The following is a 56,649-nucleotide window of genomic DNA, read 5'->3' as shown; positions in this document are numbered from 1 at the left end:
GCCGCGCTGCCGCTGCTGCTGCTCTTCTCGATCGCGCAGAGCAGCGTCGCCGACGTGGCCAACAGCGAGCTGGTGGCCGAGGAGATCGTGCGCACGCTGGTCGGCTCGATCGGCCTCGTCGCCTCGGTGCCGGTGACCACCGCACTGGCCGCGCTCGTGGTCTCCGCCGACCGCCCGGAGAAGCGGGGGCCCGCGAAGGCCGCTCCCGCTCCTGGACGCGGTGGCGGAGGCCGGCGGCGTAAACGCTGAAAGGCGCGGAACTGCTCGGGTGCACCGCGCTGCTGAAGCGTTACGTCTGCTCCGGTGTCGTGCAAACCATCTGGTGTCGCCGTCTGCTGTCGTGCGAGCCGATGGGGATTCAGCCCGCGCTCTGCTCCTCGGCGAGGATCCGGTCGAGGGCCTCGTCGAGGTCGGACTCGAAGTCCGCGCCCGTTTCCTCCTGGCCGAGCGGGACCAGCTTGTCCGTCCGGTCGAGGAACGCGACGAGCGGTGCGACCCCGGCCCTGAACAGGGCCTGGTCCGCGCCGACCTGGAGCCTGATGTGCACCTCTCCCGGCATCTCGCCGACCGCGCCGCCCACCCGCTCCACCGGTGTGACCTGTACGTCTCCTTCACCGCTGGCCCCGTTGACCCCGTCGACGAGGAGCTCCCGGCCGAACGCCCAGGTCACGGGCGCGTCTCCCGGGAGATGGAAGGTCAGCCGCACGGCATACGGATCGGTGGACTCGTACCGGAGCTCCACCGGAATGCGGAACGAGAGCTCCTCGGACACGAGGAAGCTCATCATGACCTCTGCTTGAACTGCTTGTACCGACTCGCGCATCGCCTACCCCGTCAACTTGCCGTCGATTGGCCAGGAATTACCTCCCTGACACTGCTGGCATCTTGCTCAACGTACACACAGGATCACAAGGAGTGAGTTTTCAAATGCTGATAGAGAAGGCGAGTGTCCCTACCAGCCTGCCGATCTCGTGCTGCAACCGGCGGGCTGTGGGCAGCAGTTTCTCCGCCTGATGGGAAGGGAGAGAAATGGCCAAAGTTGCCGCGGTCGACCCGATCGTCAGGGGGAACGCGGCACAGGCCGTGCCCAGCGCGTACTCCTGGCGCTCGACGACCGGCTCCATGCGGCCCACCCGGTTCAGCTTCCGCAGCAGCGCGCGGTCGTCCCGCACCGAGTACGGAGTGATGGACTGCGCGGGGTAGCGGTCGAGGTGGTCCTTGCGGGCCCCCTCGTCGAGTTGGGAGAGCAGACACTGGCCGATGGCGTGGGCATGGCCGGTCTCCCGGAAGTCGGCCCACTCCTCGACGGCCGGATTGGCCGGGGTGTCGGCGACGGCGACGAGCTCGATCTCGCCGTCGCGGTAGACCGCGAAATAGACCGGGACGCCGATGGTGTCGCGCCAGTGCCGCAGCGCATCGGTGATCATGCTGCGACGATTCTGCTGCGCTCCGCTGCTGCTCAAACGCTCGGCGGCGTCACCGAAAACGAAGACGCCGTTCTCCCGGCGGAGATATCCCTCATGAGCCAGCGTGCGCAGAAGGTGGTACGCGGTGGGAAGGGCGAGGCCGGCTTCCCGCGCGAGCTGCTTGGCCGGCGCCCCGTCGTCATGGGAGGCGACCGCCTCGAGCAGTCGCATGGCTCGCTGAACCGAGCCGATGAGTGTCTGCGGGGCGGCGGGTGCGGTATCGACCGTGGCCAAGGTTCACTCCCGATGCGCGTGGGGAACCCCCGCGTGTTCGAGGCTCGCAGGGGGCTAAAGCCATCGAATTCCGGACTCTAACCCTTGGCCACCGATTGGTGCCCGCCGCGCAGGGAAACTTCCCCCGGTCGTGCGAAAGGTGGCGCGACGCAACGACCGGGACCCGCACACGAGTGCGCCCGACCTCACCAGTCGCGGCTCCGCGACGACGAGCCGACCATGAACTTCCGCACGACGTAGATGAGTCCACCCACCAGTGCGGCGAACACGAGCACCTTGAACAGCAGACCGATCACGAAGCCGACGACGCTCGCGATCAGACCGCCGAACACGACGATGGCGATGACCGGCACCGCGACCCACTTCACCCACCACGGCATGTCCGCGAATATCTCTCGCACTGCCATCGCTCCTTCGTTGTCTTCCGGGTTTCTGCTTCGATGCTGGCACGTCAAAGGGCTGCGCGGGGCCTTCCGATCCCTTGTCATCCCCTGACCCGACCCTGAGGGAACCCCGAGGCGGGTCCTCAGCCCTCCGGGGGCGAGAAGACGACGAGGACGCGCAGGTCCTCGCTGATGTGGTGGAACTTGTGCGCGACACCGGCCGGCACGTACACCACGCTGCCCCGGCCGACCTGGGTCGTCTCCATGCCGACCGTGATGGAACCGCGGCCGCTCACCACGAGGTAGACCTCGTCCTGGCTGTGCGGCTGCTGCGGATCCTGGGTGCCCGCGTCGAGGGCGTACAGCCCGACCGACATGTTCCGCTCTCGCAGGAACTGCAGATACGCCCCGTCATTGGCGGCTCTTTCCGCCTCGAGCTCATCCAACCGGAACGACTTCATCGCCCTCTCCACCCCTGTCACCAGTCATGTCTGCAACGATCAGACACATGAAGAATTTCCTCGTCAAGACGCTCGCCAACGCGGGGGCCCTGGCCGTCGCGGTCTGGGTGCTCGACAAGATCACTCTCACCGGCGACAGCACCGGCAAGAAGGTCGGCACGCTGATCCTCGTCGCCCTCATCTTCGGCCTCGTCAACGTGATCGTGAAGCCGATCGTGAAACTCCTGACCTTCCCCCTGTTCATTCTCACGCTCGGCCTGATCACCCTGATCGTGAACGCCCTGATGCTGCTGCTGACCTCGTGGCTGGCCGATCAGGTGGACCTGAGCTTCCACGTCGACGGCCTCTGGACCGCGATCCTCGGTGGCCTAATCGTGTCGATCGTCTCCTGGGCGCTGAACGTCGTGCTGCCCGACGGCAAGGACTGAGAGCGGCCGAGGATGACCTACCGCGTCTGTTTCGTCTGCACCGGCAACATCTGCCGCTCGCCCATGGCCGAGCACGTCTTCCGCGCCCGCGTCGAGGAGGCGGGGCTCGACGGCCTCGTGGAGATCGACAGCGCGGGCACGGACGGCTGGCACGAGGGCGACGGCGCCGACCCGCGCACCGTCCACGTCCTCACCGAGAACGGCTACGGCTCCGAGCACACGGCCCGCCGGTTCCACCAGGACTGGTTCGCCCGCCTCGACCTGGTCGTCGCCCTCGACCACGGCCATCTGCGCACCCTGCGCCGCCTGGCGTCGACGCCGCAGGACGCCGAGAAGGTGCGTCTGCTGCGTTCCTACGACCCCGGGGCCGACGCCTCGGACCTGGACGTCCCCGATCCGTACTACGGCGATCTGGGCGGCTTCGAGGAGTGTCTGAAGCTGGTCGAGGCGGCGTCCGAGGGCCTCCTCGCCTCCGTACGCGAAGCAGTGGGGGGTCGGGTCGCATGACAGAGCCTTCGGCACAGGAGCCGGGCGACGGTACGAGGGCGGTCCGGGCGGGTCTGCCCGAACCGGTCAAGAACGAACCGACCCTGCCGGGGCCGGTGTTCGCCGCACACTTCCACCTCCCCGGCGATGTGTCGGGGCCCTATGCGTACGGCCGCGACGAGAACCCGACGTGGACGCATCTCGAGCGCGCCATCAGCGAGTTGGAGGCTCCGGGGCGCTCCGGCGTGGAGACGCTGGCCTTCGCCTCCGGCATGGCCGCGATCTCCGCGGTCCTCTTCTCCCAGCTCCGCGCGGGCGACGCGGTGGTCCTGCCGGCCGATGGCTACCAGGTCTTCCCCCTCGTCCGCGAACAGCTCACCGCGTACGGGATCGAGGTGCGCACCGCGCCGACCGGCGGTGACGCGCAGCTCGACGTGCTCGACGGGGCGCGCCTGCTGTGGCTGGAGACGCCGTCCAACCCCGGCCTCGACGTCTGCGACGTCCGGCGCCTCGCCGATGCCGCCCACACGCGCGGGGCGCTCGTCGCCGTGGACAACACGCTCGCGACGCCGCTCGGGCAGCGCCCGCTGGAGCTCGGCGCCGACTTCGCGGTGGCCAGCGCCACCAAGCAGCTCACGGGCCACGGCGACCTCCTGCTCGGCTACGTCACGTGCGCCGACCCCGAGCCGATCGCGTCGGTGAAGCGCTGGCGCAAGATCGTCGGGGCGATTCCGGGGCCGATGGAGGCCTGGCTCGCGCACCGGTCCCTCGCCACGCTCGAGCTGCGCGCCGAGCGGCAGAGCGCCAACGCGCTGGCCGTGGCGCACGCCCTGCTGGGGCGCGCGGACGTCTCCGGAGTGCGCCATCCCGGGCTGCCCGGTGACCCGTCCCATGCCGTCGCGGCGGGGCAGATGCGGCGGTTCGGCTGCGTGGTGTCCTTCGAACTGCCCTCGCGCGCCCGGGCCGAGCGGTTCCTTGAGGCTCTGACCCTGGTCGACGACGCGACGAGTTTCGGCGGTGTCCGGTCCACCGCCGAGCGGCGCGGACGCTGGGGCGGGGGCGCCGTCGCCGAGGGCTTCATCCGCTTCTCCGCGGGCGCCGAGACCACCGAGGACCTGGTGGCGGACGTGCTGCGAGCGCTGGACGAGGCCCACGCCCGGTGACGTCGTCGGACAGCCCCTAGTACCCCGCTACGCACAACGGACGGTCCGAGCCTCCCCCCTCGTGGCTCGGACCGTCCCGGCTCTCAACGCGCGAAGAACCGCGCGAACAAGGCTAGTTGACTCTGTGTCAGTGTCCAATCACGGTAGCGACAGAGACCTATCGACTTATTTATAGTTGGGCGCGGTCGGGGGGTTGGGGAGGGAGGCGTGCCGCGATGGATCTCGCGTTGCTGCGCACCTTTGTGACGGTGCACCGCGCCGGTTCGTTCACACGTGCCGCCGCTCTGCTCGGCCTGTCGCAACCGGCGGTCACCTCCCAGATACGCACGCTGGAGCGGCAGCTGGGACGTCCGCTCTTCCTGCGCCAGGCGCGCGGTGTGACGGCCACGACGATGGGCGACGAGCTGGCCCACAAGGCGGCCCCGCATCTCGACGCCCTCGTGGAGATCGCCGAGGCCGGGCTCGACGAGGAGTCCGCCGTACGCACCCTGCACCTGGCGGGGCCTCCGGAGTTCACCGCGGAGCGCGCCCTGCCCACGCTGACGGCCCTGACCCGGGACGACGGCCAGAGCGTCGCGTTACGGGCCAGCTTCGGCACGGCCGAGGAAACCCTGGAGGGGCTCGCTGCGGGACATCACGATCTGGCCATCGCGACGGCCCGCCCACGCGGCGCCCTGCTCACGGCGACTCCGCTCTGCGACGAAGAGCATGTCCTGGCCGCCGCGCCGCGCCTGGCCGCCCGGATCGGCCGCGGCATGCTGCACCGCGACGCTGCGCCGTCCCTGGAGAAGTTTCCCGTGGTCGAGGTGCACGAGTCGTTGCCCCTGGTCAGCCGCTACTGGGCCGCGGTCTTCGATTCCCGGCCCGCCGTCTCCGGCACGATCGTCGTGCCTGATCTGCGCGCGGTGCTCGCCTGCGTGATCGCGGGTGCCGGCCTCGCCGTTCTGCCGCGCTATCTGTGCGAGGAGAACCTGGAGCGCGGCGAGATCGTCGCCCTTCTCGACCCACCCGTGCCACCGCTGCGCACGTACTTCCTGGTGGTGCGCACCGGCACACTGGCCATGCCGCACATCGCGCGGGCGCACGAGTGGCTACTGCGCGCTGCCGTCGACTGGTCGTGAGCGGGGCGCCGAGCGATGCGGGATGTTTCACGTGGAACCAGCCGGGCCACATTTCTCCCATGACCGTCCGACCCGTGGTCAAGCGCACCGCACGCGCCGTCCTGCTGGATGGCGACAACCTGATCCTGATCAAGCGGACCAAGCCCGGCGTCGATCCGTACTGGGTGACTCCCGGTGGCGGAGTCGAGCCGGAGGACACGACTGTCGTGGACGCCCTCCATCGCGAGGTGCACGAGGAACTCGGCGCCAAGATCGTCGACGTGGTGCCCTGCTTCGTGGACACCGTCGAGCACATCGGCGAGGACGGCGGCGCGACCGGCGTAAAGGTCCAGCACTTCTTCGTCTGCCGCCTGGAGTCGATGGACACCGACCAGCGGCACGGGCCCGAGGTCGAGGACCCGTGCGGCAGCTACGAGATCGTGCGGGTGCCGTTCACCCGCGTCGGCATCGCCTCGGTCCATCTCGTGCCGCTCTCGCTGCGGCACTACCTGGACGGCAACATCGAGGGCGTACGGGCGATGCACGCGCCCGATCTGGGCTGACGCCGTCCGGCACCGGGCCTTGGCCGCGGGGTTCAGTCCGCCGCCGCGACCAGGTCCTCGACCGAGTCGTGCCGGATGCGGCTGCCGGGGATGCCGATGCGCCGCAAGGTGTCGATGCTGCTGCGGATCATGCCGGGAGGCCCGGAGAGATACGCGTCGTACTCGTTCCAGGGGCCGTACTCCCGCACGGCGTCCGGCAGTTGCAGATGGGCCTGCTGGTCGACGATGGGGCGCACCGAGAGCCACGAGTGGCTCTGCGAGAGGCGCAGCATCGTGTCGATGTCGTACAGGTCGTGGTTGGTGCGGGCGCCGTAGAACACCTCGACCGAGCGCTGGTGCCCGTGCTCGGCCACGTCCTCGACGAGTGCCTTGATGGGCGCGATGCCGGTGCCGCCACCGAGACAGAGCAGCCCGCTGTCGGTGGTGTGGTCGACGGTCATGGAGCCGGCGGGCGGGCCGAGGCGCAGTACGTCGCCGGGGCGGGCCCGGTGCACCAGGGCGTTGGAGACCCAGCCCGCCGGGACGGCCTTCACGTGGAACGAGAGCAGCCCGTCCGAGCGGGGCGCGGACGCGAACGAGTAGTGCCGCCAGATCCGCGGCCACCAGGGCGTCTCCAGCGTCGTGTACTGCCCGGCCAGGAACGGGTACGGCTGATCGGGCCGCACGGTCACCACGGCGACGTCGGGCGTGCGCAGGTCGTGCGAGACGACCTCGGCCATCCACCAGGCCGGCGCCTTCAGCTCGTCCTCGGCCGCCGCGTCGATCATGATCTGGGAGATCGTCGTGTAGGTGCGGACCCAGGCGGCCTCGGTCTCCGCGTCCCACGTGGTCGTCGCGTACTGGGTGAGCGCGGCGATCAGGCACTCGCCGACGGCCGGGTAGTGGTCGGCCTGCGTGCCGTATTTGCGGTGCCCGCGGCCCAGGTTCTTCAGGTACGCCACGAGGACGTCCTTGTTGTCGATGTGCTCGGCGGCGGTCAGCAGCGCCTTGAGGATCCGGTCGCGCTGGGTGTCCATCGCCGCGGGGAAGAGCGGGCGCAGTTCGGGGTGGCGCACGAAGAGCAGTGCGTAGAAGTACGAGGTGACCCGGTCCGCGACGGGGCCGATCTCCTCCATGGTGCGGCGGATGAGGATCGCGTCGGGGGAGGCCTGCGCGGGAGCGGGGCGCGCGGCGGCGGCCAGGGGGCCGGGCGTCTCGGCGGCGCGCGGCGGGGCCGGCCGCTGCGTCTGCTGTGCGGACAGCGCCTGGCGCGGCTCCGGTATTCGGTGCTCCTCCTGCGTCGCGTCCTGGCCGGAGTCGGTGGTCGGCGGTTGCGGGGCCGGGGCCTTGCGCGGCGTGAACCAGCCGCCCCCACCGTCCGAACCGTCAGAACCGGAACCGGCCGACGGCGTAGTGGTCGGAGCGTCCATGCTGTGCCTCGCCTCGAACATATTTCGGTCGGTCAACGTACTCCCGAGCTGTTCCACGCCCGGAATCTGTGGGCTTTCCCCCGCGTGCCTCGACGACAATGCAGTGCACATTGAACACTGCATTCCGGACGGCTACTGACAAGTAAGGCAAGAGTGTGACATTGTCCGCAGTCCCCTCATCGCAGCATGCCACCCGGTGTCATTGCCCAGAACGCAAAGCGGAAAGTGCAGGTCTTCGATCTCTCCGTCCCGTTAGGCTGCGTGGGCCTGCGCGCACCATGGGCTTCCCCTCGGCCTTCTTCGGCCACCCGGCGCGATCCGGACCCGACGATACCGGCCGCCGCGAAGCCGACAACCCCCTACCGGCATAACTGCGGATTAAGCGAAGCTCGACCACTTCGTAAATTCCTCAATTACCGGTCTCGGCGCGCCAATTCACGCGTCGGGCGCCGTCGAGCGCGGTCGAGATCCGCCCGGCGCGATGTTTCACGTGAAACTCCCGGCGTGGCCGAAAGCGCCGGGGCACTCTCCACAAAGCGGTGGACGCCACGGGGTGAAGTCCGACAGCCTGACCTGCGTGTCGACACCTTTGCTCTCCGGCCTGCCCATCCGTCGTCTCACCCCACGCGATCTCCTCGCGTGCGCCGACCTGTCCGAGGACCGGGGCTGGCCCCGTGAGGAACACAAGTGGCGGCTCCTGCTCTCCGCCGGTACCGGCTATGGCATCGACGACCCCAACGGGGGTCTCGTCAGCGCCTGCGTGGTGACCGAGTACGGCCCCCGGGAACGGCCCGAACTCGGCGCGATCGGCATGGTCCTGGTCGCCGAACGGCACGCACGCCAGGGCGTCGGCAGGCGCCTGATGCGCCATGTCGTCGAGCAGGCGGGCACGACCCCGCTCACGCTCCACGCGACGCCGTACGGGCGGCCGCTCTACGAAGAGTTGGGCTTCAAGGTGACGGGGCGGGCCGAGATGGTGCGCGGCCGCTTCACCGCGGGCGGGGCCCTGCCCGATGTCACCACCCGCGCGGCCACGGCAGAGGATCTTCAGGCGATCCTCCGCCTGGACGCGGAGGTCTTCGGCCCGGACCGTACCCATGTCATCACCCGACTCCCGGCGTTCGCGGACCAGTTGAGGGTGGCTGTGGACGGTGGCTCCGGCGGCGGGCTCATCGGCTTCGCGGCCGCCTGGCCCAACGGGGAGACCCAGGTCGTCGGCCCACTCGTCGCTCGTGACACCGCGACGGCGCAGGCCCTCGTCGCCTCGCTCGCCGCGGGCACGGACCGGCCGCTGCGCACCGACATCGACGTGCGCCATGAGGAGCTGCTTGCGTGGCTCAAGGGGCGCGGGCTCGAGTCCGTCGGCCTCAACGCAGTGATGAACTACGGGGCTTCGGACCTACCCGGCGACTGGACCCGCCGTTTCGCACCACTGACCGTGGCCGCGGGCTGAACACACCTCCGCCCCAAGTACCGCTGTGCCGCGGTGGCTTGGGGCGGATGTGGGCGATGTCCCGCTGCTAGGCGAGGGCCTCCACGGCCGCGGTGGCGAAACCGTGGTCCTGCTCGGGGGCGCCGCCACCGACACCGATGGCACCGATGAGTCGGCCGTCGCGGTGGACCGGCACGCCGCCGGCGATGAACAGCAGCGGCCGGTCCAGCGCGGTGGGCAGGGTGTGGAAGGGCCCCTCGGGCTTGACCAGGTCGACAAGGTCGGCGGTGGGGGCGTTCAACTGGAGCGCGGTGTACGCCTTGCGCGTGCTGGTCTCGCCGGAGATGAGGACGGCACGGTCGTCGCGGCGGAAGGCCAGGAGGTGCCCGCCCGCGTCGAGGACGGTGACGCTGACGGTGACTCCGGCCGCCTCGGCCGCGAGGCGAGCGGCGGAGACCAGGGTCTCGGCGTCCTGCGTGCTGAGCGGGGTGACTGCGGTGGTGCTCATGAGGTGATGCTCCTTGCGGGGTGGTGCTGTGGGGCGGGGGCGTCGTCGGCCCCGTCGAGCGGGGATTCGGGTCAGTGGTGGGCCGGCTCGGTGCGCGGCTGCTCGGCGGCGCCCGCGACGATCAGGCTCGGAGCGGACGAGCGGCGCTCGAGGGCCGCGGACAGCAGGGCCAGGACGAGAGCGGCTGCGGCGAGCACGGCACCGACCCAGTTCGGGGAGGTGTAGCCGAGGCCCGCGGCGATCACCATGCCGCCGAGCCAGGCGGAGAGTGCGTTGCCGAGGTTGAAGGCGCCGATGTTGACGGCCGAGGCGAGCGTCGGGGCGCCGGACGCCTGGTCGAGGACGCGCTTCTGCAGCGGCGGCACCGTCGCGAAGCCGAACGCACCGATCAGCACGACGGAGATCGCGGACAGCACCTGGTTGTGCGCGGTGACCGTGAACAGGGCGAGCACGAGGGCGAGCGCCCCCAGCGACACATACAGCATGGGCATCAGGGCACGGTCGGCGAACTTTCCGCCGACGAGGTTGCCGGCCACCATGCCGAGGCCGAAGAGGACCATGAGCCAGGTGACGGAGCCGTCCGCGAAGCCGGCGACGTTCGTCATCATCGGCGCGATGTAGGTGATGGCCGCGAAGACACCGCCGAAGCCGAGCACGGTCATCGCCATGGCGAGCACGACCTGCACGTTCTTGAAGGCGGCCAGCTCGTGGCGGAGCCGTACGCCGTCCGGCTTGGGCAGGTCGGGTACGAGCTTGGCGATACCGACGAGGCCGATGACACCGAGCGCGGCGACGACCGTGAACGTGACGCGCCAGCCGACCGACTGGCCGATGTACGTGCCGAGCGGGACGCCGACGACGTTGGCGACGGTCAGGCCCGTGAACATCATGGCGATCGCTCCGGCCTTCTTCTCCGGTGCCACCAGCTCGGCCGCGACGACCGAGCCGATGCCGAAGAACGCGCCGTGGGCGAGCGAGGCGACAACGCGGCCGATCAGCATGACGGCGAAGACGGGCGCGACGGCGGAGAGCAGGTTGCCGACGATGAAGAAACCGAGGAGCAGCATCAGCATCCGCTTGCGCGGGATGCGCTGGCCGAGGGCGGTCATCAGCGGGGCGCCGAACATGACGCCGAGTGCGTAACCGGTGACCAGGTATCCGGCCGTCGGGATGGAGACGCCGAAATCACCCGCGACCTCTGGGAGCAACCCCATGATCACGAATTCCGTGGTCCCGATCCCGAAGGCCCCGATCGCGAGGGCGAGAAGCGCGAGAGGCATTGAAGGGGTCCCTTCCAGACTGTTGCGGGTGCGCTTTACGAGACCTCACAATAATTGCATACGCTGGTTAATTGCAAACGCGGGCAACCTCCACGCATCGACTACCCTGGAGGGGAGCCGCTCCGAGACGGAGGAACCACGTAGCCATGACCGCCACAGATCCCGCACTGACAGCCCTCTCTCAGGGCTGGTGCGCACTCTCCCTGCTGCACGGGAGGATCGAGTCCCACATCGAGCGCGCGCTGCAGGCCGGACACGGGCTGAGCGTGCGCGAGTACTCGCTTCTCGACGTCCTCAGCCGGCAGCACGACGGGGAGGGCGGGCACCTGCAGATGAAGCAGGTGGCCGACGCCGTCGTCCTGAGCCAGAGCGCGACCACACGCCTGGTCACCCGGCTCGAGGAGCGCGGCCTGCTGCTGCGCTATCTGTGCCCGACCGACCGGCGGGGCATCTACACGAACGTCTCCGACGCCGGGTTCGAACTCCTCGAAGCGGCCCGCCCCACGAACTCCGCGGCGCTGCGCGAAGCCCTCGACAGCGCGGCCGAGAACCCGGACCTCGCTCCCCTGGTCAAGGCGGTCGAGGGGCTCCACGCCGTCGCCTGACCGGGCCGAACACCGTCGGCGGGCCCCGCATAGGCTGCGGCCCATGGGAGATCTTGAGATCAGGCCGGCCGCGGCCGAGGACATTCCGGAGCTGGTCGCCATGCTGGCCGACGATCCGCTGGGCGCCCAGCGGGAGTCACCGGAGGACCTCACGCCGTATCTCGCCGCGCACGCACGACTTACGGCCGACCCGAATCAGCATCTCGTCGTCGCCGTGCGCGGGGGCAGCGTCGTCGGCACGCTGCAACTCAGCATCATCCCCGGGCTCTCCCGGAAGGGCTCCACCCGCTCGATCATCGAGGCCGTCCGCATCCACGCGGACGAGCGCGGCAGCGGCCTCGGTACGCAGCTCATCGAGTGGGCCGTCGAAGAATCCCGGCGCCAGGGCTGCCAGTTGGTACAGCTGACGTCCGACGCCACGCGCACCGACGCCCACCGCTTCTACGAGCGACTCGGCTTCGTGGGCTCACATCTGGGCTTCAAGCTTCAGCTGTGACCGCGAGGCCGGTCGGCTGTTTCACGTGAAACAGCCGACCGGCCTCGCGGCGCATCACCGCGGAATGCCCCGCCAGCCCTCCGGGTCCACCCCGCCGGGAACCGGCCCGTCCGCCGGGTACGGCTCCCGCGTGAAGACGAAGGACCCCAGGTCGAGGTGGCTCACCGTCCCGTCGTCCCGCCGGACGGCCCGGAGCAGCTCTCCGGCGTAGTAGCCGTCGAGCCCGGTCCAGGTGCCGTCGCCGTTCGATCGGAACCGGGAGCGTCGTCCGCCCTCGGCCGCCGGCCCCAGCTCCACTCCGCCGTCGGCCGCCAGGCGCAGCACCACGGCCTGCGTACCCCAGTACCAGGGGCCCACCAGCTCCAGATCGGACGCGTTCACCTCGGCGAGCGGACGCCACGGCTCGGGCAGCCGTGGTTCGTCCTCCGCGACGGTCGCCAGCAGCTCGGCGGCCAGCGTCGCCGCGGGTACCCCCGTCGTGCAGTTGGCGAGAGCGACCGCCACGAGGCCCTCCTCCTCGCACAGCCACAGCCCCGCCACGAACCCCGGCAGCGAGCCGCTGTGTCCGGCCAAGGTGAGGCCGCCGCCCCGCACCACCTGTATGCCAAGACCGTACGAGGCCTCCCAGTCGCCCGGCAGCGTCGGCGCTGCGGGGGTCCGCATCTCCCGGACCGAGTCCGCGCTCAGAACCCGGTCGTCCCCGGTCGCGAGGAAGGACGCGAAGACGGCCAAGTCCCTTGTCGTGGACCACAGTTGACCGGCGGGTGCCATCAGGCCCAGATCCTCACTCGGCTCCGGAAGCAGCACGTCCGCGTACGGGTGCACGGCCCAACCCCCGGCGTGCGGTTGCTGTGGTTGCACGCTGGTGCGGCTCAGCCCCAGCGGTTCGAGGATCTCGTCGCGCAGCGCCTTCTCCCAGGACACTCCGCGCACCGCCTCGACCAGAGCGCCCAGGAGCGTATAGCCGGGGTTGGAGTAGTGGTGGCGACGGCCGACGGGGTGTCGGAAGGGCTGTTCGCCCAGGACGTCCGCGAGGGTCGGGCGCAGGCTCGCCGGGCTCCGCTCCCACCATTCCCCCGGCGTCTCGGCCGCCAACCCGCCGGTGTGGGCGAGCAGTTCGGCGATGGTGACGCTGCCGACGCCGGTGTCGGACAGATGCTTCTCCAGCGGATCCGCCAGATCGAGCAGTCCTTCGTCGCGCAGCCGCAGCACCAGCACGGCCGTGAAGGTCTTGGTGATCGAACCGATCCGGTACTGCACGTGCTCGTCCGGACCGTGCCCGTCCACCGAGGTGCGCGAACCGGTCCACACCAGCTCACCGTCCCGCGCGACGGCGGCGACGAGTGAGGGCGCCCGCCCCTCGCTCTGGGCAACAGCGATGCGGTGCAGGAGCGCGCGGCGCGTGGTGGGCAACAGCTCTTCCGGGGATGTCGTCATGCGCCCAGTCCATCCCGGCCGGCGACCGGCGTCGAGCGGTTTTCACCGGAGGCTGATCTTCGCGCGCCCGCCGCCTCCGATCAGGTCTGGGCCATGTCCACGAAGCGCGAGTAGTGGCCCTGGAAGGCGACGGTGATCGTGGCCGTCGGACCGTTACGGTGCTTGCCGACGATGATGTCCGCCTCACCCGCGCGCGGAGACTCCTTCTCGTACGCGTCCTCGCGGTGCAGAAGGATGACCATGTCGGCGTCCTGCTCGATGGAGCCGGACTCACGCAGGTCGGAGACCTGCGGCTTCTTGTCCGTGCGCTGCTCGGGGCCACGGTTCAGCTGGGAGAGCGCGATCACCGGCAGCTCCAGCTCCTTGGCCAGCAGCTTCAGGTTTCGGGACATGTCCGAGACCTCCTGCTGACGGCTCTCGGAGCGCTTCGACCCACCGGCCTGCATCAGCTGCAGATAGTCGATGATCACGAGCTTGATGTCATTGCGCTGCTTGAGCCGACGGCACTTGGCGCGGATCTCCATCATCGACAGGTTCGGGGAGTCGTCGATGTACAGCGGCGCGGCCGAGACCTCGGGCATCCGGCGCGCGAGCCGCGTCCAGTCCTCGTCCGTCATCGTGCCGGAGCGCATGTGGTGCAGGGCCACCCGCGCCTCGGCCGACAGCAGACGCATCGCGATCTCGTTGCGCCCCATTTCCAGGGAGAAGATGACGCTGGGCAGGTTGTTCTTGATCGATGCGGCGCGCGCGAAGTCCAGCGCCAACGTGGACTTACCCATGGCGGGTCGGGCCGCGATGACGATCATCTGGCCCGGGTGCAGACCGTTGGTGAGCGAGTCGAAGTCGGTGAAGCCGGTCGGCACACCGGTCATCTCGCCGCTGCGCGAACCGATCGCCTCGATCTCGTCGAGCGCGCCCTCCATGATGTCGCCGAGCGGGAGGTAGTCCTCACTGGTGCGCTGCTCGGTGACCGCGTAGACCTCTGCCTGCGCCTTGTTGACGATCTCGTCGACGTCGTCGTCGCCCGCGTATCCCATCTGCGTGATCCGCGTGCCCGCCTCGACGAGACGGCGCAGTACGGCGCGCTCGTGGACGATCTCCGCGTAGTACTCGGCGTTCGCCGCCGTCGGGACCGTCTGCACGAGGGTGTGCAGATACGATGCGCCACCGACCTTGTTGATCTCCCCGCGCTTGGTCAGCTCCGCGGCGATGGTGATCGGGTCGGCGGGCTCGCCCTTGGCGTAGACGTCGAGGATCGCCTGAAAGATCGTTTCGTGGGCCGGCTTGTAGAAGTCGGCGCCCTTGATGACCTCCACGACGTCGGCGATCGCGTCCTTCGACAGGAGCATGCCGCCGAGCACGGACTGCTCGGCATCGAGATCCTGCGGCGGAACGCGCTCGAACGTGGCGGGACCCTCGTCCCAACCGCCGTTCTCGCTTCCGCGCTCGTGCTGGTCGCCCTGGCCGCGGCCACCGCCCCGGAACGGCCGGGAAGCGGGGAGGCGATCGCTGGGACCGTCGTCGGCCCAGGGGTCGTCCAAAGGCTCGGAGATACTCACCGGGCCGCCTCCTCCCGTCCGCCGAGCGGACCTCGCCGTACCCCTCATTCCTACGGCACGACACTGACAAATAAGAGGCCCAACTCCGCTTCCGACGCGTCGGATTTGTGAGGTTTCCGAGGTCGCGAGACATGGTGGGCGCCGCACCACGGTAGGCCCGTGGGCACCGTCAGCCAATCTGGTTATCCACAGGCGGTGTGGATGACGGGTCCCTCGCTGTGGAGAACCTGGCAAAACCTGTGCACGACACGGTGGACAGGGCTGTGAACAAGCCCTCAGGCTATTCCATACACAGTCTCTGACCTGCGGTTTTCCCATCCACCGGCTGTGCAGAAGAAAAACTTCCCCAGTCGGCCCAAGATCTCTGCCGACCCCGCCGCGCGACACGCGGAAGACCTCCAAAAGTAAGGGTCAGTCGCGCATTGCATCTCTTACCTGTGGAAGATTAGATTGGTGCCCATGACACAGGCTCCCGCGACACCCAAGGCCGCCCGACGCCGGCACGACCGAGAGATCGTCGCCCTCGCCGTTCCCGCCTTTGGCGCACTCGTCGCCGAGCCGCTTTTCCTCATGGCCGACAGCGCCATCGTCGGCCATCTCGGCACCTCGCAACTCGCCGGACTTGCCGTCGCGTCGGCCCTGCTGCAGACCGCGGTCAGCATCTTCGTCTTCCTCGCCTACGCGACCACCGCGGCGGTGGCCCGCCGCGTCGGCTCCGGCGATCTGAAGTCCGCCATCCAGCAGGGCATGGACGGCATTTGGCTCGCCCTGTTCCTCGGGGCCGTCGTCGTCGCGGTCACCCTGCCCACGGCCCCCGCACTGGTCGAACTCTTCGGCGCCTCCGACACCGCGACGCCCTACGCGATCACGTACCTGCGCATCTCCTCGCTCGGCATTCCCCCGATGCTCATCGTCCTCGCCGCCACCGGCGTGCTGCGCGGACTGCAGAACACCAAGACCCCGCTCTACGTGGCGGTCGCCGGCTTCATCGCCAATGCCGGGCTGAACGCCGCACTCGTCTACGGCGCCGGCCTCGGCATCGCGGGTTCGGCCTGGGGCACGGTCATCGCCCAGGTCGGCATGGCGGTTGTCTATCTCGTCGTCGTGGTCCGCGGCGCCCGCCGCCATGGCGCTTCCCTGCGTCCGGACGCGGCCGGCATCAGGGCCTGTGCCCAAGCGGGCGCGCCGCTTCTCGTCCGTACGATCTCGCTCCGGGCGATCCTGATGATCGCGACGGCCGTCGCGGCGCGGCTCGGCGATGCCGACGTGGCCGCGCACCAGATCATCCTGTCCCTGTGGAGTCTGACCGCCTTCGCCCTCGACGCCATCGCCATCGCCGGCCAGGCGATCATCGGCCGCTACCTCGGCGCGGACGACGCCCCGGGCGCACGTGCCGTCTGCCGTCGGATGGTGGAGTGGGGGATCGCCGCGGGAGTCGTCCTCGGCGTGCTGATCGTCGCCACCAGACCACTGTTCGTCCCGCTGTTCACGAGCGATCAGCTCGTCCAGGACGCCGCACTGCCCGCCCTCATCGTCGTGGCCTTGTCCCAGCCCGTTTGCGGGATCGTCTATGTCCTGGACGGTGTCCTCATGGGCGCGGGCGACGGGCCGTATCTGGCCTGGGCCATGCTCGTCACGCTCGCCGTCTTCACGCCTGTGGCACTGCTGGTCCCCGTCCTCGGCGGCGGCCTCACCGCTGTCTGGGGCGCGATGGCACTGATGATGACGGTGCGCATGGTCACGCTCTGGATCCGCTACCGCTCGGGACGCTGGGCCGTGACGGGCGCGACGCGCTGACGGGAAGCGCCTCGTTTCACGTGAAACGGCCGCCTTCGCGGATGCGCCGTTTCACGTGAAACGAAGCCGGAAAGCGTGTGGGGCCGCACCCCGAAGGGTGCGGCCCCACATGTGCTTCAGCACTGCTCAGAGCAGAGCTCAGGCAGAGACGACCTCGATGTTGACCTTGGCGGCAACCTCGGGGTGCAGACGCACGGAGGCCTCGTGGCCACCGAGCGACTTGATGGGCGAGCCCAGCTCGACACGACGCTTGTCGACCTTCGGGCCACCGGCAGCCTCGATCGCCGAAGCGATGTCGGCCGGGGTGACGGAACCGAAGAGACGGCCGGCGTCGCCGGAGCGGACGGCCAGACGGACCGCGGTGCCCTCGAGCTTGGCCTTGATCTCGTTGGCCTGCTCGATGGTGGCGATCTCGTGGATCTTGCGGGCGCGGCGGATCTGCGCCACGTCCTGCTCGCCACCCTTGGTCCAGCGGATCGCGAACTTCCGCGGGATCAGGTAGTTACGGGCGTACCCGTCCTTGACGTCGACGACCTCGCCGGCGGTGCCGAGGCCAGAGACCTCGTGGGTCAGGATGATCTTCATGTTTCGGTCACCCTTTCCTTATCGCGCGGTGGACGTGTAGGGCAGCAGCGCCATCTCACGGCTGTTCTTCACGGCCGTGGCGACGTCACGCTGGTGCTGCGTGCAGTTGCCGGTCACGCGGCGGGCACGGATCTTGCCGCGGTCGGAAATGAACTTCCGCAGCATGTTCGTGTCCTTGTAGTCCACGTACGTGACCTTGTCCTTGCAGAAAGCGCAGACCTTCTTCTTAGGCTTGCGCACAGGCGGCTTCGCCATGGTGTTTCTCCTGTGTGATCAAGAAGTGTGGGGTGCGAGCCCAGCCCCGAAAGGGAGTGATCCCTAGAAGGGGGGCTCGTCCGAGTAGCCGCCGCCGGAGCCGCCGGAGCTTCCGCCCCAGCCGCCACCGCCGCCGCCCTGCTGGCCGCCACCGGCCGGCGCGCCGGTCGCCCAGGGGTCGTTGGCCGGGGCTCCGCCCTGGCCACCTCCCTGACCGCCCTGCTGGCCGCCGGGGCCGCCGCCCCAGCCGCCACCGCCGCCGCCCTGCTGGCCGCCGCCGAATCCGCCGCCGCCACCCTGGCCGCCACGACCGGGCGTCTTGGTGACCTTGGCGGTGGCGTAGCGCAGCGAGGGGCCGATCTCGTCGACCTCGAGCTCCACGACCGTCCGCTTCTCGCCCTGCTGGGTCTCGTACGAACGCTGCCGCAGACGTCCCTGAGCGACGACGCGCATACCGCGCGTCAGCGACTCGGCGACGTTCTCCGCGGCCTGACGCCAGATCGACGCGCGGAGGAACAGCGCGTCGCCGTCCTTCCACTCATTGGTCTGACGGTCGAACGTCCGGGGCGTCGACGCGATCGTGAAGTTCGCGACGGCCGCGCCGGACGGGGTGAAGCGCAGCTCGGGGTCGTCGGTCAGGTTTCCGACGACGGTGATAACGGTCTCGCCTGCCATGGGGGAACCTCTCGGCGGGTTTGCTGCTGGCTGCTTGCTGCTACTCGAATCCCGAGTACCGCTGAACTAGGAAGTTCAGTGGGTCTCGGGACGGAGGACCTTGGTCCGGAGGACCGACTCGTTCAGGTTCATCTGGCGGTCGAGCTCCTTGACGACCGCAGGCTCGGCCTGCAGGTCGATGACCGAGTAGATGCCCTCGGGCTTCTTCTTGATCTCGTACGAGAGCCGACGACGGCCCCAGGTGTCGACCTTCTCCACCTTGCCGTTGCCCTCACGGACAACGGACATGAAGTTCTCGATCAGGGGGGCGACAGCGCGCTCCTCCAGATCGGGGTCGAGGATGACCATCACCTCGTAGTGACGCATGTGGAACCCACCTCCTTTGGACTCAGCGGCCACGGTCGTTCCGTGGCAGGAGGGTTGTTATGCGTGAGCAACGGTATCGGCCACCACTGACAATCGGGTCCCGCCGAGCGGATCCGCGCTGGTCAGTGAAGTGAGCCCCTGGTCGGGGGCGTGAACAGACACCGGTGCAGACCGTACAGACTACCCGCACCTCTGCTTCCGGTTGAAATCCGGCAGCCCGGGGACGCAATCTGTACACATCGGGTGTGTACGGCGCTACGATGCGCCGCTTCCGCAGGAGGTGCCCCATGGCACAAGTAATGCGTCCCAACAGCACCGCTTCCTCCTCCCTTTTCGCCACGGACGGCAAGCCCCACCCGCTGCCGGACTCCCTGCTCGGGGTGACCGTGGTGCTCGGTGCGATCGCGATCATCACCTCGCTCTGGCCCGGACTCCATCTCCTCAGCTCCTGGGCCGGGCTCGTCGGCATCCTGACCGGGGCCTACGGCCAGTTCGTCTCCGAGACCACCCGGGAGCGGTTCGGGCTGATCCTGGGCCTGGGAGCGTCGGCCATCGGCTTCTTCATCGGCATGGCCCACGGAGGCCTCTTCGGCGGCGTCATCGGCTGAGGCGGGCCGCCGCGAGGGCCCCCGCGGGGCCACCTTCACCACCGACCTCCCATACGGCCGGTCGGGGCGCTCACAGGGCGCAGTAGGCTTCGGCGCGAGAGCCGGAGCCCCTGTACCCATGGGGACACACCAGCCCGAGGAGCGCCCCGAATGAGCCTGACCCTGAGGACCATCAGCCGAGAGCAGCATCTGGCGTACATCCAGAGCCTGCCGTCGGCCAGCCACATGCAGGTCCCCGCCTGGGCAGACGTGAAGGCGGAGTGGAACTCCGAGCACCTGGGCTGGTTCGACGAGCGCAGCGGCGAGATGGTCGGTGCGGGCCTGGTGCTGTACCGCCAGCTCCCCAAGATCAAGCGCTACCTCGCGTACCTCCCCGAGGGCCCGGTCATCAATTGGTACGCCCCGAACCTCGAGGAGTGGCTGCGCCCGATGCTCGCGCATCTGAAGCAGCAGGGCGCCTTCTCCGTGAAGATGGGCCCGCCGGTCATCATCCGCCGCTGGGACGCGCCCTCCATCAAGAAGGGCATCCAGGACGCGGACGTGAAGCGCCTGCGCGACATCGAGGCGGACCACATCGAGCCGCGCGCCTTCGAGGTCGCCGACAAGCTCCGCCGCATGGGCTGGCAGCAGGGCGAGGACGGCGGCGCGGGCTTCGGCGACGTACAGCCGCGCTACGTCTTCCAGGTGCCGCTCGCGAACCGCTCCCTGGAAGAGGTCCACAAGCAGTTCAACCAGCTGTGGCGGCGCAACATCAAGAAGGCCGAGAAGGCCGGCGTCGAGGTCGTCCAGGGCGGCTACCAGGACCTCGCCGAGTGGCAGCGGCTGTACGAGATCACGGCCGTGCGCGACCACTTCCGGCCGCGCCCGCTGTCGTACTTCCAGCGCATGTGGACGGCCCTCAACACCGAGGACCCCAACCGCATGCGGCTCTACTTCGCGCGGCACAACGGCGTGAACCTCGCGGCGGCCACGATGCTCGTCGTCGGCGGGCACGTCTGGTACTCCTACGGTGCCTCCGACAACATCGGCCGCGAGGTGCGCCCGTCCAACGCCATGCAGTGGCGGATGCTGCGCGACGCCTACGCGCTCGGCGCCACCGTCTACGACCTGCGCGGCATCTCCGACTCGCTGGACGAGACCGATCACCTCTTCGGCCTGATCCAGTTCAAGGTCGGCACCGGCGGCCAAGCCGCCGAGTACCTGGGCGAGTGGGACTTCCCGCTCAACAAGCTGCTGCACAAGGCGCTCGACATCTACATGTCGCGGCGCTGAGCGCCCGGCACAATTCACGTAGCTACGTACTCCCCACGGAAAGGTTCCGGGACCGGCCATGGCGCTCACGCTCTACGTCGACACCGCGCGCTGGCGGGCACACCACAAGCAGGTGCTCGAGCAGTTCCCGGGTCTCGTCCCCGTCTGCAAGGGCAACGGTTATGGCTTCGGCCATGAGCGGCTCGCGGAGGAGGCGACCCGCTTCGGCACCGATGTCCTCGCCGTCGGGACCACGTACGAGGCCGCCCGGATCAAGGACTGGTTCAGCGGTGACCTGCTGGTCCTGACGCCGTTCCGGCGCGGCGAGGAGCCCGTTCCGCTGCCCGACCGCGTCATCCGCTCGGTCTCCTCCGTGGACGGGGTGCACGGCCTCGTCGGCGCCCGCGTCGTCATCGAGGTCATGTCCTCGATGAAGCGGCACGGCGTCACCGAGCAGGACCTGCCGCAGCTCGCGCACGCCATACAGGACGTGCGTCTCGAGGGCTTCGCGATCCACCTGCCGCTCGACCGCACCGACGGCACGGACGCCGTCGAGGAGGTCATCGGCTGGATGGACCGGCTGCGCGCGGCCCGCCTGCCGCTGCACACCATGTTCGTCAGCCACCTGAAGGCCGACGAACTGGCGCGCCTGCAGCAGCAGTTCCCGCAGACCCGCTTCCGCGCGCGCATCGGTACGCGGCTGTGGCTGGGCGACCACGAGGCGACCGAGTACCGCGGCGCCGTCCTGGACGTCACGCGCGTGGCGAAGGGCGACCGGTTCGGCTACCGCCAGCAGAAGGCCCCCTCGGACGGCTGGCTGGTCGTCGTGGCGGGCGGTACGTCGCACGGTGTGGGCCTGGAGGCCCCGAAGGCCGTGCACGGCGTCATGCCGCGCGCCAAGGGCGTCGCACGGGCCGGCCTGGCGACGGTGAACAGGAACCTGGCGCCGTTCGTCTGGGCGGGCAAGCAGCGCTGGTTCGCCGAGCCGCCGCACATGCAGGTGTCGATCCTGTTCGTGCCGTCCGACGCTCCCGAGCCGCAGGTCGGCGAGGAGCTGGTGGCCCATCTCCGGCACACGACCACGCAGTTCGACCGGATCGTGGACCGCTGAGCACAGCGCTCCCTAGGACATACGAAGGGCGGGCCGGGCTCCTCATGGAGCCCGGCCCGCCTTTCGTCGCTTCAACGAGCGCGTTCGCTCAGAGTGAACCCTCCGGCGCCCGGCCCCAGTCGACCGCCGTCGGCCCTTCCGTGGCCTGGGCGGCGTGCCGGTGCCGTCGTGGACGAGCCGCCTGCCCGAGCACGAAGACGTCCTTGGCGCCGTCCAGGACACCGCCCGTGGGATCGTCCTCGCCGGAGCGGCGCACGACGTCCCGCTCGGGCAGCCAGATGTCCCGCACGATGACCGCGCAGAGATAGAGCGTGCCCAGCAGGTGCGCCGCGACCACCAGTTGGTATCCGTCCTCGGGCAGCCCCTGGTGCTTGTCCCCGCTCGTCGTGTACGCGAGGTACAGCCAGATCCCCAGGAAGTACGCGACCTCGCAGGCCTGCCAGATCAGGAAGTCCCGCCACTTGGGGCGCGCGAGCGCCGCGAGCGGGATCAGCCACAGGACGTACTGCGGTGAGTAGACCTTGTTGGTGAGGATGAAGGCCGCGACCACCAGGAACGCGAGCTGTGAGAAGCGCGGCCGACGCGGTGCGGTGAGCGTCAGCGCCGCGACGCCCAGGCAGGCGAGGATCATCAGCGTCGTGGCCAGGGTGTTGACGACATTGGTGTCGAGGGGCGTGTCCCGGTGCTGGGAGATGATCAGCCAGAAGGACCCGAAGTCGACTCCGCGCTCCTGGCTGAACGTGTAGAACTTCGACCAGCCCTCGGGCGCCAGCATCATCACCGGCAGATTCACGGCCAGCCAGGAGACGCCGGCGCCAAGGGTCGCCCTGCCGAACTCCCGCCACCTGCCGGCCCGCCAGCACAGCACGAAGAGCGGCCCGAGCAGCAGCACCGGATACAGCTTGGCGGCCGTCGCGAGCCCGAGCAGCACGCCGAACGCGAACGTCCTGCCCCGCGACCACATCAGCATCGCGGCCGCCGTGAGCGCCACCGCGAAGAGGTCCCAGTTGATGGTGGCGGTCAGCGCGAAGGCGGGGGCGAGAGCGACCAGCAGGGCGTCCCAGGGGCGCCTGCGGTGGGTGCGGGTGACGCACACGGCGATCACTGCCGCGCAGATCATCAGTATCCCGGCGTTGACCATCCAGTACACCTGCTCCTGGTGCTGGATGGAGCCGCTGCCGGGCGTCAGCCATGCGGCGACCTCCATGAACACGCCGGTGAGCACCGGGTATTCGAGGTAGTCCATGTCACCGGAGAGCTTGTCGAAGTACGGCACGAGGCCGTCGGCGAAGCCGCGCCCCTGGTAGAGGTGCGGGATGTCCGAGTAGCAGGCGTGTGTGTACTGGGAGCTGGCGCCGTAGAACCAGGCGCCGTCGTAGCAGGGGAACTTCTGGACCATGCCGAGCGCGAACATGCCGAGCATGACGAGTGCGATGACCCGCGCGGGCGTCCACCGGGAGACCCCGAGCAGGGCCCTTCGTCCGATGGGTCCGCCGATCAACTCGGATCCGGCGGCCGCGACCTCGTCCTCTCTGGTCGGCCGTACCTGCTCAGGCTCCGGCTGCTGCGGATTCGTGCTCGTCGTCTCTGCACTGGGCATGCGGCACATCCTGCCGTACGAGGCTGAGAACGGGGCGAGGGCCGCCACACCCGATGGGTGTGACGGCCCTCGACTGCCGTGGAACACACAGCGTTTCACGTGAAACACGGTGCGTTGTGGCCAGGTCGGCTACTTGTCCGGGCCTCCGAAGAGGCCGCCTCCGTTGCCATTGCCTGGGCCTCCGGAGTCGTCGGTACTCCCGTCGGTCGGTGTCGACGACGCACCGCCGTCGGTCGCGCCTCCGGTGTCCGTGCCCCCGGTGTTCCCACCGTTCTCGTTCTTGCAGGCCCAGTCCCAGTTGCTGCACGTCTCCGTGGGCGACGGGGACGGGGACGAGCTCTCGCTGGTCGACGGGGACGGCGAGGCGGTCTCCGACGGGGTCACCGTGGCCGACGGGGTCGGCGTGGGACTCGGGGTCGCGCCCACGAGCTCTCCGATGGGCTCCGGCGTCGGGAACGGCTCGTTCGGCTGCCCCCTCAGTGCCTGCGCCATGTAGTCGTGCCAGATCTCGGACGGGAACGACGCACCGTGGATCTTCTCCTGACCACCGGTGCCGTACATCTCCAGGAACTTGCGGTTCTGGGACTTCTCGTTGTCGTCCATCCGGTACATCGTGATCGCGGTGGACAGCTGCTTGGTGTAGCCCACGAACCAGGCCGACTTGTTGCCGTCGGTGGTACCGGTCTTGCCGGCCACGTCGCGGCCCGGCAGCCGCGCCGCCGTACCCGTGCCCTTGTCGACGACCGTCTTGAGGACGTCGGTCACGTTGTCGGCGACCTTCGCGTCGAAGGCGCGCTCCGGCTTGGCCTCGTGCCGGTAGACGTTCTCGCCCTCACGGTCGACGGACGTCACCGAGTACGGGTCGTTCTGCTGGCCACTGGTCGCGAACGTGCCGTAGGCGCCCGCCATGCGGATCGCGCTCGGGTCGGACGTACCGAGGGAGAACGAGGGGTAGTTGGAGTCGGCGAAGCTGTCGTCCAGGATTCCGGCCGACTTAGCGGACGCCCGCACCTTGTCCAGGCCCACGTCCATGCCGAGCTGCACATAGGCCGAGTTCACGGACTCGCGCATGGCCTCGCGCAGGTCGATCTGGTAGCTGGGCCTGTTGTACGACTGCTTACCGTCGTTGGTCTGGTTCCACTGCTTGCCCTTCTCGTTCGTCCAGATGTCCCCCTTCCAGTCCTTGATCTTGAGCCCGTTCTTGCCGCTGTACAGGCTCTTGGGGGAGGCGATCGTGCGCTGGGTCTCGTCCTGGACCTCGGGCCCTTCCGGGTCCCTGACGCCGTACTTGAAGGCGGCCGCGAGGACGAAGGGCTTGAAGGTCGAACCGACCTGGGCGCCGGTGACGTCGGCGTTGTTGGTGAAGTGCTTCGTGGCGTCCTCACCGCCGTAGATGGCCTCGATCGCGCCGGTCTTGGGGCTGACGGAGGCACCACCGAACTGGACGTGCCGGTCCACGTACTTCCCGTTGACCTTGCGGTTCTTCTCGAGGTTCTCCTTGCGGACCTTCTTCACGGCGTCCTCGAGCTTCTTCACCTTGTTCTTGTTGAACGTGGTGTGGATCTCGTAGCCGCCCTTCTGCAGGTCGTCCTCGGTGATCCTGCCGTTGCTGTTCTTGACGGCGTTCGACTTGGCGAGGTCGACGAGATAGCCGGTCTGACCGCCGAGCTGTGCGTTGGAGCGCGGGCTCTTCAGCTTGGGGAAGCTCTTGAACTGGGCCCGGCGGCTCTGGCTCAGCCGCCCGTCCTTCGTCTCCTCGTCGAGGATCCACGACCAGCGCTTCGTGGCGCGCTGGCGGTTCTTCTCCGGCGTCGCGTTGACCGGGTCGATACCGGGCGAGCCCGCCGGGTCGTAGTACGTCGAGCCCTTCAGCACGGCCGCGAGGAACGCGGTCTGGCTCTCGTTGAGCTTCGTGGCGTCCTTGCCGAAGTAGGCACGGGCCGCGGCCTGGATGCCATAGGCACCGCGCCCGTAGTACGCCGAGTTCAGATAGCCGGCCATGACGTCGTCCTTGTCGACCGTCCGACCAACCTTTATGGAGACGAACAGCTCCTTGAGCTTTCGGGCCACCGTCTGCGACTGGTCGTCCAGCATCGCGTTCTTCACGTACTGCTGGGTGATGGTCGAGCCGCCCTGGGTCTCGCCGCCCTTGGCCATGTTGAACACGGCACGGGCGATACCCATCGGGTCGACGCCCTTGTCCGTCTCGAATGTCTTGTTCTCCGCCGACATGACGGCGTAGCGCATGGACTTCGGGATGTCCTCGTACTTGATGATCTGCCGGTTGGTCTCGCCACCGGTGGCGACCATCTGCGATCCGTCGGACCAGTAGTAGACGTTGTTCTGCGCCGTCGCCGTCTTGGCCGGGTCGGGCACGCCCACCAGCGCGTACGCGATGCCCGCCGCGACCATCATGCTGCCGAACAGACCGACGCACATGCCGGTCACCAGGCGCCAGGACGGCACCCAGCGGCGCCAGCCGTGCTTGTACGCACGCGGGTAGTCGACGAACCTCTTCTTCTCAGGGCCGCCGTGCCCCGCGCCGTACGCACCGCCGGCGGCACCGCCGCCGCCACCGCGGCGACCGCCACCGCCTCCGGCGCCATCGGCCGACCTGCGCCGACCGCCGCGCTGGGCGGCCCTACGGGCTTCCGCTCGGCCTCCCCAGGGGCGGTCCCCTTCCGGGCTCCCGGACGGGCCCGTCGAACTCGGGGGGTCATAGGAAGCGGAGGGTGAGGCGGAACCTCCACGCGGAGCCGCACGGCGGCCCGATGGTACTCCGGATGCTCCGCGACGGGCCGCGGCGCGCCCACCGCCCTGCGGCTGCGGCGGTTTGCGACGGTGCTCGCTCATCGAACGACTACTCCTCGGGCAGGCGCGAGGTCGCGCGCCTGGAAACGGCGTCGGGTTTCCGGTCCCCCCGGAGTACGGATGCGCCCCTCTCGGCACTCACCCGCACTACACCGGGGACGACGACGCTCACAGGCGTCACTTGGTTCCCGGTGGTCTGCATGGCGGACAGACTACGCACCGTCAAAACCCTCCTAGGGCCGAACTTCACCCCAAATCAGGCAACTCGATTCCTACGAATCGGTGATGTGACGCCGTTCACCGTGATCGCACTTGCCGCAGCCGAAGAGCAGTTCTATCGTCGTGATGTATCGAGTCGATACATCAGCTCGACATAAAGAGTCGATGCAAGGGACCGCGGGAGAGAGGGGGCGGACGATGAGCCGACGCTCAGGCATCCTCGAGTTCGCCGTTCTCGGGCTGCTCCGCGAGTCCCCGATGCACGGCTACGAGCTGCGCAAGCGACTCAACACTTCACTCGGAATCTTCCGAGCCTTCAGCTACGGGACGCTGTACCCCTGCCTCAAGACGCTGGTCGCCAACGGCTGGTTGATCGAGGAAACAGGCTCAGGGCCCGACGACACCCCCGCGGCTCCACTCGCAGGGCGTCGCGCCAAGATCGTCTATCGATTGACGGCGGAAGGTAAGGAGCACTTCGAGGACCTGCTCTCGCAGACCGGCCCCGATGCATACGAGGACGAGCACTTCGCCGCGCGCTTCGCCTTCTTCGGGCAGACGTCGCGGGACGTGCGCATGCGCGTCCTCGAGGGCCGTCGCAGCCGTCTGGAGGAGCGCCTCGAGAAGATGCGCATCTCCTTCGCCCGCACCCGCGAGCGCCTGGACGACTACACGCTCGAGCTGCAGCGGCACGGCATGGAGTCCGTGGAGCGCGAAGTGCGCTGGCTGAACGAGCTCATCGAGAGCGAGCGCGCGGGCCGCGACCAACGAGGCTCCGGCCCGGGGGACGCGGCTCAGCAGGACACATCTGGAGAGACGGGCGGCCTGCCCCGGCACCGGGACAGTACCCGGCCGGATCCGTCCGACGACACCGCCACGTGAAGTCCGGTCAGGACTTCACCGAGTACACACAGGGAGCAACCGGAATGGGTTCGGTTCGCGTAGCCATCGTCGGCGTGGGCAACTGCGCCGCCTCGCTGGTGCAGGGCGTCGAGTTCTACAAGGACGCCGACCCGGAGACCAAGGTCCCGGGCCTGATGCACGTACAGTTCGGCGACTACCACGTCGGTGACGTCGAGTTCGTCGCCGCGTTCGACGTCGACGCGAAGAAGGTCGGCCTGGACCTCGCGGACGCCATCGGCGCCTCCGAGAACAACACCATCAAGATCGCCGATGTGCCGAACAAGGGCGTCGAGGTCCAGCGCGGCCACACGCTCGACGGCCTGGGCCGCTACTACCGCGAGACGATCGAGGAGTCCCCCGAGGCCCCCGTCGACGTCGTCCAGATCCTCAAGGACAAGCAGGTCGACGTCCTCGTCTGCTACCTGCCCGTCGGCTCCGACGACGCGGCGAAGTTCTACGCCCAGTGCGCCATCGACGCCAAGGTCGCGTTCGTCAACGCCCTCCCGGTCTTCATCGCCGGCACCAAGGAGTGGGCGGACAAGTTCACCGAGGCCGGTGTCCCGATCGTCGGCGACGACATCAAGTCGCAGGTCGGCGCGACCATCACGCACCGCGTGATGGCGAAGCTCTTCGAAGACCGCGGTGTCCGCCTCGAGCGCACGATGCAGCTCAACGTCGGCGGCAACATGGACTTCAAGAACATGCTGGAGCGCGACCGCCTCGAGTCGAAGAAGATCTCGAAGACGCAGGCCGTCACCTCGCAGATCCGCGACCGCGAGCTGGGCGAGAACAACGTCCACATCGGTCCCTCCGACTACGTCGCGTGGCTCGACGACCGCAAGTGGGCGTACGTCCGCCTCGAGGGCCGTGCCTTCGGTGAGGTCCCGCTGAACCTGGAGTACAAGCTCGAGGTCTGGGACTCCCCGAACTCCGCGGGTGTCATCATCGACGCCCTGCGCGCCGCGAAGATCGCCAAGGACCGCGGCATCGGCGGCCCGATCCTCTCCGCGTCCTCGTACTTCATGAAGTCCCCGCCGGTGCAGTACTTCGACGACGAGGCCTACGAGAACGTCGAGAAGTTCATCAAGGGCGAGGTCGAGCGCTGACCTTGTCCTGAAGGGCGGCCCGGGTGTTTCACGTGAAACACCCACCCTCTGAAGGCTGTTGAGGCCCCCGGCTCGCACACATTGTGCGAGCCGGGGGCCTGCCTCATATGTGAGGCTGTGCCCCATGGCTGTCGTCCGCGACCTGCGCGTACTCCTGCGCCTGCAAGATTTCCGGCGTCTGCTGACGTTGCGGTTGCTCTCCCAGGGAGCGGACGGCGTGTACCAGGTGGCCCTCGCCACCTACGTGGTGTTCTCGCCGGAGAAGCAGACAACGCCCGCCGCTATCGCATCGGCCATGGCCGTACTGCTCCTCCCGTACTCCCTTGTGGGCCCGTTCGCAGGCGTCCTCCTCGACCGCTGGCGGCGCCGGCAGGTCTTCCTCTACGGGAACCTGCTGCGGGTGCTGCTCGCCTCCGTGACGGCCGCCCTCATGCTGAGCCGCGCCCCGGACTGGCTCTTCTACGCGTCCGCGCTGTGCGTCACCGCGGTCAACCGCTTTGTGCTGGCCGGGCTCTCGGCCGCACTGCCCCGCGTCGTGGACTCCGAGCGCCTCGTCATGGCCAACTCCCTCTCACCGACCGCGGGGACCCTCGCGGCGACCCTGGGTGGAGGGCTCGCCTTTGGCGTACGGCTGATCGCCGACGACTCGGACGCCGCGGTCGTGCTCATCGGGGCCTTGCTGTACCTGTGCGCCGCGCTCGCTTCCCTCCGCATGGACGCCCAGCTCCTCGGCCCCGACCCGGAGTTGATCCAGCCGCGCCTGGGGGCCGCGGTGACCGGCACCGCCCGGGACCTCGCCGCCGGCGTCCGGCACCTTGCCTCCCGCCCGCCCGCCGCACGCGCGCTCGCCGCGATGACAGTGATGCGGTTCTGCTACGGCGGCCTGCTCGTCATGGTGCTCATGCTCTGCCGATACGCCTGGTCGTCCACCGAGTCCGAGGGCCTGGCCCTGCTCGGCCTCGCCATGGGCGTCTCGGGGGCCGGCTTCTTCGTCGCGGCGGCCATCACCCCGGCAGCCGTGGGACGGTTCGGAGCGGCCGGGTGGATCGTCCTCTGCGCCGGTGCCGCATCCGTACTGGAACTCGCCCTGGGGCTCACCTTCGACCCCGCGCCGATCGTGGTGGCCGCGTTCGTCCTCGGCCTGACCACACAGGGCGCGAAGATCGCCACCGACACGGTCGTGCAGTCCTCCATCGAGGACGGCTTCCGCGGCCGAACCTTCTCCGTCTACGACGTGCTGGTCAACGTCTCCTTCGTCGGCGCGGCCGGAGTCGCGGCGCTGATGCTTCCGCCGGACGGCCGCTCGGTGCCCCTCGTGGTCCTGGTGTCGGCGCTCTACGGAGCGACCGCTCTGACGTTGAGCAGGCGACGGCGTTTCACGTGAAACAGCACACCGCAGATACGCGTCGGGCTCTGTTTCACGTGAAACAGAGCCCGACGCGTATCCGTACATCTCAGTCCTGAGAGCGGTCTGCCCACCACTCCTTGAGCGCCGACACTGCCGCGTCGTACTCCAACGGCCCGTTCTCAAGGCGCAGCTCCAGCAGGAACTTGTACGCCTGCCCGATCACCGGCCCCGGGCTGACGCCGAGGATCTCCATGATCTGGTTGCCGTCGAGATCCGGCCGAATCGAGTCCAGCTCCTCCTGCTCCTGAAGCCGCTCGATGCGCTCCTCCAGGCCGTCGTACGCGCGCGACAGCGCATTCGCCTTTCGCTTGTTGCGCGTCGTGCAGTCGGAACGGGTCAGCTTGTGCAGCCGGCCGAGGAGCGGTCCCGCGTCCCGTACATAACGACGTACGGCGGAATCCGTCCACTCTCCGGTGCCGTAGCCGTGGAAGCGCAGGTGCAGCTCTACGAGGCGCGAGACGTCCTTCACCAGGTCATTGGAGTACTTGAGCGCGGTCATGCGCTTCTTCGTCATCTTGGCGCCGACCACCTCGTGGTGGTGGAAGGAGACGCGGCCGTCCTTCTCGAAGCGGCGCGTGCGCGGCTTCCCGATGTCGTGGAGCAGCGCGGCGAGGCGCAGCGTCAGATCCGGGCCTTCAGTCTCCAACGCCATGGCCTGCTCGAGCACGATCAGCGTGTGGTCGTAGACGTCCTTGTGCCTGTGGTGCTCGTCACGTTCGAGGCGCAGAGCCGGCAGCTCGGGCAGTACGGAATCGGCCAGACCGGTCTCGACGAGCAGCGTCAGGCCCTTGCGCGGGTGCGCGGAGAGGATCAGCTTGTTGAGCTCGTCACGTACTCGCTCCGCGGAGACGATCTCGATGCGGCTCGCCATGGCCTTCATGGCGGCGACGACCTCAGGAGCGACCTCGAAGTCGAGCTGAGCGGCGAAGCGGGCGGCCCGCATCATCCGCAGCGGGTCGTCGGAGAAGGAGTCCTCCGGGGTACCGGGTGTGCGCAGCATCCGCTCGGACAGGTCGCTGATGCCGCCGTACGGATCGATGAACTCCTTCTCGGGGAGCGCCACGGCCATCGCGTTGACGGTGAAGTCCCGGCGGACCAGGTCCTCCTCGATGGAGTCGCCGTACGACACCTCGGGCTTGCGCGACGTGCGGTCGTACGCCTCCGAGCGGTACGTCGTGATCTCGACCTGGAAGCGATGATCAGCGTCTCCGACGCGGGCGTCCTTCTGGCAGCCAACGGTGCCGAACGCGATCCCGACCTCCCACACCGCATCGGCCCACGGGCGGACGATCTTCAGCACGTCCTCGGGACGGGCGTCAGTGGTGAAGTCCAGGTCGTTGCCGAGCCGGCCGAGCAGTGCGTCCCGCACCGACCCGCCGATCAGGGCGAGGGAGAACCCGGCCTCCTGGAACCGGCGGGCGAGATCGTCTGCGACAGGCGATACCCGCAGCAGCTCGCTGACCGCGCGGTGCTGTACCTGGCTCAGGGCGCTGGGGTTGTCTTCATTGGCGTTCGGCACAACAGGACAGGGTACGTGGCCCGGGCGGCCCGGGCCGAACCGTTTGCCGGGCCCGCGACAGGAGCACACCGGCGGCCCCCTACTCTTGCCCCCACGATCAAGCCGGGCAGACCGTGGCACTCAGCCACAGCGCTCCTCGTTACCATGCGTGGACACATCTGCGACCACCGACGACGACGAGGGACGGACGACCACGTGGCCGAGGCGGCAGACTTCCCAACGGTGAGTCCCTCACCTGCACGGCGACTGCTGCGGCGCACCGGAGCCCTGCTCGCGGCCGCGCCGCTCCTGGCATCGCTGCCGCTGCTGCCTGCCGCGACCCCGGCCGGTGCCGCCACTCCTGCCACCGCCGCATCGAGCGCGACGGGGACCAGCACGGTCGACGTGGCCGTGAACTCCCTCTCGCCCAGCGCCCCGACGGACGGCGACACCGTGACGGTCAGAGGCACGGTGACGAACAAGGGCAAGAAGACGGTCACCGGCGCCCACGTGGGCCTGCGGGTCGGCACGTCCTACAGCGGCCGCACGGCCGTCGACGAAGCCGCCAAGAACGGCACGGGCGGCGCCGCCGACGGCAGGGAGATCTCCAGCAAGTACGGCAAGAAGTTCGCCAAGCTGACGCCCGGCGTCGCGCAGGACTTCACGCTGTCGGTCCCGGTCAAGGCGCTGCACCTCGGCGCCGACGGCGTCTATCAGCTGAGCGTCGCCCTGATGGGACAGACGGCCGCACAGCCGTACCAGCAGACGCTCGGCATCCAGCGGACCTTCCTGCCCTGGCAGCCGAGCGGTGCCGACACGACCACGAAGACGACGGCCCTGTGGCCGCTGATCTCCGACTCCCATCTGACGGCCGAGACGGGCGCGAACGAACAGCAGACGCCGGTCTTCGACGACAACGACCTGGCGAAGCAGATCGGTCCGGGCGGCCGCCTCCAGCAGATGCTGGCCCTCGGCAGCGAACTCGACGTGACCTGGGTGATCGACCCGGACCTGCTGGCGTCGGTCGACGCAATGACGGAGCCGTACAAGGTCAAGGGGCCCGACGGAAAGCTCAGGGCGGGCAGGAACCAGGCGGACGCCAAGCAGTGGCTGAGCGACCTGGAGACCGCGGTGCAGGGCCAGAAGGTCGTCACGCTTCCGTTCGCCGACCCGGACCTGGCGTCGCTCGCGCACACGGGCACGAAGGTCACCGGCTCCCTCGGCCACCTCAAGGACGCCACGGACGCCGCCACGCTGACGGTGCAGACGATCCTGCACACCAAGCCGGACACGTCGTACGCGTGGCCCGCCGAAGGCGCCGTCGACCGGGACATCGTCAAGGTCGCCACGTCCGCGGGCGCCGACAAGATCATCGCGCGCAGCGACCACTTCCCGGAGACCGCGGGGCTGACGTACACGCCGTCCGCGGCCCGTCCGATCGGCGGCGGCGCCTCGGCCGTGGTCGCCGACGGCCGCCTGTCGACCGCTTTCCAGGGCGACATGACGGGCGCCGAGAGCTCCACGCTCGCCGTGCAGAAGTTCCTCGCGCAGTCCCTGATGCTGAACAAGCAGACGGACAAGCAGCGCAGCGTCGTCGTGGCTCCGCAGCGCATGCCCACCGCGAGCCAGGCCCAGACCATGGCCAAGGCGCTGCACGCGCTGCAGGACGGCACGTGGTCGCAGCCCCGTCCCCTGGCGGCCGCGGCGAAGGCGAAGCCCGACCCCGCCGCCACCACGCGTGTCCCGCGCGCGTACCCCTCGTCGCTGCGCAAGCAGGAGCTGCCGCAGTCGGCGTTCGAGCAGATCCAGGCGACCCAGCGCGACCTCGAGAACTTCAAGGTCGTCCTCACCGACGAGTCCCGCGTGGTGACGCCGTTCGGCCGCGCGATGGACCGGGAGATGTCCACGTCGTGGCGTGCGGAGTCGGGCACGTCGGTGAAGTTCCGCGACGGCGTCTCCTCTTATCTGTCGGGCCTCACCGAACAGGTGGCGCTGATCGACAAGTCCGAGGTCAAGCTCTCCGGGCGCAGCGCGACGATCCCGGTGTCGGTGCAGAACAACCTGTGGCAGGACGTCGACCATCTGACGCTGCGCCTCACCTCGGGCAACGGCACGCGCCTCAAGATCGGCGGCGACAACTTCCAGGACCAGGAAGTGAAGATCGCCAGCGGGCACAGCCAGTCCGTGAAGTTCACGACCACGGCCAAGGCGACGGGCCCGATCTGGGTGCACGCCCAGCTCTACACGCAGGACGGCGAGCCCTACGGCGAGCCGCTCGCCTTCAAGGTCGACGTCACCGAGGTCACCCCGACCGTGATGCTCGTCATCGCCGGCGGTGTCCTGCTGCTCGTCCTGGCCGGGTACCGGATGTACCAGCAGCGCAAGCGCGCCGTCGCCGCGCAGCCCGACGAGGACGCCCCCGAGGGCGACTCCGCGGCCGCGGACGGCGAAGAGGGCGACGAGCCGGACGGCGACTCGACCGCCCCCGCACGGGCAGACGTTCCGCAGCAGCCGAGTGACCCGACGGCTGACACCGCTCCGGAAAGCGCGGACCCGTCGGGCACGGGTGAGAGAGTGGACCGTTGAGCGATGTCGGGGCCGCTGGGCCGGGGACGATGAGGTGGGGTAACCATGAACGCGCCGTACGACGGTGAGCGTGGCCACGGCTCGGGCGGCTCTGCCTCGGGCGATGGTCGGCCGTACGCCGGTTCACCGCAGCCCGAGGGGCAGGTGCCGCCGCCGCAGCCTGCCCCCGACGCGTATCCGCAGGACGCGTACCTTCAGGACGCGTACGAGCAGGATCCGTACCGGGCGCACGACCTGACCGCCCAGGACCCGGTGACCGAGGCGCTGTACGACCGCGCCGCGCACCCTCCGCCGCCCCCGGGCTCGCAGCAGGCACAGCAGCCCTTGTACGCGCCGCCGCCCGCTCAGCAGTACCAGCCCGACCCCCGCGTGTGGGCCCAGACGCCCGCGCCGGAGCCCGCGGGCCCCACGCAGCATCTGCCGTACGGCGACGACGCCCGTACGACGCAGTTCGTGGGCGTCGACGACCTGGTGACGCACTCCGCGGAGGAGAGCCACGAACCGGACGCCTTCGCGCACCTGTACCGCGACCAGCAGCCCGGCCACAGCGGCGGCCGTCCGCCGGCCGAGCCCGTCGACAACCCGACGACGCAGCTCGGTCCTCCGCAGCCCCCGCCGCCCCCGGCGGCCACCCCCGCTTCGGCGCCCGCGCCGAAGAAGAGCGGGCGCGCCTCCAGCCTCATGAAGTCGAGCGCGGTGATGGCGGCGGGCACGCTGGTCTCCCGCCTCACCGGCTTCGTCCGCACCATGGTGATCACCGCGGCGCTGGGCGCCGGACTGCTCGGTGACACCTGGTCCGTGGCGTACACGCTGCCGACGATGATCTACATCCTCACCGTCGGCGGCGGCCTGAACTCGGTGTTCGTGCCGCAGTTGGTGCGCGCGATGAAGGAGGACGAGGACGGCGGCGAGGCCTTCGCCAACCGTCTGCTCACGCTGGTGATGGTGGCGCTCGCCGCCATCACGGCGGTCGTCGTCTTCGCGGCGCCGCTGCTGATCCACCTGATGTCGAACACGGTCGCCGGCAACGAGGACGCCAACAGCGTCGGCGTCGCCTTCGCCCGCTACTGCCTGCCCACGATCTTCTTCATGGGCATCCACGTGGTGATGGGCCAGATCCTGAACGCGCGCGGGAAGTTCGGCGCGATGATGTGGACCCCGGTCCTGAACAACATCGTCATGATCTTCACGTTCGGCACGTTCATCTGGGTCTACGGGACCGCGGCCGAATCGCAGATGGGCGTCACGACCATCCCGGACGAGGGCATCCGCCTCCTCGGCATCGGCACCCTGCTCGGCCTCGTCGTGCAGTCGCTCGCGATGATCCCGTACCTGCGCGAGACCGGCTTCCGGTTCCGCCTGCGCTTCGACTGGAAGGGCCACGGCCTGGGCAAGGCCGTGAAGCTCGCCAAGTGGACCGTCCTGTTCGTCCTCGCCAACCAGGCGGGCGTGCTCGTGGTCACCCAGCTCGCCACCGCGGCGGGCGAGGCGTCCCCGGTCGACGGCACCGGCATCATGGGCTACTCGAACGCCCAGCTGATCTGGGGCATGCCGCAGGCGATCATCACCGTCTCCGTCATGGCCGCGCTGCTGCCGCGCATCTCGCGCTCCGCCCACGACGGCGACCCGGGCGCGGTGCGCGACGACATCTCCTCGGGCCTGCGCACCTCGGCCGTGGCGATCGTCCCGATCTCGTTCATGTTCGTGGCGCTCGGCGTACCGATGTGCACCCTGCTCTTCGGCTCCAGCGGTACCGAGGCCGCCCAGTCCATGGGCTACATCCTGATGGCGTTCGGCATCGGCCTCATTCCGTACTCCGTGCAGTACGTCGTGCTGCGTGGCTTCTACGCGTACGAGGACACCCGCACGCCCTTCTACAACACGGTCATCGTCGCCGCGGTCAACGCCGCCGCCTCGGGCATCTGCTACCTGATCCTGCCCGCTCAGTGGGCCGTGGTCGGCATGGCACTGTCCTACGGCATCGCGTACGCGATCGGCGTCGGTGTGGCCTGGAGGCGGCTGCGCAACCGGCTCGGCGGCGACCTGGACGGCGCGCACGTCGTCCGCACCTACGCCCGGCTCTGCCTCGCGTCGCTGCCGGCGACGGTGATCGGCGGCGGAATCGGGTACGCGGTCACGCAAGCACTGGGCCACGGCGTGCTCGGCTCGATCGCGGCGCTGGTCGTGGGCAGTGCGGTGCTGCTCGGAGTCTTCTACGTGGCAGCACGCAAGATGAGGATCGAAGAACTGAATTCGCTGGTCGGTATGGTGCGAGGCCGTCTCGGCCGCTGAGTCGGCCGGAAGCGCGTGCAACCATCGGTGGCCATCGCGTGTCGTGCATAGCGCCGGACTGTGGGCACAATTGGCTTTGGCGTCGGAGTGAGCGCAACGGATGGGGAGGCAGGAACGACGGTGGCGGAACGGAGCACGGCTGCCGTCGACGTGGCCGACAACAGCGGTGATGAACCGCTGACCGCCAAGGCGGACAAGGCGGAGCAGGCCACGGCCGACGGGGTGGCCGATACCGGGGAGCAGGACGCGCCGGAGCGCGAGGAGGCCGTGGACACCGCGGAGACGGGGACTCATCTGAGCCCCGGCGCCGCGTCGCCGCCCGAGTTGCACAGCGGCCACAAGCTCGCCAGACGCTACCGGCTCGAGGAGTGCGTCACCCGTCTGGACGGTTTCAGCAGCTGGCGTGCGATGGACGAGAAGCTCCGTCGCGCCGTCGGCGTGCACATCCTGCCCGCCGATCACCCTCGGGGCCGTTCGGTGCTCGCCGCCGCCCGCTCGTCCGCCCTTCTGGGCGACCCCCGTTTCGTACAGGTCCTGGACGCGGTCGAGGAGAACGATCTCGTCTACGTCGTCCACGAGTGGCTGCCCGACGCGACCGAGCTGACCGCCCTGCTCGCCCTCGCCCCCCTCGAGGCGCACGACGCGTACCAGATGGTCAGCCAGGTCTCCCACGCCATGGCCGCCGCCCACCGTGAGGGCCTCGCCCACCTGCGCCTCACACCGAGCGCCGTTCTGCGCACCTCCACCGGTCAGTGGCGCATCCGCGGCCTCGCCGTGAACGCGGCGCTGCGCGGCATCACCTGCGACACCCCGCAGCGCGCCGACACCGAGGCGATCGGTGCGCTCCTGTACGCCTCGCTCACCCAGCGCTGGCCGTACGAGGACGACGCCTACGGCCTGTCCGGGCTGCCCAAGGGCGTCGGCCTCATCGCTCCCGACCAGGTGCGCGCCGGCGTCCACCGCGGTCTGGCGGAGCTCTCCATGCGCGCGCTGGCCAATGACGGGGCGACCGCGTCCCGCCAGGAGCCGCCGTGCACCACGCCGGAGGACCTGGTGAAGGCCATCGGCGAGATGCCCAGGATCCGGCCGCCGGAGCCCGCCTTCACGGCGCCTCCGGAGTACCAGCGGACCACGTATCAGCAGGGGAGCTACGGCCGCTCCGCCCCGCTCGCCACCCAGCCCGTCCCCACGCCGCCGCCCCCGCTGCACAGCCGTACCGGCAAGGCCCTCAAGTGGGCCGTCTCCGCGCTGCTCATCGCGGCGCTCGGCCTGGGCAGCTGGCAGCTCGCCGACGCCCTCATGGACCGCGGCAACCCGGGCAACTCCGGGCCCACGGACACGTCGGACGACAGCGACAAGGGCAGCAAGCAGGACGCGAAGCCGCTCTCCATCGACAGTGCCAAGGAGTTCGTCGCCGAAGGCGGCGCCCAGGCCCCGGGTGACGTCGACAAGACGTACGACGACAGCAAGTCGACGTACTGGCGGACCAAGTCCTTCGTCGACGGTCCGAAGATGGTCATCAAGCCCGGTGTCGGCATCGTCTACGACCTCGGCTCCGCCAAGGACGTCTCGGCCGCCTCGATAGGGCTCCGGTACGGCGGCGACCACACCACGGTCTCCCTGTACGCCTCTCCGTCCATCGACCCGGGCTCGGTGTCCGGACTGAAGCAGATCGGGTCCACGACGGATTCGAGGACCACCTCCGCCAAGATCACGGCCGATGACCCGGTCAAGACGCGCTATCTGCTCGTATGGCTGACCGCCCTGCCCCACGCAGGCCAGGATGGCTACAGCAGCGCGGGCTTCAAGCAGGGCATCACCGACGTGGAGTTCACCGGCTGACGGGTTCGGCTCACCACGGGGAGGGGGTTCGACAGTGGACGACGCCTACGGCGAAGCAAACGATCAGGACCTCCTCGCCCGTCACGTCGCGGGCGACAAGGACGCCTTCGGTGAACTCGTCCGACGTCACCGCGACCGGCTCTGGGCCGTGGCCCTGCGGACCCTGGGGGACCGGGAGGAGGCCGCCGACGCCGTGCAGGACGCACTGGTCTCGGCCTATCGCGCCGCCCACACCTTCCGCGGCCAGTCCGCCGTGACGACCTGGCTGCACCGCATCACCGTCAACGCGTGCCTGGACCGGGCCCGCAAGATGGCCTCGCGGAAGACGGCGCCCGTGGACGACGCCGACCGCCTGGACCAGCTCCTGGAGCCGCACGAGTCCGCGGAGGCCCCCGTCGAGCGCGGCGACCTGCACCGTCAGCTCCTGGAGGCGCTCTCGGTCCTGCCCAGCGAGCAGCGGGCGGCCCTCGTCCTCGTCGATATGCAGGGGTACCCGGTCGCCGAGGCCGCGCAGATCCTCGACGTGCCGACCGGCACGGTCAAGAGCCGCTGTGCGCGCGGCCGAGCCAAGCTGCTTCCGCTGCTGACGCATCTGCGCAACGAGGGCGGGAGCAAGGAAGCCGGCGAGAACCCGCCCCTGGGAAGGAACCGGGCGCAGGGGACATCCGTCCCACCCGCAGCGGGACCTCGTGACGAGACAGGACCCGGCGATTCGGCTGCGGTGAAGGGCGGAGGTGGGCGAGCGTGACATCCACGACCGACACGGCAGAGCACCCGGAGGTCACCGAGATCTCCGACCTCGCCGAGGGGCTGTTGCCTCCCACCCGTACGACCGATGTCCAGCAGCACCTCGACGGCTGCCCGCTCTGCGCCGATGTCCTCGCGTCCTTGGAAGAGATCCGGGGCACGCTGGGTTCCGTGTCGGCCCCGCCACGCATGCCGGAAGAGATCGCCAGCCGGATCGATGCCGCTCTCGCCTTCGAGAGCGGCCGTGAAACGGGTCCCGTTTCACGTGAAACATCGACCGCAGCCGAGCGCCCGGCAGACCGCCCAGCGGACCGCCCTGCCGGGCACCCGCACGGGGCCACCGGCCCGGGGCGCAAGGCCCGTGGCAGTCGGAGGCGCACGGGTGTCGTTCTCGGGGCCGTTCTGACGGTCACCGCGATCGGCGTGGGGGCCCTGCTCATCCAGAACGACGAGGACGGTTCGCCCGTCGCACGGAAGAGTTCCAGCGCCTCGACCTTCGCCAAGGACACCTTGGAGACGAAGGTCACGACACTGCTCGGCTCCTCGACCTTCGGCACGGAGGGAAACGGACCCAGCACGCAGGGGACGAAGGCTCCGATGCAGAAGGGCGCCGTCTCGGTGCCCCCGTGCATCCAGCTCGGAACCCACCGGAACGAGGACCCCCTCGCCGCGGAAACCGGCACGTACGACGGGAAGAAGGCCTACCTCGTCGTGCTGCCCCACAAGACCGATCCGGCCCACCAGGTCACGGCCTTCGTCGTCGATTCCTCCTGTGTCGGCTCGTCCTCCTCCTCAGCCGGCACGCTGCTGTACAAGCACGATTACGACCACGGCTCCGGGACGCCCAAGACCACTCACTAGGTGTGGCCGGGCACGTCGGGAATGCATGCCCCGTAGGATCCGTTGGGTGGGGTGAGAGTCCTCCGAATGGCCTCCCCTGGCAGTACGCAGCAGTCCCGCAGAGACGAGGAATCAAGCCGTGAGCGACGTCCGTAACGTGATCATCATCGGCTCCGGGCCCGCCGGCTACACGGCGGCGCTCTACACCGCGCGCGCGTCGCTGAAGCCGCTCGTGTTCGAGGGTGCCGTCACCGCTGGTGGCGCGCTGATGAACACGACCGACGTGGAGAACTTCCCCGGTTTCCAGGACGGCATCATGGGCCCCGAGCTCATGGACAACATGCGCGGCCAGGCCGAGCGCTTCGGCGCCGAGCTCGTCCCCGACGATGTCGTGGCCGTCGACCTGAGCGGCGAGATCAAGACCGTGACGGACACGGCGGGCACCGTCCACCGCGCGAAGGCCGTCATCGTCACCACCGGCTCCCAGCACCGCAAGCTCGGCCTCCCGAACGAGGACGCGCTCTCCGGCCGCGGCGTCTCCTGGTGCGCGACCTGTGACGGGTTCTTCTTCAAGGACCAGGACATCGCCGTCATCGGCGGCGGCGACACCGCGATGGAGGAGGCCACCTTCCTTTCGCGCTTCGCCAAGTCCGTGACGATCGTGCACCGCCGCGACACCCTGCGCGCCTCGAAGGCGATGCAGGAGCGTGCCTTCGCCGACCCGAAGATCAAGTTCATCTGGGACAGCGAGGTCGCCGAGATCAAGGGCGACCCGAAGCTCGAGGGCCTGACGCTGCGCAACCTGAAGACGGGCGAGACCTCCGACCTCCCGGTCACCGGCCTGTTCATCGCGATCGGCCACGACCCGCGCACGGAGCTCTTCAAGGGCCAGCTCGAGCTGGACGACGAGGGCTACCTGAAGGTCGAGGCCCCCTCGACGCGCACGAACCTCACCGGTGTCTTCGGCGCCGGCGACGTCGTGGACCACACCTACCGGCAGGCGATCACGGCGGCCGGCACCGGCTGCTCCGCCGCTCTGGACGCCGAGCGCTTCCTGGCCTCGCTCGCCGACGGAGAGGCCGCCGAGCCCGAGAAGACCCAGACCGCCAGCGTCTGACCTGAACTACCACTCACGTAATACCCCCAAGAAATGAGGAGCCTGCTGTGGCCGGCAACCTGAAGAACGTCACGGACGCCACCTTCGACGAGGACGTCCTGAAGAGCGACAAGCCCGTCCTGGTCGACTTCTGGGCCGCCTGGTGCGGTCCGTGCCGCCAGATCGCGCCGTCGCTCGAGGCCATCGCCGCCGAGCACGGTGACAAGATCGAGGTCGTCAAGCTCAACATCGACGAGAACCCGGGCACGGCCGCCAAGTACGGCGTCATGTCGATCCCGACCCTGAACGTGTACCAGGGCGGCGAGGTCGCCAAGACCATCGTCGGTGCCAAGCCCAAGGCCGCCATCGTGCGCGACCTCGAGGACTTCATCGCCGAATAATCACGCGACGCCGTTCATCGACGGCGGTCGTTGTTTCACGTGAAACACGAACGGGCCGACCCTTCCGGGGGTCGGCCCGTTTCCGTTGTGCGGGTCCGCCGGTCTGTCACAGGGGCCGAAGGGCCGGTTCCTTCTGTACGGCGCCCAGAAGCCTGTCCAGGGCCATCTCGACGTCTTCCTTCCAGGACAGCGTCGTCCGCAGTTCCAGCCGCAGCCGCGGATACGAGGGATGCGGCCGCACGGTCTTGAACCCGACCGCCAGCAGATGGTCCGCGGGAAGCAGGCAGGCAGGCCCCTTCCACTGAGCGTCCCCAAAGGCCTCGATCGCCTTGAAGCCCCGGCGCAGCAGATCCTTCGCGACGGTCTGCACGATGACCCGGCCCAGGCCCTGTCCCTGATAGTCGGGAGAGATCCAGGCCGTCATGAGCTGAACGGCGTCGGGGGAGACCGGACTCGTCGGGAAAGCCGTGGACCGTGGGACGTACGCGGGAGGCGCGTAGAGCACGAACCCGACCGGAACGTCATCCACATAGACGACGCGTCCGCAGGAGCCCCACTCCAGAAGGACGGCGGAGATCCACGCTTCCTTCTCCAGGTCGGGCGTGCCCGCCTTTACCGCGGCCTGGCCGCTGACCGGGTCCAGCTCCCAGAAGACACATGAACGGCAGCGCTTGGGGAGGTCCGGGAGATTGTCCAGCGTGAGCGGTACGAGCCGACGCCCCATGAAGGCAGTTCCTCGCTTCCTTCGCCCGCCGCTGCGCGGGCGGCCGTCAGAGCGCTCCGTTCCCTGAGCAGGCTGCCGACGAACCCGCCGACCGCTCCCAGGCCGAGACCAGCGGTCATCAGTCCGGTGCGACTCACCGATCGCATGCCCCGCCTCCTGTATGAGGTGCCATCGGGTGGATGCGCTCTTCCCGTCGCATCGTAACCACGATGGGATTCGCTCGATACCGTAGACAAGCAAAGAGCGGGCCGTGTTCCGGTACACACCGGAACACGGCCCGCTCTCCGTTCGTCAGGGCGGCGATCAGTCCTGTTCGTCGCCGTCCGTCTCCTCCGGGAGACCGTTCTGGAGCACGGGCCCCTCGCCGGGAGCAAGCGAGCCGAGGATGCGCGACAGGTCGTCCATCGAGGCGAACTCGACGACGATCTTGCCCTTCTTCTGCCCCAGGTCGACCTTCACCCGGGTCTCGAAGCGGTCCGAGAGCCGCGTGGCCAACTCGCTCAGCGCCGGGGAGACCCGGGCGCCGGCCCGCGGTCCCTTGGCCCGTGCGTTGCTCTTGGGCCCCGACCCCATGAGGGTCACGATCTCCTCGACGGCCCGCACCGAGAGGCCTTCGGCGACGATGCGATGGGCCAGCCGGTCCTGCTCCTCGGAGTCCTCGACGGAGAGCAGCGCACGCGCATGCCCTGCCGACAGCACGCCTGCGGCCACCCGGCGCTGGACGGCCGGCGAGAGCTTCAGCAGACGCAGCGTGTTGGACACCTGCGGGCGGGACCGGCCGATCCGGTCGGCGAGCTGATCGTGCGTGCAGTTGAAGTCCTTGAGCAACTGGTCGTAGGCGGCAGCCTCTTCCAGCGGGTTCAGCTGCGCACGGTGCAGGTTCTCCAGGAGCGCGTCGAGAAGGAGCTTCTCGTCGTCCGTGGCGCGCACGATGGCCGGGATGCGCTCGAGTCCCGCCTCCCGGCAGGCCCTCCAGCGCCGCTCGCCCATGATGAGCTCGTAGGTGCCAGCCCCCACCTGTCGTACGACGACGGGCTGCAGCAGGCCGACTTCCTTGATGGACGTGACGAGCTCGGCGAGCGCGTCCTCGTCGAACACCTCACGCGGCTGGCGCGGGTTGGGCGTGATGGCGTCGATCGGCAGCTCGGCGAAGTGCGCTCCCGCGGGGCGCTCGAAGGCCTCGGCCGTCGTGGCCGCCGACTCCTCGGTTTCCCGTGAAACGGGCGGCTGCGACAGCCCGGCCACCTTGGCGGCCGCCACTCCACGTTCGGTCGTCAGCACCGGCACCGAGGCGGGGGACGTCGAAGCCCCTCCCGCCTGCGTGGCCGGGCCCGTCTTCTCTGGTGTGGGGGCAGCCGGGATCAGCGCGCCGAGTCCTCGGCCAAGTCCCCTCCGTCGATCGCTCACTGAATCCCCTCCGACGTACTCTGCTGGTCAAGTTGAGCGCCCGTGTGGGCATTCGGGGCCTCGTAGTGGATCCCGACTCCGCGCAGCGCCATCTCTCGTGCCGCTTCGAGATAGGAGAGTGCCCCGCTCGACCCTGGATCGTAGGTCAACACGGTCTGCCCGTAACTCGGGGCCTCCGAAATACGCACCGAGCGCGGAATGCTCGTCCGAAGGACCTCGCCGGCGAAGTGGTTACGGACCTCGTCCGCGACCTGGGACGCCAGCCGGGTCCGTCCGTCGTACATCGTGAGCAGGATCGTGGACACGTGCAGGGCGGGGTTGAGGTGCCCGCGCACGAGATCCACATTCCGCAGAAGCTGGCCGAGGCCCTCGAGCGCGTAGTACTCGCACTGGATCGGGATCAGCACTTCCGCGCCGGCGACCATGGCGTTGATCGTCAGAAGGCCGAGCGACGGCGGGCAGTCGATGAGGATGTAGTCCAGCGGCTGCTCGTACGCCTGGATGGCGCGCTGCAGTCGGCTCTCCCGCGCGACCAGAGAGACCAGCTCGATCTCCGCACCGGCGAGATCGATGGTGGCCGGGGCGCAGAAGAGGCCTTCCACGTCCGGGACGGGCTGGACGACTTCGGAGAGCGGCTTACTGTCGACCAACACGTCGTAGACGGAGGGCACTTCGGAGTGGTGGTCGATACCCAGAGCCGTTGAGGCATTGCCCTGCGGGTCCAGGTCCACGACCAGGACGCGTGCGCCGTGCAGCGCAAGTGAGGCGGCGAGGTTGACCGTTGTCGTGGTCTTCCCGACCCCGCCCTTCTGGTTGGCCACCACCATGACGCGGGTCTGCTCAGGTCGTGGCAGGCCCTCGCCCGCGCGACCGAGAGCTTCTACTGCCAGTTGGGCAGCACGACCGATGGGTGTGTCGTCCATCGGGGGCGGCGTTTCACGTGAAACATCCTCCCCCACCGACTCGGTACGGGGACCGGGGACCGGATCGGTCATCGGTCCCGCGATGTTGGCGTCGGACCGCAAGGATTCACTCTCCTCGACTTCAGGCTCGCAATGAACAGAGCCTCCCATGCCTTCGGGGTCGAGAACCAGCGAGGCCCGTGCTTCTGTGGACGAATCCCCCTCTGTGGACAACTCCGTGTCCGTATCGAGGGATCCGAGGGGTTTCCGGTCGCGGGGAGCGGCCGCCGCGCGGCCACGACTGATGATGCCCTGCAGCAGTGAGCGACGTTTCACGTGAAACACGATGCACCGCAGCCCGATGCGCTCCCGTGCGACACCCCGAGATGGGTACGTTAGACAGCTTTTGTGGAGTACTGCCGGGCGTCAGCGCCTGCGCCGGGCCCGCCCTGTGCGGGCCGCCTTGGCGCGCTTCGCCGCGAAACGCACGCCGCCGGGGCTCTCCCCGACCTCCACGCGCACGACGGTCGACAGCGGATCCACCACGCCCTCACCGACGTGCAGCACCGATGTCTCCACCGCGCCGAGCTTGCTCAGGGCAGTGGCCGCGCTCTTGAGCTCTTCCTCCGCCGTGTCGCCCTTGAGCGCCAGCATCTCCCCGTACGGCCGGAGCAACGGGACGCCCCACGCGGCCAGCCGGTCCAACGGCGCCACAGCGCGAGCGGTGACGACATGGACGGGCGTCAGCTTGCCGAGGACCTCCTCGGCCCGCCCCCGCACCACGGTCACATGGTCGAGCCCGAGCAGTTCCACGACCTCTGTCAGGAAGGTCGTACGACGCAGCAACGGCTCCAGCAGAGTGATCTTGAGGTCAGGACGCACCAGGGCGAGCGGAATGCCCGGCAGGCCCGCGCCCGAACCGACGTCACACACGGTGACGCCTTCGGGGACCACCTCGGAGAGCACGGCGCAGTTCAGGATGTGCCGCTCCCACAGCCGCGGCACCTCGCGAGGGCCGATGAGGCCGCGCTGCACTCCCGCGTCAGCGAGAAGCTCCGCGTACCGGACCGCGTCCGGGAAGCGCTCCCCGAATACCGCCCGGGCCTGCTCCGGGGCCGGGGGGAGTTCTGCTGCCTCCGTCACGGGAACCGTCCTTCCGTACCGCTCTACCGCAGTAAGTGGCTGACTAACAGGCTGACAAAGATCGGCCCCGCCTGCGAAACAGACGGGGCCGGAAGGCGACGTGTGCTGCCGCTCAGGCAGGAAGCACGACGACGAAGCGCTGCGGCTCCTCGCCCTCGGACTCACTGCGCAGGCCGGCCGCCTTGATGGCGTCGTGCACGACCTTGCGCTCGAAGGGCGTCATCGGGTTCATCTTGACCGGCTCACCGGTGTTCTTCACCTCGGCCGCGGCCTTGGCGCCCTGCTCGCTGAGCTCGGCACGCTTCTTCGCGCGGTAGCCGGCGATGTCCAGCATGAGGCGGCTGCGGTCCCCGGTCTCCCGGTGCACCGCGAGACGGGTCAGCTCCTGGAGCGCCTCGAGGACCTCCCCGTCGCGGCCGACCAGCTTCTGAAGATCGCGGCTGCTCACATCGCTGACGATGGACACGGCGGCACGGTCGGCCTCCACGTCCATGTCGATGTCGCCGTCGAGGTCGGCGATGTCCAGCAGACCCTCGAGGTAGTCCGCGGCGATCTCACCCTCCTGCTCGAGGCGGGTCAGGGTGTCGCCACCCTCGGCAGCGGCGGTGGTGCCTTCCGTCACGGGATGGGCTCCTTCTTGCGTCAAGGCTTGCGCCAACGTCTTACGTCGAGGTCTTACTTCTTGGACGGGGACTTCGGCCGCTGCGGGCCGCCCTTGCGCTGCCCGGACTTGGCCTTGCTGCGCTGCTGCGAGCCGCCGGCAGGCTTGGCGCCACCGGACTGCTTGGCCTTGGACTGCGGCTTCGCGTCCTGCGGTTCGTCCTGCTTCTCCAGCGAGGTCTTCTCCGAGGAGGAGTCGTCCTTCGCCGCGCCCTGGGCCGTCGAGCCACCGGACTGGCGCTGCGACTTGGACTGGCGCTTGGGCTGCTGGCGCTTCGGGGCGCCCTTCGGCATGCCGTCCTCGTCCAGCTCCTCCGCGGCGGAGCCCTTGGCCACGGTGCCGTCGGCCTGAGCCGCGAGACCGGCCTTGCTCAGCCCGTTGATGAACTTGCGCTCGTACTCGTTGCGGTCACGGCCCTTGGCGACGATCGCCTTGACGATGTTCCGCTCGCGCTTGTTCCTCGTGGCGCTGTGCTCGACGACGTGCTTCTGCAGACCCTCGAGCATCTTGGACTGGGCCTTGGAGCCCGGAGTGGGGTTCCGGCTGATCACGTACATCTGCTGGCCCATGGTCCACACGTTGGTGGTCAGCCAGTAGACGAGAACACCGACGGGGAAGTTGATGCCCATGAAGAGGAAGATCAGCGGGAAGACGTACATCAGCATCTTCTGCTGCTGCATGAACGGCGTCTTCACCGTCAGGTCGACGTTCTTCGTCATCAGCTGGCGCTGCGTGTAGAACTGCGACGCCGACATCATGATGATCATGACCGCGGTGACCACGCGGACGTCGGTCAGCGAGGCGCCCATGGCCTGGACCTCGGCAGCGCTGTCCGTGAACTTCGCGGCCAGCGGGGCACCGAAGATGTGCGCCTTCTGGGCACTGTCCAGGAGCGACTGGTTGATCACGCCGATGGTCTTGCCCTCGGCGATGGCCGCGAGCACGTGGTACAGGGCGAAGAAGAACGGCGACTGCACGAGAATCGGAAGGCACGAGGAGAGCGGGTTGGTACCCGTCTCCTTGTACAGCTTCATCATCTCTTCGGACTGACGCTGCTTGTCGTTCTTGTAGCGCTCCTGGATCGCCTTCATCTGAGGCTGGAGCAGCTGCATGTTCCGGGTCGACTTGATCTGCTTCACGAAGAGCGGGATCAGGCAGATCCGGATCAGGACCACCAGGGACACGATCGACAGGCCCCAGGCCCAGCCGGTATCAGGGCCGAAGATCGCCCCGTAGACCGTGTGGAACTGGACGATGACCCACGACACCGGGGTCGTGAGGAACGCGAAAACGCCTGATACAGCGTTGACGATATCGGAAATCATGTCCCTGATCAGGCTCCTTGGGCGTTGGGCGAAGTCGCTCCGGACTTATTGTCCTGTGCAGAGGGGCTGTCGCCCTCAACGGCGGGGGCCGTTTTTTTGTCCCCGCGCCATGCCTCGCGCAGCATCTCGTGCCAGCGCGGACGCTTGCGTGGCGGAACATAGTCGACCCCGCCCAGCGACCACGGATTGCACCGAAGGATCCGCCAGGCGGTGAGTGCTGTTCCCTTGACTGCCCCGTGCCGGTCGATGGCGGTGAAGCCATAGTGGGAGCACGACGGGTAGTACTTGCACACCGGGCCCAGCAGTGGACTGATGGTCCACTGGTAGATCTTGATCAAGGCCAGCAGTGGGTACTTCATCGCGCGCCCCCTCCCAGCAGCCGCTGAAGGGCGGCATCCAGGTCTCGGGCCAGCTGTGCGTGGGTCGCGTCACCCGCTCCGGGCAACGCGCGTACGACTACCAGGCTACCTGGGGGCAACAGAGCCACCCGGTCCCGCATGAGGTGGCGAAGCCTGCGCTTCACCGCGTTCCGTACGACGGCGCCACCCACGGCCTTGCTCACGACGAAACCCGCACGCGGCGGGGAGAGAGTCTCCCTGGGCGCGTGCGGGTCCGTTGAACCGCTACGTAGGTGAACGACGAGAAGCGGGCGTCCGGCCCGACGTCCCCGGCGTACCGCGGTCGCGAAGTCTTCGCGCCGCCTCAGCCGATACTCGGTAGGCAGCACGTCATGACCTGATTACGAGATCAGGCGGACAGGCTGGCGCGACCCTTGCCACGACGGCTGGCGAGAATCGCACGACCGGCGCGGGTCCGCATGCGAAGGCGGAAGCCGTGGGTCTTGGCGCGACGACGGTTGTTCGGCTGGAAGGTGCGCTTGCTCACTCGGGGGCTCCTGAAAAACGTGTGGTGGCGGGACATCGCCTGGCTGTCACCGTGCGCCCACGAGTAGCTCGCGAATACGCCCGAGTGCACCGCTACACGGCCCGCAAGAACTGTGGATCGTGACCTTGCCCATCGGAGGCAGGCGGCAGCAGCCATCGACAACTCGACCTGGTTACGGTACGCGCGGCTACGCCATCCGGTCAAACCGACGTCATGCGGGGGACACTGTCCACAGGCTGGGGACAACAACTTGAACCGCAGCGGTCGCGCTGACTACCGTGACTGAACTCCGATTCGTTCCCTTCTCACCGCCCCACCCGATTTTCTTCCCGATCCGTCCCAGGAATCACACGTTCGTGGGACCAGCGAGAGAGCGTGCCCTGTGGCTGACGTACCTGCCGATCTTGCCGCAGTGTGGCCACGAGTTCTGGAGCAACTCCTCGGGGAAGGCCGCGGGCAGGGCGTCGAGACGAAGGACGAGCACTGGATCCGGCGCTGTCAGCCGTTGGCACTGGTCGCCGACACCGCGCTGCTCGCCGTGCCGAACGAATTCGCCAAGGGCGTACTCGAGGGCCGGTTGGCCCCGGTCGTCAGCGAGACCCTCAGCCGCGAGTGCGGCCGCCCCATCCGGATCGCGATCACCGTCGACGACTCCGTGGGCGAGCCGCCCGCCCCTGCACCCACCCCCGCGCCTGCGCCCACGCCCCCGCCCGCGTACGAGGGCTACGAGCGCCGCGGCGCCGACGAGCACGGCCAGGGCCCGCGGGCCGAGCAGCCCCCGGCGCCCCGCCCCGACCCGCTCCCGACCGCCCGCCCCGCCTACCCGGACTACCAGCGCCCCGAGCCGGGCGCCTGGCCGCGTCCGCAGCAGGACGAGTACAACTGGCAGCAGCCCCGGCTCGGCTTCCCGGAGCGGGACCCGTACGCGTCGCCCGCACAGCAGCCGCAGCACGACTACCGGCAGCAGGAACGGTCGCCCTACGAGCAGCAGCCGTACGAACAGGAGCGCGGTCGCTACGACCAGCAACAGGAGCGCCCCCCGTACGAGCAGAAGGGGGACGGGCGCCCCTCCTATGAGGACCGCCCCTCTTATGAGGACCGTTCCTCCTACGAGGACCGCTCCTCTTACGAAGACCGACCCTATGAAGACCGCTCCTACGAGGACCGTTCTTCTTATGAAGAGCGGTCGTCCTATGAGGAGCGCGGTTCCTACGAGCCTTCGCGCGACCGGCCGCAGCGCCGTGAGCCCGGCAAGCCCGCGATGGGCGGCCGTCCGCCCCAGGACGGCGGGCACGGTCCTGGTGGGCCCGGCAATCGTGGTGTGCCCAGTGGCGCGCCCGGCCCCCTGGCCGCGCAGCCCGCGCCGGCGACCGGCCCCGGTGAGCCGACGGCGCGCCTGAACCCCAAGTACCTCTTCGACACATTCGTGATCGGCGCGTCGAACCGCTTCGCGCACGCGGCCGCGGTCGCCGTCGCCGAAGCACCCGCCAAGGCGTACAACCCCCTGTTCATCTATGGGGAGTCGGGCCTCGGCAAGACCCACCTGCTGCACGCGATCGGGCACTACGCGCGCAGCCTGTACCCGGGCACGCGCGTGCGGTACGTGAGCTCCGAGGAGTTCACCAACGAGTTCATCAACTCGATCCGTGACGGCAAGGGCGACTCGTTCCGCAAGCGGTACCGCGAGATGGACATCCTGCTCGTCGACGACATCCAGTTCCTCGCGGACAAGGAGTCGACGCAGGAGGAGTTCTTCCACACCTTCAACACGCTCCACAACGCGAACAAGCAGATCGTGCTGTCCAGTGACCGGCCGCCCAAGCAGCTGGTGACGCTGGAGGACCGGCTGCGCAACCGGTTCGAGTGGGGCCTGATCACGGACGTCCAGCCTCCGGAGCTGGAGACCCGTATCGCCATCCTTCGTAAGAAGGCGGTGCAGGAGCAGCTCAACGCGCCTCCGGAGGTGCTCGAGTTCATCGCGTCCCGCATCTCACGCAACATCCGTGAGCTGGAAGGGGCGTTGATCCGCGTCACGGCGTTCGCGTCGCTCAACCGACAGCCCGTGGACCTGGGGCTCACGGAGATCGTCCTCAAGGATCTGATCCCCGGTGGCGAGGACGCGGCTCCCGAGATCACGGCCTCGGCCATCATGGCGGCGACCGCGGACTACTTCGGCCTCACGGTCGAGGACCTCTGCGGATCCTCGCGCAGCCGGGTGCTCGTGACGGCCCGCCAGATCGCGATGTACCTGTGCCGTGAGCTCACGGACCTGTCCCTGCCGAAGATCGGCGCGCAGTTCGGCGGCCGCGACCACACGACCGTGATGCACGCGGACCGCAAGATCCGCGCGCTGATGGCCGAGCGGCGCTCCATCTACAACCAGGTCACCGAGCTCACCAACCGCATCAAGAACGGCTGACAGCAGCCCGGTTACGACCCGCAGGGCGCTTCGGGAACGACTCCCGGAGCGCCCTTTTCGCGTCTGTGGGCACGCCCGACGCCGTCCCGGTCGCCGGCCCGAGTACACCGCACGCTCAACCGGTGTTCGATTCCCCGCCGCGTTACGGGTGTTCTCCACAGATCTGCCGGGTTTTTGCGATCCACACCCTGGGGACCGGAAAGTTGTCCAGACTGCATCCACAGCGCACTGGGGCGACAGGACATCACGGCAGGTCAGGCGGCTGTGGATTCGTGGACAAGTGGTCTCCACAGCCTGTGGAGAGATTTTTTCTCCACAGGCTGTGCATGACGTTGTCCACCGGCAACCCACAGGCTCGCGTCTGTTGTGCACAGCGATCAAGAGCTTCTCCACACGGCTGTCCACTGTTCGGCAACGCAACGCGCCACCTCACCTCCGCGAGTGAAAGGCGTCACACCAAGGTGGTTGGTTGGGCTGGGGAGAACCTGGGTAAAGCTGGGGACAGCGCTGGGGAGAAGTCGCCCAAGCCTGTGCATCGGGTGTGCAGAACTTTCGGCCGTCCACAGAGAACGCCGGTTGTCCACCGTCTCGGCCCACAGCCGCAGTGGACAAAAAACCGCCTCTGACCTGCGATTTTGAGGTTATCCACGCTTTCCACAGCCCCTACTACTACGTCCAACTAGTAAGAGCTGGGAATTCGTTTCGAAGACTGGGCTGTGCACAACTCGCTCGTGACGGCTCGGCCTCGGTTCGGCGCGACTTGACCGAGGCAGGCAACGACTGTCAGTGCGGTGCGTCAGACTGTTCCCCGGTGTCCTCCCCATCTGTGGACCGAGTGACACCACGTCTGCCGATGCAGACGGCAGACCGAAGACCAAGCAGGGCGAGAGCAGCCAGCAACAGCAGGAGGCGGCTTAAGTGAAGATCCGGGTGGAACGCGACGTACTCGCGGAGGCGGTGGCCTGGGCGGCGCGCAGCCTTCCGGCACGACCGCCTGCGCCCGTCCTCGCGGGCCTTCTGCTGAAGGCCGAGGAGGGCGCACTCAGCCTGTCGAGCTTCGACTACGAGGTCTCGGCACGCGTCTCTGTGGACGCGGAGGTCGACGAGGAGGGCACGGTGCTCGTCTCCGGCCGCCTGCTCGCCGACATCTGCCGCGCCCTGCCCAACCGTCCGGTGGAGATCTCCACAGACGGTGTACGGGCGACCGTCGTCTGCGGCTCCTCGCGATTCACACTCCACACGCTTCCTGTGGAGGAGTACCCGGCGCTGCCGCAGATGCCGACCGCCACGGGCACCGTCCCGGGCGAGGTCTTCGCGGCCGCCGCGTCCCAGGTGGCCATCGCGGCCGGCCGTGACGACACGCTGCCCGTCCTCACCGGTGTGCGCATCGAGATCGAGGGCGACACGGTGACGCTGGCGTCCACCGACCGCTACCGCTTCGCCGTCCGCGAGTTCCTGTGGAAGCCGGAGGACCCGGAGGCCTCCGCGGTCGCCCTGGTGCCCGCCAAGACGCTCCTGGACACCGCCAAGGCGCTCACGAGCGGTGACACGGTCACGCTGGCGCTCGCCGGCTCCGGCGCGGGCGAGGGCCTCATCGGCTTCGAGGGCGCGGGCCGCCGCACCACGACCCGGCTCCTCGAGGGCGACCTGCCGAAGTACCGCACGCTGTTCCCGACGGAGTTCAACTCCGTGGCCGTCATCGAGACCGCCCCCTTCGTGGAGGCCGTCAAGCGTGTGGCCCTCGTCGCCGAGCGCAACACCCCGGTGCGGCTCAGCTTCGAGCAGGGCGTGCTCATCCTGGAGGCCGGCTCCAGCGACGACGCACAGGCTGTGGAAAAGGTTGACGCCAACCTGGAGGGCGACGACATCTCGATCGCCTTCAACCCGACCTTCCTGCTCGACGGTCTGAGCGCGATCGACTCCCCGGTCGCCCAGCTGTCGTTCACGACGTCCACCAAGCCCGCGCTGCTCTCCGGCAAGCCGGCCGTGGACGCCGAGGCGGACGACGCGTACAAGTACCTGATCATGCCGGTGCGGCTCTCCGGCTGAGGTTCTTGAGGTGCAGGCCGCCGGGTTCGCCCGAGCGGCTATGCCCACAGGTGTGCGGGAGCGTCCGGGTTTAGGCTCGGACGCAGGTACGAGTCGCCACGCGTGGTCTCGATACCGCCCTCGCACCACCTCACGCTCGTCGCAACGTAAGGAACCACTGATGGAGCTCGGTCTCGTCGGCCTCGGCAAGATGGGCGGCAACATGCGCGAGCGCATCCGCCGCGCCGGCCACACCGTCTTCGGCTACGACCGCAATCCGGACCTCGCGGACGTCCACAGCCTCAAGGAGCTTGTGGGCAAGCTCAAGGGCCCGCGCGTGGTGTGGGTGATGGTCCCGGCGGGCGCCGCGACCCAGTCAACGATCGACGAGCTCGGCGAGCTGCTCTCCGAGGGCGACATCGTGGTCGACGGCGGCAATTCGCGCTGGACGGACGACGAGAAGCACGCGGAGGAGCTGGCTGCCAAGGGCATCGGCTTCGTCGACGCGGGCGTCTCCGGTGGCGTGTGGGGCCTGGAGAACGGCTACGCGCTGATGGTCGGCGGCTCCGAGGAGAACGTCGCGAAGGTCAAGCCGGTCTTCGACGCCCTCAAGCCGGAGGGCGACTTCGGCTACGTGCACGCGGGCAAGGTCGGCGCCGGGCACTTCTCCAAGATGGTCCACAACGGCATCGAGTACGCCATGATGCAGGCCTACGCCGAGGGCTGGGAGCTCCTGGAGAAGGTCGACTCCGTCGACAACGTCCGCGAGGTCTTCCGCTCCTGGCAGGAGGGCACGGTCATCCGCTCCTGGCTGCTCGACCTCGCCGTCAACGCGCTCGACGAGGACCAGCACCTGGACAAGCTCCGCGGCTTCGCGGCGGACTCGGGCGAGGGCCGGTGGACCGTGGAAGCGGCCATCGACAACGCCGTCCCGCTGCCGGCGATCACCGCGTCGCTGTTCGCGCGCTTCTCCTCCCGGCAGGAGGACTCGCCGCAGATGAAGATGATCGCGGCGCTGCGCAACCAGTTCGGCGGCCACGCCGTCGAGAAGAATTAATCCACACCTGTAGAAAACCGCTGTTCAGAACTCTGGGGGAGGTCGGCCCACGACCATGCACGTCACGCATCTGTCGCTGGCCGACTTCCGCTCGTACGCCCGGGCCGAGGTCGCACTCGACCCGGGCGTCACCGCGTTCGTGGGCCCGAACGGGCAGGGCAAGACGAACATCGTCGAGGCCGTCGGCTACCTCGCCACGCTCGGCAGCCACCGCGTCTCCTCCGACGCCCCTCTGGTGCGCATGGGCGCCGAGCGCGCCGTGATCCGGGCGCAGGTACGGCAGGGCGAGCGCCAGCAGCTCGTCGAGCTCGAACTGAATCCGGGCAAGGCCAACCGCGCCAGGATCAACAGGTCCTCGCAGGTCAAGCCGCGTGACGTGCTGGGGATCGTCCGGACGGTGCTGTTCGCGCCGGAGGACCTGGCCCTGGTGAAGGGCGACCCCGGTGAGCGCCGGCGCTTCCTCGACGAGCTGATCACCGCGCGCTCGCCCCGGATGGCGGGCGTGCGCTCCGATTACGACCGTGTCCTGAAGCAGCGCAACACGCTCCTGAAGACCGCGGCGCTCGCGCGGCGGCACGGTGGGCGCTCCATGGACCTGTCCACGCTCGACGTGTGGGACCAGCACATCGCGCGCGCGGGCGCGGAGCTGCTCGCGCAGCGGCTCGACCTGATCGCGACGCTGCAGCCGCTGGCCGACAAGGCGTACGAGCAGCTGGCGCCGGGCGGCGGGCCGATCGCCCTGGAGTACAAGCCCTCGTCCCCCGAAATCGTCGGGCACGCGCGCGAGGAGCTCTACGAGCAGCTGCTCGCCGCCCTCGAAGGGGCGCGCAAGCAGGAGATCGAGCGGGGCGTCACGCTGGTCGGCCCGCACCGCGACGAACTGGTCCTCAAGCTCGGCCAGCTGCCCGCCAAGGGCTACGCGAGCCACGGCGAGTCCTGGTCGTACGCGCTGGCGCTGCGCCTGGCCTCGTACGACCTGCTGCGGGCCGAGGGGAACGAGCCGGTGCTCGTCCTCGACGACGTCTTCGCCGAGCTGGACGCGCGCCGCAGGGAGCGCCTGGCGGAGCTCGTGGCGCCCGGTGAGCAGGTTCTGGTCACGGCCGCCGTCGACGATGACGTACCGGGGATACTCGCGGGCACCCGCTACGCGGTGTCGGACGGAACGGTGGAGCGGCTGTGAGCGCCGGAGAATCCCCCGAAGGTGCGAAGGGCCCGCGGGAACCAAAAGCCGATCCCGAGCCTTCTGGTGTCGACCTGGCGCGCGTCGCCCTCCGTGCGGCGAAAGAGGCGGCACGCGCGCGTGGTGACTCCGCCCAGCAGAAGAAGCAGGCGCGGCGCGGCGGCGGACTGCGGTCCGGGGCGCGCTCCGACGGGCGGGACCCGATGGGCCTCGGCCCCGCCATCAACCGGCTGATCACCGAGCGCGGCTGGGAGACTCCGGCCGCGGTCGGCGGCGTCATGGGGCGCTGGCCGCAGATCGTCGGCGAGGACCTCGCCAAGCACTGTGTTCCGCAGACGTACGACGAGGACGAGCGGGTCCTGGTGGTGCAGTGCGATTCGACGGCCTGGGCGACCCAGGTGCGAATGCTGGCTCCGCAGCTGGTCAGGCGCCTGAACGAGGATCTCGGACACGGCGCCGTGCGCCGCATCGACATCAAGAATCCCGGTGGTGGCCCGCGCCGCTACGGCCCCTTGCGAGCCCCCGGAAGCACGGGTCCCGGCGACACCTACGGGTGACCGATCGGCCGCCGTAGCTGGTGGTTCACACCTCGAAGCGCTGAGTGCCGCTGTGAGCCTCTCGGAGCCCCGCACCGCATAGGGGGAGTCGGACGATCCCGGTTGAGGGCGGCACATGAGGACTCAGGCACCGCCAAACCCCCATCTATGTCCGAGCTACCGGTACACTGGGAGACAATCCCGCCCCACTTGTGGGACGCACCGAGCAACGCTGATCAGGGCTTACCGAACAAACACGCCGCAGCCGCTCCGGCCACCAACCGGGAGCTTGGCTTGTGCTGTGCCAGAAAGGGCGCTTCGTGGCCGATTCCGGCAACCCCAACGAGAACATCCCGTCCACCGACGCCGAAGAGCACGTCGGGGCCACAGAGGCCTCGTACGACGCCAGTGCGATCACCGTCCTCGAAGGGCTGGACGCGGTCCGCAAGCGACCCGGCATGTACATCGGCTCGACCGGTGAGCGTGGCCTTCACCACATGGTGCAGGAGGTCGTGGACAACTCCGTCGACGAGGCCCTGGCCGGTCACGCGGACACGATCGACGTCACGATCCTGCCCGACGGCGGCGTCCGCGTCGTCGACAACGGCCGTGGCATCCCCGTGGGCATCATCCCCTCCGAGGGGAAGCCCGCCGTCGAGGTCGTGCTGACCGTCCTGCACGCGGGCGGCAAGTTCGGAGGCGGCGGCTACGCCGTCTCCGGTGGTCTGCACGGCGTGGGCGTCTCCGTCGTCAACGCGCTGTCCACGAAGGTCTCCGTCGAGATCAAGACCGACGGCCACCGCTGGACGCAGGAGTACAAGGCCGGCGTCCCGACCGCGCCGCTGGCGCAGCACGAGGCGACCGACGAGACCGGCACCTCGGTCACGTTCTGGGCCGACGGCGACATCTTCGAGACCACCGAGTACTCCTTCGAGACGCTGTCGCGGCGCTTCCAGGAGATGGCCTTCCTCAACAAGGGCCTGAAGATCAACCTCACGGACGAGCGCGACATCGCGAAGGCCACGGCCGGCGCGGACACGAACGAGGCGGGCGACGACACCGCCTTCGAGCCGCGTTCGGTCTCGTACCACTACGAAGGCGGCATCGTCGACTTCGTGAAGTACCTGAACTCCCGCAAGGGAGAGGTCGTTCACCCCTCCGTGATCGACATCGAGGCCGAGGACAAGGAGAAGCTCCTTTCCATCGAGGTCGCGATGCAGTGGAACACCAGCTACAGCGAGGGCGTCTACTCCTTCGCCAACGTGATCCACACACACGAGGGCGGTACCCACGAGGAGGGCTTCCGCGCCGCGATGACCGGTCTCATCAACCGGTACGCGCGCGACAAGAAGCTGCTGCGCGAGAAGGACGACAACCT

54 protein-coding genes (2 of these 54 cut by a window edge) are annotated in these 56,649 nt (G+C 68.9%); 29 read left to right on the top strand and 25 right to left on the bottom strand.

Annotated features, from left to right (window positions below; all coding sequences use genetic code 11):
* On the top strand, positions 1–249 hold the final stretch of the coding sequence (locus ACZ7L4_RS31535) for a YibE/F family protein (protein WP_472107931.1). It extends 1,089 nt beyond the left edge of the window; only the last 249 of its 1,338 coding nucleotides appear in the window; its start codon lies off the left edge, out of view; it ends in the stop codon at positions 247–249.
* A 109-nt stretch (positions 250–358) separates the two neighbouring features.
* Here the strand turns inward: ACZ7L4_RS31535 and ACZ7L4_RS31530 are convergent, their stop codons facing one another.
* From ACZ7L4_RS31530 to ACZ7L4_RS31515, 4 genes are all read right to left on the bottom strand, one after another.
* The gene (locus ACZ7L4_RS31530) at positions 359–823 is read right to left on the bottom strand and encodes an SsgA family sporulation/cell division regulator (RefSeq protein WP_385758954.1); all 465 of its coding nucleotides are present in this window, start codon (positions 821–823) and stop codon (positions 359–361) included.
* A gap of 100 nt (positions 824–923) precedes the next feature.
* On the bottom strand, positions 924–1,700 hold the full coding sequence (locus ACZ7L4_RS31525; protein ID WP_472107929.1) for an IclR family transcriptional regulator: 777 nt from the start codon (positions 1,698–1,700) through the stop codon (positions 924–926).
* A gap of 185 nt (positions 1,701–1,885) precedes the next feature.
* Positions 1,886–2,101, bottom strand: a complete 216-nt coding sequence (locus ACZ7L4_RS31520) for a DUF5326 family protein (RefSeq protein WP_266718729.1) — start codon at positions 2,099–2,101, stop codon at positions 1,886–1,888.
* 125 nt (positions 2,102–2,226) lie between these two features.
* A complete protein-coding gene (locus tag ACZ7L4_RS31515) occupies positions 2,227–2,544 on the bottom strand; it encodes a cupin domain-containing protein (protein ID WP_450811450.1) in 318 nt (105 codons plus the stop codon).
* A 47-nt stretch (positions 2,545–2,591) separates the two neighbouring features.
* Between ACZ7L4_RS31515 and ACZ7L4_RS31510 the strand changes: the two genes are divergently transcribed.
* The 5 genes from ACZ7L4_RS31510 to ACZ7L4_RS31490 all read left to right on the top strand — a co-directional run bounded on the left by ACZ7L4_RS31510 (position 2,592) and on the right by ACZ7L4_RS31490 (position 6,284).
* A complete protein-coding gene (locus ACZ7L4_RS31510; protein ID WP_472107928.1) occupies positions 2,592–2,972 on the top strand; it encodes a phage holin family protein in 381 nt (126 codons plus the stop codon).
* Between the two features lie 12 nt (positions 2,973–2,984).
* Positions 2,985–3,479, top strand: coding sequence for a low molecular weight protein-tyrosine-phosphatase (locus ACZ7L4_RS31505; protein WP_472107927.1), 495 nt, complete (start codon positions 2,985–2,987; stop codon positions 3,477–3,479).
* Positions 3,476–4,621: a cystathionine gamma-lyase gene (locus tag ACZ7L4_RS31500; protein WP_472107925.1), complete on the top strand. Its 1,146-nt coding sequence runs from the start codon at positions 3,476–3,478 to the stop codon at positions 4,619–4,621. Before ACZ7L4_RS31505 ends, ACZ7L4_RS31500 begins: the two co-directional genes overlap by 4 nt.
* Before the next feature lie 215 nt (positions 4,622–4,836).
* Positions 4,837–5,742, top strand: coding sequence for a LysR family transcriptional regulator (locus ACZ7L4_RS31495; protein WP_472107923.1), 906 nt, complete (start codon positions 4,837–4,839; stop codon positions 5,740–5,742).
* Between the two features lie 59 nt (positions 5,743–5,801).
* On the top strand, positions 5,802–6,284 hold the full coding sequence (locus tag ACZ7L4_RS31490) for an NUDIX domain-containing protein (RefSeq protein ID WP_472107921.1): 483 nt from the start codon (positions 5,802–5,804) through the stop codon (positions 6,282–6,284).
* Between the two features lie 32 nt (positions 6,285–6,316).
* Here ACZ7L4_RS31490 and ACZ7L4_RS31485 read toward each other — a convergent pair whose 3' ends face one another.
* Complete coding sequence (locus ACZ7L4_RS31485) at positions 6,317–7,693, bottom strand: globin domain-containing protein (protein WP_472107919.1); 1,377 nt, start codon at positions 7,691–7,693, stop codon at positions 6,317–6,319.
* Between the two features lie 577 nt (positions 7,694–8,270).
* On the opposite strand from ACZ7L4_RS31485, the gene ACZ7L4_RS31480 reads away from it, so the two are divergent.
* Positions 8,271–9,146, top strand: a complete 876-nt coding sequence (locus tag ACZ7L4_RS31480) for a GNAT family N-acetyltransferase (protein ID WP_472107917.1) — start codon at positions 8,271–8,273, stop codon at positions 9,144–9,146.
* Between the two features lie 67 nt (positions 9,147–9,213).
* On the opposite strand, the gene ACZ7L4_RS31475 is transcribed toward ACZ7L4_RS31480, so the two are convergent.
* Together ACZ7L4_RS31475 and ACZ7L4_RS31470 are read right to left on the bottom strand one after the other, a co-directional pair.
* Positions 9,214–9,633 (bottom strand): GlcG/HbpS family heme-binding protein, encoded by a 420-nt coding sequence (locus ACZ7L4_RS31475; RefSeq protein WP_472107916.1) that lies wholly within the window; start codon positions 9,631–9,633, stop codon positions 9,214–9,216.
* A gap of 71 nt (positions 9,634–9,704) precedes the next feature.
* Complete coding sequence (locus tag ACZ7L4_RS31470) at positions 9,705–10,913, bottom strand: MFS transporter (protein WP_472107914.1); 1,209 nt, start codon at positions 10,911–10,913, stop codon at positions 9,705–9,707.
* Between the two features lie 146 nt (positions 10,914–11,059).
* Between ACZ7L4_RS31470 and ACZ7L4_RS31465 the strand changes: the two genes are divergently transcribed.
* Positions 11,060–11,518 (top strand): MarR family winged helix-turn-helix transcriptional regulator, encoded by a 459-nt coding sequence (locus ACZ7L4_RS31465; protein WP_450811440.1) that lies wholly within the window; start codon positions 11,060–11,062, stop codon positions 11,516–11,518.
* Positions 11,519–11,561: 43 nt separating this feature from the next.
* Entirely contained in the window at positions 11,562–12,014 is a 453-nt protein-coding gene (locus ACZ7L4_RS31460) for a GNAT family N-acetyltransferase (RefSeq protein ID WP_472107912.1), read from the top strand.
* 54 nt (positions 12,015–12,068) lie between these two features.
* Here ACZ7L4_RS31460 and ACZ7L4_RS31455 read toward each other — a convergent pair whose 3' ends face one another.
* Both ACZ7L4_RS31455 and dnaB read right to left on the bottom strand, forming a co-directional pair.
* Positions 12,069–13,451, bottom strand: a complete 1,383-nt coding sequence (locus ACZ7L4_RS31455; RefSeq protein WP_472107910.1) for a serine hydrolase domain-containing protein — start codon at positions 13,449–13,451, stop codon at positions 12,069–12,071.
* Positions 13,452–13,531: 80 nt separating this feature from the next.
* Positions 13,532–15,010, bottom strand: a complete 1,479-nt coding sequence (dnaB, locus tag ACZ7L4_RS31450; protein ID WP_472107908.1) for a replicative DNA helicase — start codon at positions 15,008–15,010, stop codon at positions 13,532–13,534.
* Between the two features lie 459 nt (positions 15,011–15,469).
* On the opposite strand from dnaB, the gene ACZ7L4_RS31445 reads away from it, so the two are divergent.
* Positions 15,470–16,807, top strand: coding sequence for an MATE family efflux transporter (locus ACZ7L4_RS31445; protein WP_472107906.1), 1,338 nt, complete (start codon positions 15,470–15,472; stop codon positions 16,805–16,807).
* 138 nt (positions 16,808–16,945) lie between these two features.
* Here the strand turns inward: ACZ7L4_RS31445 and rplI are convergent, their stop codons facing one another.
* The 4 genes from rplI to rpsF form a co-directional block, all read right to left on the bottom strand.
* Positions 16,946–17,392 carry a 50S ribosomal protein L9 gene (gene rplI, locus ACZ7L4_RS31440; protein ID WP_385758999.1) on the bottom strand — a complete coding sequence of 149 codons (447 nt, stop codon included), beginning with the start codon at positions 17,390–17,392 and terminating at the stop codon, positions 16,946–16,948.
* 18 nt (positions 17,393–17,410) lie between these two features.
* Complete coding sequence (rpsR, locus tag ACZ7L4_RS31435; RefSeq protein WP_003949403.1) at positions 17,411–17,647, bottom strand: 30S ribosomal protein S18; 237 nt, start codon at positions 17,645–17,647, stop codon at positions 17,411–17,413.
* 63 nt (positions 17,648–17,710) lie between these two features.
* On the bottom strand, positions 17,711–18,322 hold the full coding sequence (locus ACZ7L4_RS31430; RefSeq protein ID WP_266712018.1) for a single-stranded DNA-binding protein: 612 nt from the start codon (positions 18,320–18,322) through the stop codon (positions 17,711–17,713).
* Positions 18,323–18,397: 75 nt separating this feature from the next.
* Positions 18,398–18,688 carry a 30S ribosomal protein S6 gene (gene rpsF, locus ACZ7L4_RS31425; protein WP_164559357.1) on the bottom strand — a complete coding sequence of 97 codons (291 nt, stop codon included), beginning with the start codon at positions 18,686–18,688 and terminating at the stop codon, positions 18,398–18,400.
* 287 nt (positions 18,689–18,975) lie between these two features.
* On the opposite strand from rpsF, the gene ACZ7L4_RS31420 reads away from it, so the two are divergent.
* The 3 genes from ACZ7L4_RS31420 (at position 18,976) to ACZ7L4_RS31410 (ending at position 21,658) form a co-directional block, all read left to right on the top strand.
* The gene (locus tag ACZ7L4_RS31420; protein WP_450811437.1) at positions 18,976–19,296 is read left to right on the top strand and encodes a hypothetical protein; all 321 of its coding nucleotides are present in this window, start codon (positions 18,976–18,978) and stop codon (positions 19,294–19,296) included.
* A gap of 150 nt (positions 19,297–19,446) precedes the next feature.
* Positions 19,447–20,568 (top strand): peptidoglycan bridge formation glycyltransferase FemX, encoded by a 1,122-nt coding sequence (femX, locus tag ACZ7L4_RS31415; protein ID WP_450811436.1) that lies wholly within the window; start codon positions 19,447–19,449, stop codon positions 20,566–20,568.
* Between the two features lie 58 nt (positions 20,569–20,626).
* A complete protein-coding gene (locus ACZ7L4_RS31410; protein WP_385759010.1) occupies positions 20,627–21,658 on the top strand; it encodes an alanine racemase in 1,032 nt (343 codons plus the stop codon).
* 88 nt (positions 21,659–21,746) lie between these two features.
* Here ACZ7L4_RS31410 and ACZ7L4_RS31405 read toward each other — a convergent pair whose 3' ends face one another.
* Together ACZ7L4_RS31405 and ACZ7L4_RS31400 are read right to left on the bottom strand one after the other, a co-directional pair.
* The gene (locus tag ACZ7L4_RS31405; protein WP_472107903.1) at positions 21,747–23,258 is read right to left on the bottom strand and encodes a glycosyltransferase family 87 protein; all 1,512 of its coding nucleotides are present in this window, start codon (positions 23,256–23,258) and stop codon (positions 21,747–21,749) included.
* A 129-nt stretch (positions 23,259–23,387) separates the two neighbouring features.
* Complete coding sequence (locus ACZ7L4_RS31400) at positions 23,388–26,111, bottom strand: transglycosylase domain-containing protein (RefSeq protein ID WP_472107902.1); 2,724 nt, start codon at positions 26,109–26,111, stop codon at positions 23,388–23,390.
* A gap of 375 nt (positions 26,112–26,486) precedes the next feature.
* On the opposite strand from ACZ7L4_RS31400, the gene ACZ7L4_RS31395 reads away from it, so the two are divergent.
* The 3 genes from ACZ7L4_RS31395 (at position 26,487) to ACZ7L4_RS31385 (ending at position 29,678) form a co-directional block, all read left to right on the top strand.
* On the top strand, positions 26,487–27,167 hold the full coding sequence (locus tag ACZ7L4_RS31395) for a PadR family transcriptional regulator (protein ID WP_472107900.1): 681 nt from the start codon (positions 26,487–26,489) through the stop codon (positions 27,165–27,167).
* A 44-nt stretch (positions 27,168–27,211) separates the two neighbouring features.
* Positions 27,212–28,294, top strand: a complete 1,083-nt coding sequence (locus ACZ7L4_RS31390; RefSeq protein WP_472107898.1) for an inositol-3-phosphate synthase — start codon at positions 27,212–27,214, stop codon at positions 28,292–28,294.
* Positions 28,295–28,418: 124 nt separating this feature from the next.
* The gene (locus ACZ7L4_RS31385) at positions 28,419–29,678 is read left to right on the top strand and encodes an MFS transporter (protein ID WP_472107896.1); all 1,260 of its coding nucleotides are present in this window, start codon (positions 28,419–28,421) and stop codon (positions 29,676–29,678) included.
* A 70-nt stretch (positions 29,679–29,748) separates the two neighbouring features.
* On the opposite strand, the gene ACZ7L4_RS31380 is transcribed toward ACZ7L4_RS31385, so the two are convergent.
* Positions 29,749–31,221 (bottom strand): CCA tRNA nucleotidyltransferase, encoded by a 1,473-nt coding sequence (locus ACZ7L4_RS31380; RefSeq protein ID WP_472107894.1) that lies wholly within the window; start codon positions 31,219–31,221, stop codon positions 29,749–29,751.
* Positions 31,222–31,416: 195 nt separating this feature from the next.
* Here ACZ7L4_RS31380 and ACZ7L4_RS31375 point away from each other — a divergent pair, with 195 nt between their 5' ends.
* The 7 genes from ACZ7L4_RS31375 to trxA all read left to right on the top strand — a co-directional run bounded on the left by ACZ7L4_RS31375 (position 31,417) and on the right by trxA (position 41,004).
* The gene (locus ACZ7L4_RS31375; protein ID WP_472107892.1) at positions 31,417–33,786 is read left to right on the top strand and encodes a DUF6049 family protein; all 2,370 of its coding nucleotides are present in this window, start codon (positions 31,417–31,419) and stop codon (positions 33,784–33,786) included.
* Between the two features lie 45 nt (positions 33,787–33,831).
* Entirely contained in the window at positions 33,832–36,078 is a 2,247-nt protein-coding gene (gene murJ / locus ACZ7L4_RS31370; protein WP_472107890.1) for a murein biosynthesis integral membrane protein MurJ, read from the top strand.
* 120 nt (positions 36,079–36,198) lie between these two features.
* Positions 36,199–37,920, top strand: coding sequence for a protein kinase family protein (locus tag ACZ7L4_RS31365; protein ID WP_472107888.1), 1,722 nt, complete (start codon positions 36,199–36,201; stop codon positions 37,918–37,920).
* Between the two features lie 34 nt (positions 37,921–37,954).
* Positions 37,955–38,668, top strand: a complete 714-nt coding sequence (sigM, locus tag ACZ7L4_RS31360; protein WP_472107886.1) for an RNA polymerase sigma factor SigM — start codon at positions 37,955–37,957, stop codon at positions 38,666–38,668.
* On the top strand, positions 38,665–39,528 hold the full coding sequence (locus tag ACZ7L4_RS31355; RefSeq protein ID WP_472107884.1) for an anti-sigma factor family protein: 864 nt from the start codon (positions 38,665–38,667) through the stop codon (positions 39,526–39,528). Before sigM ends, ACZ7L4_RS31355 begins: the two co-directional genes overlap by 4 nt.
* Positions 39,529–39,646: 118 nt before the next feature.
* Entirely contained in the window at positions 39,647–40,624 is a 978-nt protein-coding gene (trxB, locus tag ACZ7L4_RS31350) for a thioredoxin-disulfide reductase (protein ID WP_472107882.1), read from the top strand.
* 47 nt (positions 40,625–40,671) lie between these two features.
* Positions 40,672–41,004 carry a thioredoxin gene (gene trxA / locus ACZ7L4_RS31345; RefSeq protein WP_389282929.1) on the top strand — a complete coding sequence of 111 codons (333 nt, stop codon included), beginning with the start codon at positions 40,672–40,674 and terminating at the stop codon, positions 41,002–41,004.
* A gap of 106 nt (positions 41,005–41,110) precedes the next feature.
* On the opposite strand, the gene ACZ7L4_RS31340 is transcribed toward trxA, so the two are convergent.
* The 9 genes from ACZ7L4_RS31340 to rpmH form a co-directional block, all read right to left on the bottom strand.
* On the bottom strand, positions 41,111–41,728 hold the full coding sequence (locus tag ACZ7L4_RS31340; protein ID WP_450811424.1) for a GNAT family N-acetyltransferase: 618 nt from the start codon (positions 41,726–41,728) through the stop codon (positions 41,111–41,113).
* A gap of 303 nt (positions 41,729–42,031) precedes the next feature.
* Entirely contained in the window at positions 42,032–43,135 is a 1,104-nt protein-coding gene (locus tag ACZ7L4_RS31335) for a ParB/RepB/Spo0J family partition protein (protein WP_472107881.1), read from the bottom strand.
* A complete protein-coding gene (locus ACZ7L4_RS31330) occupies positions 43,132–44,208 on the bottom strand; it encodes a ParA family protein (protein ID WP_472108160.1) in 1,077 nt (358 codons plus the stop codon). Before ACZ7L4_RS31330 ends, ACZ7L4_RS31335 begins: the two co-directional genes overlap by 4 nt.
* A 255-nt stretch (positions 44,209–44,463) precedes the next feature.
* Positions 44,464–45,180 (bottom strand): 16S rRNA (guanine(527)-N(7))-methyltransferase RsmG, encoded by a 717-nt coding sequence (gene rsmG / locus ACZ7L4_RS31325; RefSeq protein ID WP_385759055.1) that lies wholly within the window; start codon positions 45,178–45,180, stop codon positions 44,464–44,466.
* 112 nt (positions 45,181–45,292) lie between these two features.
* Complete coding sequence (locus ACZ7L4_RS31320) at positions 45,293–45,802, bottom strand: Jag family protein (RefSeq protein WP_399228884.1); 510 nt, start codon at positions 45,800–45,802, stop codon at positions 45,293–45,295.
* Between the two features lie 53 nt (positions 45,803–45,855).
* Entirely contained in the window at positions 45,856–47,166 is a 1,311-nt protein-coding gene (gene yidC / locus ACZ7L4_RS31315; RefSeq protein WP_472107879.1) for a membrane protein insertase YidC, read from the bottom strand.
* An 8-nt stretch (positions 47,167–47,174) separates the two neighbouring features.
* A complete protein-coding gene (yidD, locus tag ACZ7L4_RS31310) occupies positions 47,175–47,525 on the bottom strand; it encodes a membrane protein insertion efficiency factor YidD (RefSeq protein ID WP_266711973.1) in 351 nt (116 codons plus the stop codon).
* On the bottom strand, positions 47,522–47,893 hold the full coding sequence (rnpA, locus tag ACZ7L4_RS31305; RefSeq protein WP_351332263.1) for a ribonuclease P protein component: 372 nt from the start codon (positions 47,891–47,893) through the stop codon (positions 47,522–47,524). The genes yidD and rnpA overlap by 4 nt, the downstream gene beginning before the upstream one ends.
* Positions 47,894–47,913: 20 nt before the next feature.
* Positions 47,914–48,051: a 50S ribosomal protein L34 gene (gene rpmH, locus ACZ7L4_RS31300; protein WP_010985740.1), complete on the bottom strand. Its 138-nt coding sequence runs from the start codon at positions 48,049–48,051 to the stop codon at positions 47,914–47,916.
* A 382-nt stretch (positions 48,052–48,433) separates the two neighbouring features.
* Between rpmH and dnaA the strand changes: the two genes are divergently transcribed.
* From dnaA to gyrB, 6 genes are all read left to right on the top strand, one after another.
* On the top strand, positions 48,434–50,470 hold the full coding sequence (dnaA, locus tag ACZ7L4_RS31295) for a chromosomal replication initiator protein DnaA (RefSeq protein WP_472107877.1): 2,037 nt from the start codon (positions 48,434–48,436) through the stop codon (positions 50,468–50,470).
* Between the two features lie 918 nt (positions 50,471–51,388).
* Positions 51,389–52,519, top strand: a complete 1,131-nt coding sequence (gene dnaN / locus ACZ7L4_RS31290; protein WP_472107875.1) for a DNA polymerase III subunit beta — start codon at positions 51,389–51,391, stop codon at positions 52,517–52,519.
* Positions 52,520–52,679: 160 nt separating this feature from the next.
* Complete coding sequence (gene gnd / locus ACZ7L4_RS31285) at positions 52,680–53,555, top strand: phosphogluconate dehydrogenase (NAD(+)-dependent, decarboxylating) (protein WP_472107874.1); 876 nt, start codon at positions 52,680–52,682, stop codon at positions 53,553–53,555.
* Positions 53,556–53,610: 55 nt separating this feature from the next.
* The gene (recF, locus tag ACZ7L4_RS31280) at positions 53,611–54,735 is read left to right on the top strand and encodes a DNA replication/repair protein RecF (RefSeq protein WP_450816715.1); all 1,125 of its coding nucleotides are present in this window, start codon (positions 53,611–53,613) and stop codon (positions 54,733–54,735) included.
* Positions 54,732–55,292 (top strand): DciA family protein, encoded by a 561-nt coding sequence (locus ACZ7L4_RS31275; RefSeq protein ID WP_450816717.1) that lies wholly within the window; start codon positions 54,732–54,734, stop codon positions 55,290–55,292. The genes recF and ACZ7L4_RS31275 overlap by 4 nt, the downstream gene beginning before the upstream one ends.
* 299 nt (positions 55,293–55,591) lie before the next feature.
* Positions 55,592–56,649 carry the 5' portion of a DNA topoisomerase (ATP-hydrolyzing) subunit B gene (gene gyrB, locus ACZ7L4_RS31270; protein WP_472107872.1) on the top strand. 991 nt of this gene lie beyond the right edge of the window, so only the first 1,058 of its 2,049 coding nucleotides appear in the window; its start codon is at positions 55,592–55,594; its stop codon lies off the right edge, out of view.

Source organism: Streptomyces sp. NPDC107575, from assembly GCF_055657265.1.
The sequence above is the reverse complement of the archived record's forward strand: the minus strand, read 5'-3'. Positions and strand labels throughout refer to the sequence as shown.

Excerpts from the sequence above, each read along its gene's own strand:
- ACZ7L4_RS31530 (WP_385758954.1), bottom strand. The coding sequence starts at position 823 with ATGCGCGAGTCGGTACAAGCAGTTCAAGCAGAGGTCATGATGAGCTTC.
- ACZ7L4_RS31515 (WP_450811450.1), bottom strand. The coding sequence starts at position 2,544 with ATGAAGTCGTTCCGGTTGGATGAGCTCGAGGCGGAAAGAGCCGCCAAT.
- ACZ7L4_RS31510 (WP_472107928.1), top strand. The coding sequence starts at position 2,592 with ATGAAGAATTTCCTCGTCAAGACGCTCGCCAACGCGGGGGCCCTGGCC.
- ACZ7L4_RS31505 (WP_472107927.1), top strand. The coding sequence starts at position 2,985 with ATGACCTACCGCGTCTGTTTCGTCTGCACCGGCAACATCTGCCGCTCG.
- ACZ7L4_RS31500 (WP_472107925.1), top strand. The coding sequence starts at position 3,476 with ATGACAGAGCCTTCGGCACAGGAGCCGGGCGACGGTACGAGGGCGGTC.
- ACZ7L4_RS31495 (WP_472107923.1), top strand. The coding sequence starts at position 4,837 with ATGGATCTCGCGTTGCTGCGCACCTTTGTGACGGTGCACCGCGCCGGT.
- ACZ7L4_RS31490 (WP_472107921.1), top strand. The coding sequence starts at position 5,802 with ATGACCGTCCGACCCGTGGTCAAGCGCACCGCACGCGCCGTCCTGCTG.
- ACZ7L4_RS31485 (WP_472107919.1), bottom strand. The coding sequence starts at position 7,693 with ATGGACGCTCCGACCACTACGCCGTCGGCCGGTTCCGGTTCTGACGGT.
- ACZ7L4_RS31475 (WP_472107916.1), bottom strand. The coding sequence starts at position 9,633 with ATGAGCACCACCGCAGTCACCCCGCTCAGCACGCAGGACGCCGAGACC.
- ACZ7L4_RS31470 (WP_472107914.1), bottom strand. The coding sequence starts at position 10,913 with ATGCCTCTCGCGCTTCTCGCCCTCGCGATCGGGGCCTTCGGGATCGGG.
- ACZ7L4_RS31465 (WP_450811440.1), top strand. The coding sequence starts at position 11,060 with ATGACCGCCACAGATCCCGCACTGACAGCCCTCTCTCAGGGCTGGTGC.
- ACZ7L4_RS31460 (WP_472107912.1), top strand. The coding sequence starts at position 11,562 with ATGGGAGATCTTGAGATCAGGCCGGCCGCGGCCGAGGACATTCCGGAG.
- ACZ7L4_RS31455 (WP_472107910.1), bottom strand. The coding sequence starts at position 13,451 with ATGACGACATCCCCGGAAGAGCTGTTGCCCACCACGCGCCGCGCGCTC.
- ACZ7L4_RS31445 (WP_472107906.1), top strand. The coding sequence starts at position 15,470 with ATGACACAGGCTCCCGCGACACCCAAGGCCGCCCGACGCCGGCACGAC.
- rplI (WP_385758999.1), bottom strand. The coding sequence starts at position 17,392 with ATGAAGATCATCCTGACCCACGAGGTCTCTGGCCTCGGCACCGCCGGC.
- rpsR (WP_003949403.1), bottom strand. The coding sequence starts at position 17,647 with ATGGCGAAGCCGCCTGTGCGCAAGCCTAAGAAGAAGGTCTGCGCTTTC.
- ACZ7L4_RS31430 (WP_266712018.1), bottom strand. The coding sequence starts at position 18,322 with ATGGCAGGCGAGACCGTTATCACCGTCGTCGGAAACCTGACCGACGAC.
- rpsF (WP_164559357.1), bottom strand. The coding sequence starts at position 18,688 with ATGCGTCACTACGAGGTGATGGTCATCCTCGACCCCGATCTGGAGGAG.
- ACZ7L4_RS31420 (WP_450811437.1), top strand. The coding sequence starts at position 18,976 with ATGGCACAAGTAATGCGTCCCAACAGCACCGCTTCCTCCTCCCTTTTC.
- femX (WP_450811436.1), top strand. The coding sequence starts at position 19,447 with ATGAGCCTGACCCTGAGGACCATCAGCCGAGAGCAGCATCTGGCGTAC.
- ACZ7L4_RS31410 (WP_385759010.1), top strand. The coding sequence starts at position 20,627 with ATGGCGCTCACGCTCTACGTCGACACCGCGCGCTGGCGGGCACACCAC.
- ACZ7L4_RS31405 (WP_472107903.1), bottom strand. The coding sequence starts at position 23,258 with ATGCCCAGTGCAGAGACGACGAGCACGAATCCGCAGCAGCCGGAGCCT.
- ACZ7L4_RS31400 (WP_472107902.1), bottom strand. The coding sequence starts at position 26,111 with ATGAGCGAGCACCGTCGCAAACCGCCGCAGCCGCAGGGCGGTGGGCGC.
- ACZ7L4_RS31395 (WP_472107900.1), top strand. The coding sequence starts at position 26,487 with ATGAGCCGACGCTCAGGCATCCTCGAGTTCGCCGTTCTCGGGCTGCTC.
- ACZ7L4_RS31390 (WP_472107898.1), top strand. The coding sequence starts at position 27,212 with ATGGGTTCGGTTCGCGTAGCCATCGTCGGCGTGGGCAACTGCGCCGCC.
- ACZ7L4_RS31385 (WP_472107896.1), top strand. The coding sequence starts at position 28,419 with ATGGCTGTCGTCCGCGACCTGCGCGTACTCCTGCGCCTGCAAGATTTC.
- murJ (WP_472107890.1), top strand. The coding sequence starts at position 33,832 with ATGAACGCGCCGTACGACGGTGAGCGTGGCCACGGCTCGGGCGGCTCT.
- ACZ7L4_RS31340 (WP_450811424.1), bottom strand. The coding sequence starts at position 41,728 with ATGGGGCGTCGGCTCGTACCGCTCACGCTGGACAATCTCCCGGACCTC.
- ACZ7L4_RS31330 (WP_472108160.1), bottom strand. The coding sequence starts at position 44,208 with ATGGGAGGCTCTGTTCATTGCGAGCCTGAAGTCGAGGAGAGTGAATCC.
- yidC (WP_472107879.1), bottom strand. The coding sequence starts at position 47,166 with ATGATTTCCGATATCGTCAACGCTGTATCAGGCGTTTTCGCGTTCCTC.
- yidD (WP_266711973.1), bottom strand. The coding sequence starts at position 47,525 with ATGAAGTACCCACTGCTGGCCTTGATCAAGATCTACCAGTGGACCATC.
- gnd (WP_472107874.1), top strand. The coding sequence starts at position 52,680 with ATGGAGCTCGGTCTCGTCGGCCTCGGCAAGATGGGCGGCAACATGCGC.
- recF (WP_450816715.1), top strand. The coding sequence starts at position 53,611 with ATGCACGTCACGCATCTGTCGCTGGCCGACTTCCGCTCGTACGCCCGG.